The organism is Phytopseudomonas flavescens, assembly GCF_900100535.1.
Lineage (GTDB): Bacteria > Pseudomonadota > Gammaproteobacteria > Pseudomonadales > Pseudomonadaceae > Aquipseudomonas > Aquipseudomonas flavescens.
Genome location: NZ_FNDG01000002.1, coordinates 53,608 through 111,278, shown reverse-complemented (window position 1 = coordinate 111,278; position 57,671 = coordinate 53,608). Strand labels below are relative to the sequence as shown.

Below are 57,671 nucleotides of genomic sequence, written 5' to 3'. Positions count from 1 at the left end.
CAGCCAGTTGCTGGGCGATCGCGCCATCGTGGTCAAGGGCGATGGCGGCGAAATCGAGCTCAACCCGGACGCCATCTGCCACCTGTACGGCACCGAAGACGGCGTGAACTGGGACGAGGACTGGCCGATGCTTTCCGAGCGCCGGCATGTCAAACCCGAGCGCCTGGACCCGACCCACCTGCACGCCGTATGGCAGGGCGAGGCCGACGATGCCTACGGCCAACTGGCGATCGTCGCCACCATGGCCCTGGCCCTGCGTGGGCTGGGCCTGCAGCGCGAGGCGGCCTTTGCGGAGGCGGAAGAACGCTGGCAAGCGCGCCACCTATCGAGCCAGCCGATTCGTTGAACCCGGTTTTTACGGCCTGTGTCGATAGCTGACTGGGTAGACTCCAGGCATCGAACGACACGGGAGTAAACGACATGGGCTTGCTGATCGAAGGCCAATGGCACGACCAATGGTACGACACCGGTGCCGGTGGTCGCTTCAAGCGCGAGAACGCGCAGCGGCGCAACTGGATCACCGCCGACGGCGCCCCCGGCCCCACCGGCGAAGGTGGCTTCGCCGCCGAAGCCGGCCGTTATCACCTGTATGTGTCGCTGGCCTGCCCATGGGCCCATCGCACCCTGATTCTGCGTACCCTCAAGGGCCTCGAGGCACTGATCGAGGTGTCGGTGGTGAGCTGGCTGATGCGCGAGAATGGCTGGACCTTCGACCCGGAGCACGGCTCCAGCGGTGACGCCCTGGATGATTTGGCCTTTCTGCATCAACGCTATACCCAGGACGACCCCGAGTACACCGGGCGGGTCACGGTGCCGCTGTTGTGGGACAAACAGCAGCAACGCATCGTCAGCAACGAGTCGGCGGAGATCATCCGCATGTTCAACTCGGCATTCGATGGGCTGACCGGCAACCACCTGGACTTCTACCCACAGGCCTTGCGCGCCGATATCGATGCGCTCAATGCGCGCATCTACCCGAGCGTCAACAACGGTGTTTACCTTGCCGGTTTCGCCACCACCCAAGCGGCTTACGAAGAAGCCTTCGACGAGCTGTTCAGCGAGCTGTCGGTGCTGGAGACCCGTCTTGGGCAATCCCGCTACCTGGCCGGCGAGCACCTGACCGAGGCCGACTGGCGGCTGTTCACCACCCTGGTGCGCTTCGATGCCGTGTACCACGGCCACTTCAAGTGCAACCTGCGGCGCATCGTCGACTACCCGAACCTCAGCCACTGGCTGCGCGAGCTCTACCAGTGGCCGGGCGTGGCGGCGACCGTGGACCTGTGGCACATCCAGCACCATTACTACGTCAGCCACCAGACCATCAACCCGACCGCTATCGTGCCCAAGGGGCCGGCGCTGGACTTCGACGCGCCGCACGACCGAGCGCGCCTGCCGGGCAAGGGCGTATATCGCCACGGGCAATGATCCAGTAGCCCGGGTCGAGCGCAGCGACACCCGGGATCGACTCACCAGGGATCCCGGGTTACGCCTGCGGCCAACCCGGGCTACGGATCACGTTTACTCGTCGCTCTCTTCGAGCTGCTGTACATCCCAACCGCCGCCCAGGGCGGCGATCAGCTGCACGCTGGCGGTCAGGCGGCTACCGAGCAGCGTCAGGCTGTTGCGCTCGTTGCTCAGCGCCGTGGCCTGCACGTTGACCACGCTGTTGTAGTCCACGGTGCCGGCGCGATACTGGTTTTCGATCAGGCGCAGGGATTCACGTGCGGCATCCAGCGCTTGCGACTGCACCTCGGCCTCGCGGCCCAGCACACGCTGCTGCACCAGGTAATCCTCGACCTCGCGGAAGCTGTCGAGCACGGCCTGGCGATACTGCGCGACGGTCTGCTCGTAAGCGGCCTCGACCCGCTCACTCTCGGCGCTGCGGCGGCCGCCGTCGAACAGGGTCAGGGCCAGCTGTGGCCCCACCGACCAGAAACGATTGGGCAGGTTGACCCAGTCGGCAAAGCTGCTGCCACGGTAACCACCGCTGGCGGACAGGGTGAGGTCCGGGAACCAGGCAGCCTTTGCCACGCCGATCTCGGCATTCGCGGCGATCACCCGGCGCTCGGCTGCAGCCACATCTGGGCGACGTTCCAGCATGTGCGAGGGCACGCTCGCCGGCACCTGCGGTAGCGCCGGAAGGCTTTCCCGGCGAGCGATGCTCACCTCATTGGGCGGCACGCCGATCAGCACGGCAATGGCATGCTCGAGCTGCGCACGCTGCCATTGCAGGTCGATGGCCTGGGCCTCGGTGCTGCGCAGTTGGGTCAGCGCCTGGGCAACGTCGGAGCGCGGCACGATGCCGGCGCGGTACTGGTTTTCGGTCAGGCGCAGCGAACGCTGGTAGGCGGCCACCGTGGCGTCCAGCAAGCGTTGCTGCTCATCCAGTACACGCAATTGCAGGTAGCTCTGCACCAGCTCGGCTTGCAGGCTCAGGCGCAGGGCCGCGAGATCGGCCGCGCTGGCCTCGAAAGCCGCACGGTTGGACTCCAGGCCGCGCCGCAGCTTGCCCCATACATCCAGCTCCCAGCTGGCGTTGAGGCTCAGGTCGTAGCTCTTCGAGATGCTCGCCGAGTTGGAACCGCCGCTGGCGATGCCATCGGAGGTACGCAGCGTACTGTCTCCACCGCCCTGCCCGGCACGGGTCATGCCGGCACTGGTCGACAGGGTCGGGAAGAAGGCCGCACGGCCGCTGCGCAGCAACGCCCGGGCCTGGCGGTACTGGGCTTCGGAGGCGGCTAGGTTCTGGTTGGAGACGTTCAGCCGGCCGACCAGCGCATTCAGCTCGCCATCGCCATACAGCTCCCACCAGGTGCCGCGCTCGAGCGCGTCGGCAGGCACCGCGGCCTTCCAGCCTTCGGCCTGCTTGAACTGCGCCGGGGTGCTGATTTCCGGGCGCTGATAATCCGGCCCGATGGCGCAGCCGGCCAGGGCGACGCTGAGCGCCAGCAGGCCAAGAGTACGGCGGGTTGCATGAGTCATAGAGGCGTTTCCAAAGCGGCATCGGTACGCACGCCACGCCAGCGGTTGACCCGGTGGCGCAGGCGATCGAGGTAGAGGTAGACCACCGGCGTGGTGTAAAGCGTGAGGATCTGGCTGAGGATCAGGCCACCGACGATGGTGATGCCCAGCGGCTGGCGCATTTCCGAACCCTCGGCGCTGCCGAACATCAGTGGCAAGGCGCCAAGCAAGGCCGCCAGGGTGGTCATCATGATCGGCCGGAAGCGCAGCAGGCAGGCACGACGGATCGAGTCGGCCGGGCTGAGGTGCTCGTTGCGCTCCAGCTGCAGCGCCAGGTCGACCATCAGGATGGCGTTCTTCTTCACCACCCCGATCAGCAGGAACAGCCCCAGCAGCGAGATCAGGCTGAACTCGGTATTGAGCAGTTGCAGCGCGAGCAAGGCACCCACGCCGGCCGAGGGCAGCGTCGAGAGGATGGTCAGCGGGTGCACGTAACTCTCGTAGAGAATGCCGAGCACGATGTACACCACCACCAGCGCCATGAGGATCATCCAGGGCTGGTTCTTCTGCGTCTGCTGGAAGGCCCCCCCCGTGCCACCCATCATGCCCTGCACCTCGGTGGGCAAACTGATGAGCGCCACGGCGCGGTCGATGGCAGCGGTTGCCTGGTCGAGGCTGACGCCCTCGGCCAGCGAGAAACCGATGTTCTCCACCGCGAACTGGCCCTGGTGGCTGACGCGGTCGTCTTCGAGGCTGCGCTCCCAGTGCGCGATGGCCGACAGCGGTACCCGCGCGCCGTCTGCGGTGATCAGCTGGATCTGCGCCAGGGCTTCGGGGCTCTGGGCATAGCGCGGGTTGATCTCCATGACCACGCTGTACTGGTTGAGGCTGTCGTAGATGGTAGAGATCTGCCGCTGGCTGAACGCGTTGTTGAGCACGCCGGTCACCAGACTCATGTCGATGCCCAGGCGTTTGGCCTCGTCACGGTCGACCACCAGACGGATCTGCGGCGCGCCACCGTCTTCGCTGGCGTCGATATCGGTCAGCTCCGGCAGGGCTCGCAGCGCCTCGCGCACCTTTGGCAACCACTCGCGCAGCGCATCGAGATCGCCGGACATCAGCATGTACTCGTTCTCGGAACTACGCCCCTGGCGGCCGCCGACCTGCAGATCCTGGTCGGGCATGAGGAACATGCGCCCACCCGGAATCTTCGGCGCATTCTTGCGCAAACGATCGATCACCTGCTGAGCGGACAGGTCGCGTTCGTTCATGGGTTTGAGGCGCACGATCATGATCGCGTTGTTGATACCACTGCTGCCGCCGATGAAACCCGCCACGCTCTCAACGGCCGGGTCCGCCAGGATCGAGCGACGATAGGCTTCCATCTTCGGCTGCATGACCTGGAACGACAGCCCGTTGTCGCCCCGAATGAAGCCCATCAACTGGCCGGTATCCTGTTGCGGCATGAAGGTCTTGGGGACGATGACGAACAGCACGACATTCAGCGCGATGGTCGCCAGCAGGCTGATCAGCATCAGCAGGGAATGCCGCAGCGCCCAGTCCAGGCTGCGCGCGTAGCCGCGCATTATGCGCGCCCCCAAGGCCTGCAGGCGCCCTGCCCGGTGCTCCTGCCGCTCGGGTTCTGGCTTCAGCCAGCGCGCGCAGAGCATCGGCGTGAGCGTCAGCGACACCAGCAGGGAAATCACGATGGCCACCGCCAGGGTGATGGAGAACTCGCGGAACAACCGCTCGACCAGCCCGCCCATGAACAAGATGGAAAGAAACACCGCCACCAGCGAGACGTTCATCGACAACAGCGTGAAGCCCACCTCGCGAGATCCCTTGAAGGCCGCGGCCATGGGCGTTTCACCCGCCTCGATGTGCCGGGAAATGTTCTCGAGCACGACGATGGCGTCGTCCACAACCAGGCCGGTGGCGATGATCAGCGCCATCAGCGACAGGTTGTTCAGCGAGAACCCCAGCAGGTACATCGCCGCGAACGAGCCGACCAGCGAGACCGGCACTGCCAACGCGGGAATCAGCGCCGAGCGCCAGCGTCCGAGAAAGGCGAAGACCACCAGGATCACCAGCGCCACGGCGATCAGCAGGGTATGTTCGGCTTCCTTGAGGGTGGCGCGGATCACCGGCGAGCGATCCATGGCCACTTCCAGGTTGGCGCTGGCCGGAATCACCTCGCGCAATTCAGGCAGCAGGGCACGGATACCGGCGACGGTTTCGATGATGTTCGCCCCGCTCTGCCGGTTCACCACCACCAGAACGGCCTGTTTGTCGTTGTAGAAGCCGCTGTTGTAACGGTCCTGCACGCCATCGGTGACCTGGGCGACATCACCGAGGCGGATCGCCGCACCGTCCTGGTAGCGGATGATCATCGGCTGGTAGTCGGCGGCGCGCTCCAACTGGTCATTGGCCTGCACCTGCCAGTGGCGCTGCGCGTCCTCGACGGCGCCCTTGGGTCGCTTGGCATTGCCTGCTGCGATGGTCGCCCGCACGTCGTCCAGTGCCACACCGTACTGATCCAGCAAGCGTGGCTCCAGCGCCACCCGCACGGCAGGCAGCGAGCTGCCGCCGATCTGCACTTCACCGACGCCGCTGATCTGCGACAGTTTCTGGCCGACGATGGTCGAGGCGACGTCGTACAGCTGGCCCTTGTCGAGCACCGTGGAAGTCAGCGACAGCACCATGATCGGCGCCTGGGACGGATTGATCTTGCGGTAGGTGGGCATGCTGCGCATGCCGCTGGGCAGCAGCTCGCGGGAGGCGTTGATCGCCGCCTGCACCTCCCGCGCCGCGGCATTGATATCGCGATCCAGATCGAACTCGATCATGATCCGCGTACTGCCCTGGCTGCTGTTGCTGTTCATCTGGCTGACCCCGGCGATGGCACCCAGCGAGCGCTCCAGCGGCGTGGCCACCGTGGCCGCCATCACCTGCGGGCTGGCACCGGGCAGGCTGGCCTGCACGGTGATCACCGGGAAGTCCATGTTCGGCAGTGGCGCCACCGGCAGCAGGCCGAAGCTGACGCCACCGAGCAGCATGATCGCCAGGCTCAGCAGCAGGGTCGCCACCGGACGCCGGATGAAAGGTGCCGAGAGGTTCATGCCGCGACGCCCCACACCTGCCCAGCGGCCATCATGTCGGCACGCCCGCGGCGCTGCGGCCACTGACACGCCGCGCCAGGCGGTCGAAGTACAGGTAGATCACCGGCGTGGTGAACAGGGTGAGCACCTGGCTGAGCAGCAGGCCGCCGACCATCACCAGGCCCAGGGGCTGACGCAGCTCGGCGCCGGAGCCCGACGCCAGCATCAACGGAACGGCACCGAACAGCGCCGCCAGGGTGGTCATCAGAATCGGCCGGAAACGCAGCAGCGCCGCCTGGTAGATCGCATCGTGAGGGGTCATGCCCTGCTGTCGCTCCGCCTCGAGGGCGAAGTCGATCATCATGATGGCGTTCTTCTTGACGATGCCGATCAGCAGGATGATGCCGATGATCGCGATCAGCCCCAGGTCGTTGCCGGTCAACAGCAGCGCCAGCAAGGCACCGACGCCCGCCGACGGCAGCGTGGAAAGGATGGTGATCGGGTGGATATAGCTCTCGTAGAGCACGCCGAGCACGATGTACATGGTGACGATGGCCGCCAGGATGAGCAGCAGCGTGGACGACAGCGAGGCGCGGAAGGCCTCGGCGGCGCCCTGGAAGTTCACCTGGACGCTGACCGGCATCTGAATGTCCTGCTGCACCCGTTCGATCACCGCCACCGCATCGCCCAGGGCGACGCCAGGGCTGAGGTTGAACGACAGCGTGGCCGCCGGGAACTGGCCGATATGGTTGATCAGCAGGCTCGCCGCCCGCTCCTCGACCTGGGCCAGGGACGACAGCGGCACCTGGCCACCCTCGGCGGTGGCGACATGGATCTGGCGTAGAGCCGCCGGCCCGATGCTGCCACCATCGGCGCTTTCCAGTACCACGCGATACTGGCTGGCCTGGGTGTAGATGGTGGAAATCTGCCGCTGGCCGAAGGCGTCGTAGAGCGCATCGTCGATTGCCGCGACACTGACGCCGAGACGCCCGGCCAGGTCGCGGTCGATCTTCAGGTACGCCTGCAGGCCACGGCTCTGCAGGTCGCTGGTGACGTCACTCAGCTCGGGCTGCCGACGCAACGCCTCGACCAGCTTGTTCGACCAGGTTTCCAGCATCGCGGGGTCGGGGGACTCGACGCTGAACTGGAACTGGGTGCGGCTGACCCGATCCTCGATGGAGAGATCCTGCACCGGCTGCAGGAACAGCTCGATGCCACTCAGTTTGGCCAGTTCCGGACGCAACCGCTCGATCACCTGGGCGGCGCTGAGGTCACGTTCGGCATGGGGCTTGAGGTTGATCAGCATGCGCCCGCTGTTCAGGGTCGGGTTGTCACCGTCCACACCGATGTAGGAAGACAGGCTGGTGACCGCCGGATCCTTGAGAATCACGTCAGCCAGGCGTTGCTGGCGCTCGCTCATGGCCGAGAAGGAAATCGACTGAGGCGCCTCGGAAATGCCCTGGATCACCCCGGTGTCCTGCACCGGGAAAAAGCCCTTGGGCACCGCCAGGTAGAGCACCACCGTGAGCGCCATGGTACCAATGGCCAACAGCAGGGTCAGCGGCTGATGGCGCAGCACCCAGCGCAGGCCAACCGAGTAGCGTTCGATCAGGCGATCGATGACCGCGCCGCTGGCGGTGTAGAACCGCCCCTGCTGCGCCTGCGGCTCATGCCTGAGCAGACGCGCGCACATCATCGGCGTCAGGGTCAGGGAAATCACCAGAGAAATGAGGATGGCCACCGCCAGGGTGATGGCGAATTCGCGGAACAGCCGCCCCACGACATCGGCCATGAACAGCAGCGGGATCAGCACGGCGATCAGCGACAGGGTCAGCGACACCAGGGTGAAGCCGATCTGCCTGGCACCCTTGAGCGCCGCGTTCAGGGGTGTCTCGCCCTCTTCCAGATGACGGGCGATGTTCTCCAGCATGACGATGGCATCGTCGACCACGAAGCCGGTGGCAATGGTCAACGCCATCAGCGTCAGGTTGTTGACCGTGAAGCCGGCCAGGTACATCACGCCGAAGGTACCGATCAGCGACAGCGGCACCACCACCGAAGGAATCAGCGTCGCCGAGACCTTGCGCAGGAACAGGAAGGTGACCATCACCACCAGGGCGATGGCCAGCATCAGTTCGTATTGCACGTCGCGCACCGCGGCACGGATGGTCTGGGTACGGTCGGTGAGCACCGTCACCTCGACACTGGCCGGCAGGCCCTGGGTCAGGTGAGGCAGCAGGGTCTGGATGCGATCCACCACGTCGATGACGTTGGCGCCCGGCTGGCGCTGCACGTTGACCAGCACCGCCGCATTGCGGTTGGCCCAGGCGGCCAGGCGCTGGTTTTCCGCGCCATCGACGATCGACGCGACATCACGCAGGCGCAGCGCGCCACCATTGGTATAGGCGAGGATCAGGTCGCGGTACTCGTCGGCAGAACGCAGCTGGTCGTTGGCATCGAGCTGGGTGACCCGGGTCGGGCCGTCGAAATTGCCCTTGGGCTGATTGACGTTGCTGGCGTTGATCAGCGTGCGCACGTCGGACAGATTGAGGCCATAGGCCGCCAGCGCCTCGGGATTGACGCGAATGCGCACGGCCGGACGCTGGCCACCGGCCAGGGAGACCAGGCCGACACCGGTGGTCTGTGCCAGTTTCTGCGCCAGCCGGGTGTCGACCAGATCGTTGACCTGGGGCAGCGGCAGCTCGTTGGAGGTCACCGCCAGGGTCAGCACCGGGGTGTCGGCGGGATTGACCTTGTTGTACACCGGCGGCGCCGGCAAGTCGTCCGGCAGCAGGTTGGTGGCGCCGTTGATCGCCGCCTGCACTTCCTGCTCGGCCACGTCCAGCTGCACGTCCAGGTTGAAGCGCAGGGTGATCACCGACGCGCCACCGGAGCTGGTCGACGACATCTGCTGCAGCCCGGCCATCTGGCCGAACTGACGCTCCAGGGGCGCCGTCACCGCGCTGGTCATCACATCCGGGCTGGCGCCCGGGTACAGGGTCATCACCCGGATGGTCGGGTAGTCGACCTCGGGTAGCGCGGAAACCGGCAGCAGCCGGTAGGCGATCACCCCACTGAGGAAGATCGCCAGCATGATCAGGGTGGTGGCGACCGGTCGCAGGATGAACAGGCGGGAGACGTTCATGAAGCGCTACGCACCCGCGGTGCATTTTCCTCGGTGGCAGACGGCTCGCGAGTGCCCTCGCCGATCACCTCGACCTTGTTGCCGTCACGCAGGCGATCGGTGCCCTCGACCACCACTCGCTCGTCGGCGGCCACGCCGTCTTCGATCACCGAGAACTCGCCGTCGCTGGGGCCGACCTTGACCTGGCGAACCTGCACCTTGTCTTCCCCATCGATGGCGTAGACGAAGGTGCCATTGGCGCCGAATTGCAGCGCCGCGACCGGCACCAGCAGCGCCTTCTGGCGCACGGAAACCTGCAGACGGGTATTCACGAACTGGTTGGGGAACAGCATTTCCTCGGCGTTCTCGAAGCGCGCCTTGAGCTTCACCGTACCGGTGGTGGTGTCGATCTGGTTGTCCAGGCTTTCCAGCACGCCGTCGGCCAGTTTGTTGTTGTCGCCGCGATCCCAGGCCTGTACCACCAGCTCGCGGTCCTTGCGTACCTGGGCGAGTACGGCCGGCAGTTCGGCCTCGGGCAGGGTGAAGGTGACGGAAATCGGCAACGTCTGGGTGATCACCACGATGGGATTGGTATCACTGGAGTTCACCAGGTTGCCCTGGTCGACCTGGCGGATGCCCAGGCGGCCATCGATGGGCGCACGCACCTGGGTGAAGTCGAGGTTCAGCCTGGCTTCGGCCACCGCGCCCTGGTTGTTCTGCAGCGTGCCGCGATACTGGTTGACCAGCGCCTCCTGGGTGTCCAGGGTCTGCCGGGCGATGGAGTCCTCCTCGAACAGGCCGCGATACAGCGCCAGGTCCTTCTCGGCAGCACGCAGTTGCGCCTGGTTTTCCGCCAGCGTGCCTTGGGCCTGCTGCAGGGCGATCTCGAACGGCCGCGGGTCGATCTGCGCCAGCACGTCGCCGGCCTTGACCGGCTGACCGTCCTTGAACAGCACCTTGACCAACTGGCCATCCACGCGGCTGCGCACGTTGGCGGTGTTGTAGGCGGTAACCGTGCCCAGGGCCTTGAGGACGATGGGAAAGTCCCGCGACTCGACGTGGGCGATGCGCACCGGCACATTATTGAATCCCCAGTCCGTGTCTTCTTCTGGGGCCGCTTTGGCCGGCCAGAACCACCAGACCAGCAGGATAACGACGGCCAGCAGAAGCAGACCGATGAACCACTGGCGCCTGGAGGATGGAGTGCTACGCGTTGTGTTGACTTCGGACATGGGCCAATCGCTACTGCCTTCGGGAGGGTGAACGATAAGCACTGCAAGAGCCCGACGCAAAGCCTCTTTACCGGCTATTTACCTGCACAAGTGGCTTGATAGGGATAAATGTGCGGAAAACCGCGCGTGACACCCGTAACACCGGCGCAATCTGTATTTTTCGATGTATTGCCTGGTATTGCCTGCCGTCGCTTCGAGTACCTAGAGGATGACCCGATGCTCGGCCTGCCCCTGTGCGGGCAGCTCCACTGCAAACAGCCTGCCTGCCTGAGGCTCGGCAGCCAGTTGCTCGTCGTCAAGGCCATCGCGCGCCGAGGTCGCGAACAGGGTCGACAAGCCTGGCCCACCGAATGCCGGACAGGATATCTGCGAAGCCGGGAAGGCTACCGCCTGCAGAAAGTGTCCCTCGGGGTCATAGCAGGCCACCCGTGACGCGCCCCATTGCGCGTTCCACAAGCGCCCCTGGCTGTCGACCACCGCACCGTCCGGGTTGACCCCGGCCGCCCGGCCATCGATGAACGGCTGCGCCTCGCCCTGTGGCCAGCCATGCTGCTCGTCGAGGGGCTGGCGCCAGATCTGCTGGCGTGCGGTGTCGGCGAAGTAGGCATGGCGCCGATCCGGGGAAAAGCAGATGGCATTGCTGATACTGATAGCCGCGAACAGACGGCGCAGCTCGCCCCGGTAGTAACGGTAGATGGCGCCGGCCTGCTTCTCGCCATCGAGGCCCATGGTGCCGATCCAGAAGCCGCCCCAGGGATCGGCTCGGCCATCGTTGGAGCGGGTCAGCGGATTATCCGCCTCGAGGGCGCAGACCGTCTGCCGCACGCCGGTGGCCAGGTCGAAGGTCAGCAGCGCCGTCTCGCTGGCGATCAGCAGGACATGCTCATCGACCCAGCCCGCTGCGGATATCCGCTCGTCGAACGCCCACTCCAGCGGCTGGCCATCACGCTGGCTGAGCAGGCGCCGACCGAGGATATCGAACCAGAACAGCTGCCCACGCTGCGGGTGCCACAGCGGCCCTTCGCCCAGGGTGCAGTGGCGTGCGTCGACGATACGTGCCTCGGTGCTGCCATTCGGGGTAGCGGCCATGCCTAGATTCCTCGTTGAATGTGCTCATGGGCAGCGCTCAGGCCAGCCAGGGTGACGCGCTCGGCGCTCAGGGTCTGCGCCGTCACCCCCAGCGTGTCGAGCGCATGGCGGTAGCGCTCGGCCGATTCGCCGTCACCGATTACACAGACCTGCTGGCCCCGCCAGCGTTCATCCAGCGCAGCCAGCTCCTCGCCGATCAGCAGCCCGGACAACCGGGAACGCGCGGCAACCGGTCCCAGCCCGTCGAGCAAGCCTTCGGCACGCAGTCCGAACAAGGCGCCGAGCAGACGCCGCGTCTGCCCTGCCCCGGCCTGCAGACCGCTATCGAACGCCTGCTGGTCCAACTGCCGGGCATCACCCTGCATGCCATGGCGCAACACCGATTGCTGACTCAGCAAGGCGAACAGCTCGCCGGTCATGAAGGTCTGGAAGGCCATCACCTGGCCGTCGCGCACCTCGACCCACTTGCTGTGGGTGCCCGGCAGGCAGACCATGCCGCGATAATCGGCCTGCTCGGCAAGCAGGCCGGCGACCTGGGTCTCCTCGCCACGCAATACATCGGCAGGCGCGCGCTGACACAGCCCCGGGACGATAGAGACGCGCAAACGCGCATCCTTCACCTCGGGCCTGATCATCCGCTCTATCGCCTGGGGTGCACAGGGCACTTCGGTATACGGCGCTTCGCGCCAGCCCTGACGGGCACCGACCATGCCGCAAGCAACCACGTCGATGACCCGCCCGTGGTCCAGCCAGGCGTCGATCAGCTCCAGCAGCGCACCCTCGAACTGATCGGCCGCCAGGGTGCTCATGCCGCGCGCCGACGACGCGCGCTGGAGGATCTCGCCGCCGTCCGACAGCGCCCACGCACGCAACCGGGAGGTCCCCCAGTCGACAGCTATCCAGCTGACCGTCTCTGTCATCCTGGTTTCCTCGCAGGTCTCAGTGGCTGTCCTTGGGAATGCCGGCACCGCGGCAGCCCTTGAGGAAATCGAAGTCCGCTCCGCTATCGGCGCCCTCGACGTGGTCGTGGAACAGCTTGATGTAGCCGCTGGTCGGCGGCTCCAAGGTCGGCTGCCACTCGGCCAGGCGCTGACGCAGCTCAGCCTCGGGAATGTCCAGGTGAATGCGCCTGGCCTCCACGTCGAGCTCGATCATGTCGCCATCGCGCACCACCGCCAAAGGCCCGCCGGCCGCGGCTTCCGGCGTGGTGTGCAGAACCACGGTGCCGTAGGCGGTGCCGGACATCCGCGCGTCGGAGATGCGCACCATGTCGGTGATGCCCTTGCGCAGCACCTTCGGCGGCAGGCCCATGTTGCCCACTTCGGCCATGCCCGGGTAACCGCGCGGGCCGCAGTTCTTCAGCACCATCACGCAGTGTTCGTCGATATCCAGGCTCTCGTCGTTGATCTTCGCCTTGTAGTCGTCGATGTCCTCGAAGACCACGGCGCGGCCACGGTGCTGCATGAGGTGTGGCGACGCTGCCGAGGGTTTCAGCACGGCGCCGCGAGGTGCCAGGTTGCCCCGCAGCACGGCGATGCCGCCCTTGGCGGTGAGCGCCTGGTCCACCGGGCGGATGACATCCTCGTTCCAGTTGCGTACGCCCTTGACCTCCTCCCAGAGGGTTTCGCCGGATACCGTCAGTGCGCCCTTGTGCAGCTTGCCGCCCTCGCCGAGCATGCGGATCACCACCGGCAGCCCCCCGGCGTAGAAGAACTCCTCCATCAGGTATTTGCCCGAGGGCATCAGGTTGACGAGGGTGGGAATGTCCTGGCCGAGACGGTCCCAGTCGTCCAGGGTCAGGTCGACGCCCACGCGGCCAGCGATGGCCAGCAGGTGGATCACCGCATTGGTCGAGCCGCCGATGCTGCCGTTGACCCGGATGGCGTTCTCGAAAGCCTGGCGGGTCATGATGTCGGACGGTTTCAGGTCATCCTTTACCATCTGCACGATGCGCCGCCCGGTCAGGTGCGCGACCACCCGGCGACGGCTGTCCACCGCCGGAATCGCCGCATTGCCGGACAGCGCCATGCCCAGTGCTTCGGCCATGCTGGCCATGGTGCTGGCGGTACCCATGGTGTTGCAGGAGCCCGGAGAGCGGGACATCGACTGCTCGGCTTCGAGAAAATCCTCGCGGCTCATCTTGCCGGCCTTGATGTCTTCCGACATCTGCCACAGCGCGGTACCCGAGCCGACTCGCTCGCCCCGGAACCAGCCGTTGAGCATCGGCCCGCCGGACACCACGACGGCCGGGATGTCGACGCTCGCCGCGCCCATCAGCAGCGCCGGGGTGGTCTTGTCGCAGCCGGCCAGCAGCACCACGCCGTCCAGCGGGTTGGCGCGCAGCGCTTCTTCCACGTCCATCGCCGCCATGTTGCGGTACATCATCGCGGTCGGGCGCAGCGAGCTTTCCCCGGCGGAGAACACCGGAAATTCCAGCGGCAGGCCACCGGCTTCGTAGATGCCGTGCTTGACCCGTTCGGCAAGGTCACGCAGGTGCGCGTTGCAGGGGGTCAGTTGCGACCAGGTGTTGCAGATGCCGATCACCGGTCGGCCGTCGAACAGATCCGCCGGCAGCCCCTGATTCTTCATCCAGCTGCGGTGGTAGATGTGATCCCGCGAGTTGCCGCCGAACCATTCGGTGGAGCGCAGCTTGCGTGGCCATACCGCCGGTTTGAAGGTGCTCATACCCAGCCTCCGTCGACAATGAAATTCTGCGCCGTGCACATCGCCGCGGCGTCCGAAGCCAGGAACAACGCCATGTCGGCGATATGTTCGGGCAGCAGTTGGCCGGGCATGCACTGGTTCTGGCGGATCTGCTCCTTGGCCGACTCGTCGACCCACATGGCCAGCTGTTTCTCGGTCATCACCCAGCCGGGCACCAGGGTGTTGACGCGGATCCGCTCCTTGCCCAGTTCCCGTGCCAGGCCTCGGGTCAGGCCGTGGGTGGCGGCCTTGCTCGCCGCATACACCGGATAGCCGGCCGACGCCATCATCCAGCCCACCGAGCCGAAATTGATGATCGCGCCGCCGCCGGCCTGGCGCATCATCGGCACCACCGCCTGGGTGGCGAAGGTGGCATGGCGCAGGTTGACCGCGATCAGCTCGTCGAAGCGCTCGGCACTGATCGAATCCAGCGCGTGGCGAACGTCGTTGGCGGCGTTGTTGAGCAAGGCGGTGATCGGCCCGAACTGTTCGGCAATCTTGTGGATGGCCGCCTGATAGGCCTTGATGTCGGTGATGTCGCAGCGCAGGAAGCGCACCTGATGCCCCGCCTCGCTCAACTGGCTGGCCAGGGCCTGGCCGTGTTCGTCGTCGATATCGACGAACGCGGTGCGTGCCCCCTGACGGGCGAAGGCTTCCACCAATGCCCGGCCGATACCGGTGGCGCCACCGGAAATCAGCACGCTGCGCTCGGCCAGGTCGGCGTACGCGGCTTTGGCGGGGGTCGGACTCTGGCTATTCATGGCCTTTTACCTCGTGTTCGTCCCGTAACGCGCAGGCAGGGCTGGCGCGACGGGAGCGGATGGCTCCGCCTCAGCGGGATTTGTTCTTGTTGACCACGTCGAAGATCACTGCAGCCAGCAGCACCAGGCCCTTGATCACCTGCTGCCACTCGATGCCGATGCCGAGGATCGACATGCCGTTGTTCATCACCCCCATGATCAGGGCGCCGATCACCGCACCGATGATCTTGCCCACGCCACCGGACATCGATGCGCCACCGATGAACACCGCGGCGATCACGTCGAGTTCGAAGGACACCCCGGCCTTGGGCGTGGCGGTGTTCAGGCGCGCCGCGAAGATCAGCCCGGCCAGGGCGGCGAGCATGCCCATGTTGACGAAGGCGAAGAAGGTCAGCCGTTCGGTGTTGATGCCCGACAGCTTGGCCGCCTTGACGTTGCCGCCGATGGCGTAGATGCGCCGGCCCAGGGTGGTGCGGTTGGTCAGGAAGGTGTAGGCGCTGATCAGCAGGGCCATGATGATCAGCACGTTCGGCAGCCCCCGGTAGGTGGCCAGCAGGTAGGCGATGTAGACGATGGCGCTGGCAATCAGGCCGTTCTTGATGACGAAGAACAGCGCCGGTTCGTCGACGATGCCGTAGCGTTTGGCACGCCGCCGGGCACGCACGGCCAGGTAGATGATCAGCACGGCAGCCAGCGCGCCGAGCACGATGGCGGTGATGTTCGGCCGCGTATCGCTGAAGATGTCCGGGATGAAGCCGTTGCTCATCAACTGGAAGCTGCTCGAGAACGGGCCGATCGACTGACCATCGAGCACGGCCAGGGTCAGGCCACGGAACACCAGCATGCCGGCCAGGGTGACGATGAACGAAGGAATCTGCCAATAGGCGATCCAGTACCCCTGGGCAGCGCCGATCAGACAGCCCATCAGCAGGCACACCGGCACCACCAGCGAGGTCGACCAGCCCCATTGCACCATCATCACTGCGGCTGCGGCGCCGACGAAGCCGACCACCGAGCCCACCGACAGGTCGATGTGCCCGGAGACGATCACCAACAGCATGCCCAGGGCCATGATGATGATGTAGCTGTTCTGCAGGAACAGGTTGGTGAGGTTCACCGGGCGCATCAGGGTGCCGTCGGTGAGCACCTCGAAGAGCGCCATGATGACCACCAGGGTCATCAGCATGCCGTAGTCGCGCACGTGGTTCTTCAGGTGGGCCAGCAACGAAGGCCGGGCCGGTTGGGTTTTCGTATCCATTGCGTTCACCTCGCTCACGCCTTGACGATCATCGACATGATCTTTTCCTGGCTCGCCTCTGCGCGCGCCAGTTCGCCCAGGAAGGCACCTTCGTTCATGACGTAGATGCGGTCGCACATGCCCAGCAGTTCGGGCATTTCCGAAGAAATGATGATCACCCCCTTGCCGTCGGCGGCCAGCTGGTTGATCAGGCTGTAGATCTCGAACTTGGCGCCGACGTCGATGCCCCGGGTCGGCTCATCGAGAATCAGCACCTCGGGTTTGGCGAACAGCCATTTGCTCAGCACCACCTTCTGCTGGTTGCCGCCGGACAGGTTGAGCACCTTCTGGAACACCCCGGGCGTGCGGATGTGCAGCGCTTCACGGTACTGCTCGGCAACGCGGCGCTCGGCGTGCTCGTCGATCACCCCAGCGCTCGACACGCCAGGGAGGTTGGCCAGGGTGGTGTTGCAGAGGATGCTTTCGTCGAGCACCAGGCCGAGGGACTTGCGGTCCTCGGTGACGTAGGCGATGCCGTTGTCCACGGCGCGGCGCACCGTGGAGACGTCGATTTCCTTGCCGCGCAGGTGCACGGAGCCGGAAATATTGCGCCCGTAGCTCCTGCCGAACACGCTCATGGCCAGCTCGGTACGCCCTGCCCCCATCAGCCCGGCGATGCCCACCACTTCACCGGCCGCCACGCTGAGGTTGACATTGCGGATCATCTGCCGGGATGCCGACTCCGGGTGCCAGACGTTCCAGTCGCGGATCTCCAGCAGGGTTTCGCCGATCTCCGGAATGCGCTGCGGGTAGCGGTTCTCCATGTCGCGGCCGACCATGCCGCGAATGATGGTCTCTTCGCTGACCGCCTCGGCATGGCAATCCATGCTGCTGACCGACGCGCCGTCGCGCAGCACCGTGATGCTGTCGGCGACGCGGCTGACTTCGTTGAGCTTGTGGGAAATCAGGATCGAGGAAATCCCCTGGGCGCGAAACTCCAGCAACAGATCGAGCAGCTTCTGGCTGTCGTTCTCCTGCAGGGCCGCAGTCGGCTCATCGAGGATCAGCAGTTTGACGTCCTTGGCCAGCGCCTTGGCGATCTCCACCAGTTGCTGCTTGCCGACACCGAGCTTCTCGACCGGCGTGGTGGCGATCTCGTCGAGGCCGACCTTCTTCAGCAGCACCTCGGTACGCTGGTAGACCTCCGGCCAGTCGATCACGCCGTTGCTGGCGATCTCGTTACCGAGAAACAGGTTCTCGGCGATCGACAGCAGCGGCACCAGCGCAAGCTCCTGGTGAATGATGATGATCCCTTCCCGCTCGCTGTCGCGGATACCGCCAAAGGCCAGTGGCTTGCCTTCGTAGACGATCTCGCCCGCGTAGCTACCGTGGGGGTAGACACCGCTGAGCACCTTCATCAGGGTCGACTTGCCGGCGCCGTTCTCGCCGCACAGGGCATGGATCTCGCCGCGGCGCACCTTGAGATTGACGTCGTTCAGGGCTTTCACCCCCGGGAACGTCTTGGTGATGCCGCGCATTTCCAGAATGATGTCTTGCTGCATGGTTTTATCCGTCCGCAAGGCACACGCCAACCGCAGCGGGCGCGCCATGCTCAGGTAAACAGAGAGGTGGATGGCCGGCAGCGCCTGGCTGCCGGCGGAGTCACGCTACTGGACTTGCTTCTTGGTGTAGTAACCGCTGTCGATCAACACCTTTTCCCAGTTGCTCTTGTCGACCGTGACCGGCTGCAGCAGGTAGGCCGGCACGACTTTCTTGCCATTGTTGTAGGTCTTGGTGTCGTTGATCTGCGGCTCGCCGCCTTCGAGCAGCGCCTTGACCATGCCGACGGTCACTTCGGCGAGCTGACGGGTGTCCTTGAAGATCGAGGAATACTGCTCGTCGGCGAGGATGGACTTCACCGAGGGTACCTCCGAATCCTGGCCGGTCACTATGGGCATGGGCATATCGCCAGAACCGTAGCCAACCCCTTTCAGGGACGAGAGCACACCGATGGAGATGCCGTCGTAGGGCGACAGCACGCCGTCGAGGCGCTCCTTGGTGTAGTTGGCGGACAGCAGGTTGTCCATGCGCGACTGCGCGGTGGCGCCATCCCAGCGCAGGGTGCCGACCTTGCCCATGCCGGTCTGCCCGGAGAGGATCTTGATCTCGCCCTTGTCGATCAGCGGTTGCAGCACCGACAGGGCGCCGTCGTAGAAGAAGTAGGCGTTGTTGTCGTCTGGCGAACCGCCGAACAGCTCGACGTTGTAGGGGCCCTTGCCGCTCGCCTGCATGCCCTTGACCAGCGATTCGGCCTGCAGCACGCCGACTTTGGTGTTGTCGAAAGTGGCGTAGTAGTCCACGTACTGGCTGTCGCGGATCAGCCGGTCATAGGCGATGACCTTGATGTCCGCGGCGTTGGCGTTTTCCAGCGTGTTGGTGAGGGTAGTGCCGTCGATCGCTGCGATGACCAGAACATTGACGCCCTTGACCATCATGTTTTCGATCTGCGAAACCTGGGTGGGGATGTCGTCTTCGGCGTACTGCAGGTCGGCCTTGTAGCCGGCCTTCTCCAGTTGCTTGACCATGTTGTTGCCGTCGTCGATCCAGCGGGCGGACGACTTGGTAGGCATCGAGATACCTACGAAACCCTTTTCGGCAGCCCCTGCGGACACGGCACTCAACAGGCTGGCCCCCATGGCCACGGCAGCCACGAGCTTACGGACAGTGTTCATCAGCTTCTCCTGGGCGACGCCTGCTGTGGGCCAGGGCACACGCGACATCGCAGTTATTGTTGTTCGTTCAGCGAAGAGCTTTCCAAGCAGGCATGAAGATAGAACCAGCCGCCCATATCAATCAAATTCATATTACGCTCACCGCCATACCCATATTGGTATGCAGCGAATCGACAAGCGCCCTGCCCCGTCGCAGAATCCGTTCAGTGCCTCCGATAACGACAATAAAGTGAGAGCTGCCATGGATATCGGGATCGCCCGACACCTGAAGATTCCCCAGTTGCGCCTGATCGCCGCGATCGCCGAGCACGGCCAGCTCGGCCTGGCGGCGGACGAATTGACCATCACCCAACCGGCCGCCTCGCGCATGCTGGCGGACATCGAACAGACCCTCGGCGCACGGCTGTTCGAGCGCCATGCCAAAGGCATGCTGCCGACCCTGATCGGCCGGGCACTGGCCCAGCGTTCGCACAACATGCTGGTGGAGCTGCGTGACCTGGCGCAGGACGTCGAGGAGCTCAAGCGCGGCGAAGGGGGCATCACCACGGTGGGCGCGGTGACCGGGGCGGCGGTGGGCTTCGTGATCCCGGCGATTCGCCAGCTCAAGGCCATCTCGCCGCGGGCCGAGGTACACGTCAACGTGGCGGCCAGCGACGTGCTGGTGCACGACCTGGCCGCCGGCAAGAACGACTTCGTGCTCGCCCGCCTGCCGCGTGGCGTCAACCCGGCAGACTTCGAGGTATTTCCGGCACGCACCGAAACCCTCAGGCTGATGGTGCGCCAGGATCACCCGCTGGCCAACGTCGATCAGGTCACGCTGCACGACCTGTCACCCTACGAATGGGTGATGCAGAGCCACCGGGCACCGATCCGCGAAGCGATGGAGACGGCCTTTCTCAGCGCCGGGGCGCCGTTGCCGACCAACATCACCAACACCACCTCGCTGCTGGCGATGATCGCCATCCTGGTGTCGTCATCGGCCATCGCCCCGCTGGCCAGCGAGGTGCCTGAGCTGCTGCTCGGCGATCAGGTCGATGCCAGGCTGAAGGTCTTGCCGCTCAACGTGACCATCGAGATGTCGCCGTACTACCTGCTGCTGGTCAAGGGCCGCCAACTGTCGCCGGTGGCCAATCGCCTGCGCAGGCTGGTGGCCGCAGGCCTGAACGGGCCCGCATCCAGGTCCTAGGTGTTTGGTCCCGAAAAGTACCTGCGCTCGGTGATGCTTCGTTAAAAATCGGCTGGAATGCCAGCCCAGTCAAAATGCTCATTTGCAGCTCGTAAACTCGAATGCGAGCCCAGTCCGTTGCTCACCGATTTTTGCCTCGCCTGACCTGCGCTCGGAGGTTTTTCAGACAGAACCTAAAGCCTTTCCGGGCTCGAATCCTGGCGCTCGAATAGCGCTACCAGCCAATCGACGAACACGCGCACCCGCCGTGACAGTTGCCGATGCGCTGGATAGAGCGCCGTCAGCGCCATCGGTGCGGGGGGATATTCCGGCAGCACCTCGTGCAGCGTGCCGGCCAGCAACTGCTCACGAACGTGATACCGCGGCGCCTGGATGATTCCCATGCCGGCTTCACAGGCGGCCACGTACCCTTCGGAACTGCTGATGGCGATGGGGCCGGCGATCTCGACCTGTCGCCGCTCACCGTTTCTGGTGAAGTCGAAGGGAAAACGCCGGCCAGTGAGCGGCGAGACATAGTTCACCGCCTCATGGGTGCGCAACAGGCCATCCAGGTCGCACGGCATGCCATGCCGTGCGAGGTAGGCGCTGCTCGCGCAGGTGACCTGGGGCAGCTGCGCCAACGGCCGGGCGACCAGGCTCAGGTCATGCACATCGCCGGCTCGCACCACACAGTCCACGCCCTCGCGGATCAGGTCGACCGGCCTGTCACTGGCACCGATATCCAGCTCGATGCGCGGATAGCGTGCGCGGAAGTCCGGCAACGCAGGAATCACCACGCGGTGGCTGAGCGACGCCGGCAAATCGATCCGCAGACGTCCCTGGGGGTTGCTTCGTGCGTCGCAGAAGAGCGACTCGGCATCGTCGATATCGGCCAGCAGCCCCAGGCAACGCTGGTAATAGGCGCTGCCATCGAGCGTGGGGCTGACATGCCGGGTGGTTCGCTGCAGCAGTTGTGCGCCCAGATGTCGCTCCAGCTGCTTGATCAGCTGGGTCACCGACGCCCTGGGCAACCCCAGGCTATCGGCGGCTTTGCCGAAGCCGCCGAGTTCGACGATGCGCGTAAAGACCTGCATGGCGAGCAAGCGATCCATAGGATGATTATTTTCCAAAACCGAATAGTGCATGCATTTTTAGCGGCTTTATCCGGCCGAGCGCAACAACCAGACTGTAGCCTCTACAGTATTTCGAGGAGCAAGCCATGAAAACGCGTCAACTGGGCCGCGGTGGTCCGCATATTTCCGCCATTGGCCTGGGCTGCATGGGCATGAGCGACTTCTACACCGGCGACCGCGACGATCAGGAGTCCATTGCCACCCTGCACCACGCTCTGGAGCACGGCATCAACTTTCTGGACACTGCCGACATGTACGGCCCCTACAGCAACGAAGCGTTGCTCGGCCGTGCGCTGAAGGGCCGTCGTCAACAGGCGTTTCTGGCCAGCAAGTTCGGTATCGTTCGCGATCCTGCCGACGCGCACAAACGCGGTGTCAACGGTCATCCCGATTACGTGCGCAGTGCCATCGAGGGCAGCCTGAAGCGGCTGCACACCGACTACCTGGACCTGTATTACCAGCACCGTATCGACCCGCACGTGCCCATCGAAGACACCGTTGGCGCACTCGCCGAACTGGTCGCTCAAGGCAAGATCCGTCACATCGGCCTCAGCGAAGTCTCCCCGCAGACCTTGCGCCGCGCCCATGCCGTTCACCCGATCGCCGCGGTGCAGACCGAATACTCGCTGTGGACCCGCGACCCCGAGGAAAACGGCGTATTGGCAACCTGCCGGGAGCTGGGCATCGCCTTCGTGCCCTACAGCCCGCTCGGTCGAGGCTTCCTCACCGGCGCGCTGAAGAGCCCAGACGACTTCGCAGCGGACGATTACCGTCGCCACAGCCCGCGCTTCCAGGGTGCCAACTTCACCAGGAACCTGCAGCTCGTGACCGAGGTGCAAGGCATGGCATCCGACAAGGGCGTCAGCGCCGCACAGCTGGCGCTGGCCTGGGTGCTGGCCAAGGGCGACGATATCCTGCCAATCCCCGGCACCAAGCGCCGTCGCTATCTGGACGAAAACCTCGCCGCGCTGGATATCCGGCTGAGCGCAGATGACCTCTTGGCGCTGGAGGGGTTGTTTGCAACCAACGCGGTGGCCGGCGCTCGCTATGCCCCGGGCTCGATGAAAACGCTGCACCTCTGAAACGAAAACGGCCTGCGCAAGGCAGGCCGCTTCGGGCGCGGTGAGCAGCTTACTTGAGCACGGCCAGGGCCGCCTCGTAGTTCGGCTCGCTGCCGATCTCGGCAACCAGCTCGCTGTGCAGCACCTTGTCATGTTCATCCAGCACCACCACGGCGCGGGCCGCCACGCCGGCCAGCGGGCCGGAGCTCAGGGCCACACCGTAGTCCTTGAGGAATTCGGCGCCGCGCATGGTCGACAGGTTGATCACACTCTCCAGGCCCTCGGCACCGCAGAAGCGCGCCTGGGCGAACGGCAGATCGGCGGACACGCACAGCACGGCAGTGTTGGCCAGCTTGCTGGCTTCACTGTTGAAAGTGCGTACCGAGGTGGCGCAGGTCGGGGTGTCGACGCTGGGGAAGATGTTCAGCACTTTGCGCTTGCCCGCCAGACTGCTCAGGCTGACATCGGCCAGGCCGGCACCGACCAGGGTGAATCCAGGCGCCTGCTGACCGACTTGCGGCAGTTGGCCATCGACCTGAACTGGGTTACCACGCAGGGTTACTTGTGCCATGAAAACGATCCTTTTCTATGTGGGTAAAACACGCATGGGCGGTCATCCTACGTCAGGACGACCGTTGCTAGAAGTCACGTTTGTAGAACAGGTCCAGTGAACTCGCCAGGCCGCTCGCCGCCTCCAGATACAGGCGCCGGCTGAGTGCATAACGCAGCGCCACGGTGTTCACCGGCTCGAACACGCCGACGCCGTAGCGCAGGCTCAGCCGCTCCGAGAGGTTGCCGCTGGCGACCACGCTGGTGGTGTTGCCGCTGCCTTCGGTATCCAGCTGGAAGTCCTGGATGCCCAGGCTCTGCGCGACCGAGCCGGTCACCCCGGAACTGCCGGCCACCCCCAGCGCCAGCGCCGCCTGGGCCAACATGTTGTTGTCTTCGCTGCCGGTCGACAGCGGCCGCCCCAGTACCAGGTAGGACAGGGCCTGCTCCTGGCTCATCGCCGGCTCGGAAAATACCTCGGTGCGCGGCTGATCGGCACTGCCAGTCAGGCGCAGACCGGCCACCACTTCGTCGACCTTGCGGATAGCCTCTATATCCAGGAACGGCTGGTCGATGGGACCGGCGAACAGCAGGCGCGCTCGGCGGATGGTCAGTCGCTGGCCGTAGCCACGGAAATTGCCCTTGTTGAGGTTCAGCTCGCCACGGGTGTCCAGGTCGTCACCGACGTGGACCCGTCCAGCCAACTCGGCGTTGAGGCCGAAGCCGCTGAACGTCAGCTTGTCGCTGCCCACCTCGACGTCGATGTCCATGCGGATCGCCACGGCCTGCTGCTCGCGGGCCTCGGCACCGACGATGACCGCGTCGTCCGAGACCTTGACCGTCGAAGGCGGCAATTCGCGCACCACGATCTTGCCACGGGGAATGGAGACCTTGCCGCTGACCGACAGTTGATCGTCGGCTAGGTGCACCTGCATGTCAGGTTCCACCTCCAGGTTGGCGTAGGGTTCGACCGCCACTGGCAGGCGGCTACCCTGCACGCTCAGGCTACCGCTCAACTGCTCGGCCCAGGCCAGTGCGCCTGTCAGCGTCCCCTGGCCCTGCTCGCCACTGCGCCAACTGCCGTTGAGCTGCAGGCTTTCGCCAGCGATCAGTGCGCGGACCTGCAGGTTCTCGAAACTGGTCGGTAATTCACCACCGGAGATGTCCCCGTCGCTGAGCGCCAGTTCACCATTGACCAAGGGCTTCATCAGCTCGCCGGACAGCCTGCCACTGCCATCCAGGCGGCCGGACAGGCGTTCCACCGCTGGCACGAACGGCCGCGCGATGGCCAGATCGAGCCCCCTGAGGCGGAACTGCCCGGACAGCGGCTTGCTCTGCACGCGTGGATCGAGCTGCGCCTGCACCGACAGCTCGCCGAGCTTCGGCCCGCGCAGGTTCAACTCGGCGTCGATGCGCTGAGGTTTCAGCTCGCTGCTCAGGCGCAGGCTGTCGTAGGTGAAGTCCACCCATTGCCCGGCGTCGCGGGCCCGCCAGGTGCCGCTGCCGGCATCCACCACTACCCGCCCGCTGGGACCGGCGGCGGGCAGATCCAAGTGTACGTCGGCATTGAGCTTGCCCACCCAGGCGAAATCCTTGGGGAACCATGGCGACAGGCTGTCGAGAGGGAAATCGGCAAGCCGATAACGAATTTTCGGCTGCGGCTGCAGGCGCTGGTTCTCACCGCACAGGCTGGCCTCGCCAGAACGCAGGCAATGTGCGCCGAGGTCGATCTCACCGCTGGCCAGGCGCACCAGGGAGGCAGGTTGTTGCAGGCGCCAATCCTGACCACCGGCCTGCACCTCGGCGCGGCTCAGGCGACCGCGCCAGGTGCCCCGATCAAGGGCGCCATCCAGCGCCAGGCTGGTCTGCAGCTGGGGGCCCTGGACACTCAGATCCATCTGCTGCTGGCGGCGATTGCCAAGGCCGTTGACTGTCAGGTCACCCACCAGGGTATCGCCGCTGGCGATCCCCAGGCCACGCAGTTGCACCTTGGCCTGCCCGTTGGTATCCAGGGTGGCGTCCAGCCCGAGCTGGCGCAGACGGGTGTCCTCGAAGGCCAAGCCCTGACCGTTCAGGTCGAGTGTGCCCTGAGGGGCTTGCAGGTTGCCAGCCAGATCGAGACGGCCAGTGGCCTGCCCCTGCAAACCTGGCCACAGCTGGCCGAGGCGGTTGAGGGCGATGCGCAGCTCGCCCTGCAAGCGCTCGTCGAGCTGGCCGCTGCCGTCGATACGGTTGTCGCCCAGGCGCACGCTCAGCGCACTCAGCTCCCAGCGTTCTCCAGCGCCGGCTACCGTGGTCTGCAGCTGTGCCGGCTGACCACGCAGGCGCCCCTGCAGATCGAGGTCACCAGTCAGTTCCAGGCGCCCGTCGAGCAGTTGCCCCTTGCTGCGCACCGGCCCGGCGATGCGCCCGGGCAGCTCGGCGACCCAATAGGCGGGGTCGAAATCGCCGACCTGCAATTGCGCATCCCAGCGCACCGCCTCGGTGAAACCCAGGGTCAGTTGGCCGTCGATGGTTCCCCGGCCGGCACGAATCTGCAGTTGCGGCATGTGAACCTGCTGCAAGTCCCCGCTGAGCGGTGTCTTCACGCTGAAAGCACCTGCCGGGCCATCGAGCGCGGCGTCCAGGTTGCCCAGATAATTGCCGTCGTCGTAGGCCAGGTCGCCAGTCAGCTTCTTCAGCGTGACCGGTGGCGCCTCTTCCAGCGGATACAGGCGCAGCCAGGGGAAGTCCTGCCAGTCGATATGGGTATCGGCGCTGAAGCCTTGCTGCCAGTCCAGGCGCCCATCGATCGCCAGGTACTGGCTCTGCGCGGCAGACAGGCGCAGGGTGGCGATGTCCGCGCCCTTGGCATCGACGCGGCCGCGCAGCGCCAGGGCGACCGGGCCACCCTCGGCAGGCAGAGTAGCGCCGCCATCGATGCCGTAACCGTCCTGCAGATTGCCCGCTGCCCGCAAGGTCAAACCGTTCAGTCGCAGGGTATCGGGCAGTGATGCATCGGCCTTGAAGCCGTCGGCGGTGAACGTCAGTGTCGCCGGAAGGTGCTCGACCAGCGGCTGAATCTCACCACTCAGGTGCCCTGCCAGGTAGCCGCTGCTGTCGACCGCCAGCGCCAGGCGCTGACGCAGATCGCCCTCGACCCGCAGTGCCAGGCTCCATTCCTTGCCATCCGGCGACGGCAACGCAGCACTGCCCTGCAAGCTCAGCGGCCATTCGCCTTCTGGCAGCAGCCTGCCCTGCAGGTCGACGATCAGATCGTCACGCTGCACGTGCAGCTTGCTGATGTTCAGGCCGTCGCTCGCCCAGTTGGCCGCGAGTTCCAGCTCCTGCAACTGGTCGTCACCGTTGAACTGCAGGCTGCCGATCCACACCTCACCGACCTGCACGGCCAGCGGCAGGTCGAGCTGCGGCAGGCTGAAGGGCTCTTCGCTCGGCGCTGCGTCGCTGGCCGCCAGGTTCAGCTCGATGCGTTCGCTGCGTAGCGTATCGATGCAGAGGGTCAGGCGCAGCAGGCAGGTGGGCGACCAGTCGAACATCGGCTGGCGCACCAGCACCTGATCGTCGCCCTGGCGCCAGAGCAGTTGCTCGGCCGTCCAGTGGCCGCCCAGGCGTCCTTCGAAGCCATCCACCTGCAGGCCAGGCACCAGGCCCAGGGTCCAGCGGCTGCCGGCCGAAGTGGCCAGCATCCACACCAGCAGCACGAGCAGCAGCGCCAGCAGGCTCGCCAGGCTCAAGCCGGCATACTTGAGTGCCCGCTTCACAATTCCGGCCCCATGGAGAAATGCAGCCGCACGCCGCCGTCGTCATCCAGCGGGTGTGCCAGGTCGAGGCGCAGCGGCCCTACCGGCGACACCCAGCGCATACCGATACCCACCGCACTCTTGAGCGTCGGCATGCTCAGCGAATTGAAGGCATTGCCGGTGTCGTAGAAGGTCGCCACGCGCCATTTGTCGGCAACGCGGTACTGGTACTCGCCGCTGGCGGCAAACAGATAGCGCGCGCCGATCTTGTCGCCCTGGTTGTTCTCCGGCGACAGGCTCTGATAGTCATAACCGCGCACGCTCTGGTCACCCCCGGCGAAAAAGCGCAGCGAGGGCGGCACCGAGGAATTGAACCCCTTGGACTCGGTACCGCCAAACTGTGCCCGGGCGAGGAAGCGATGATTGTGCCACAAGGTGGTCAGGCCCTTGAGCAGTACGTTGCCATGCACGACATCGGAATCGGCCAGCAGCCCCTGCTTGGCCACCGACGCATCGAACTGCAGGCGATAGCCATGATTGGGGTCGATGCGGTTATCGCTGCGCAGGTAGGAATAGCTGATACCGGGCATCAGCAGGGTGCTCAGCCCCGAGTCGTCACCCAGGCGGTATTCCTCACGCTGCCACTTCAGCGAGATCACCCGCTGCCAGCCACTGTCGAGCCGACTGTGCCATTCCGGGCCAACGGTCAGCAGACGGCTCAGGCTGTCGGTGTCGGCGATCTCCTCATACTGGTAGCCACCGGCCATGCGCAGCTTGTCGGTCAGCGGCGGATCCAGCGGCACGTCGTACCACAGGCCAACGTTCTGCCGCGGTGCTGACAGTTCCATTTCCGCGCCGTAACTGTGCCCTTGCGGATTGGCCCAGTGCCGCTCCCAGTTGGCACGGCCACGGGGGCCGACATCGGTGGAAAAGCCGATCCCAAGGCCCATGGTGCGCGGCAGGCGTGTCTGCAGGTGGACCTTGACCGGAATCACCTGCTGTTCGGCCACGGAGGGGCTGGCATCGACCCGCACCGACTCGAAGTAACCGCTGGAGCGCAGCGCCTGGTAGAGCTCGGCGATACGTTCGGAATCGTAGGGCGTATCGGCGGCGAATGGCACCATGCGTTGCAGCAGGTCATCATCGAACGGCATGTCGCCTTCGAACACCACACTGCCGAGGATGTAGCGCGGGCCACTGTCGTAGATCAACTCGATATCGGCCAGTCCGGCCTGGGGATCGATACTCAGGCGCTGCCGGGTGAAACGTCCACGGAAAAAACCGTAGCGCGATGCCTGGTTCTGAATGTGCCGTTTGGCCGCCTCGTAGCGGCCATGATTGAGCCGAGCGCCCTGAACGAGCTGCGCATCCTTGGGGATCTGAAAGGCGCTCATCTGGGCGGCCGGCCCGTCGACCCGGACGGTCACGCTGCCGATGCGTACCGGCTCGCCGGGAACGATGCGCAGGTTCAGGCGCGGCGGCGTCTGCTCGACGACGTCGGTGCTGATCTGAGCATGGTAGTAACCCAGTGCCTGGGCGGCTTTTTCCGCCTGGCTCTCGACCACGCGCCGCAGGCGCTGCAGGGCCTGCGCATCACGTTCGCCGAGGCTGCCGATGTAACCCTCCACATTGCTTTTCAAGGCATTGTTGGCAGGCTGCACACTGACCACCAGACGAGCGTCTTCGGCCAGCAGTGCCGAACTGAATACCAACAGGGCGCATCCCGCGCCTAATGTAGAAATAACTCTCATGGCGGCGATGCTATCACGGCGACTGCGCTATTCCAGTGCCCGCGCGAATCCAGCCACTCCCCGGCCCTGCGGCTTGCACTGAAACGTCAACAGCCCCTAGCATCGCGGCTTTACTGCCCGACTCATCAGGATCGCCGACATGAAACTCGTTTCCTTCAATATCAACGGCTTGCGGGCACGTCCGCATCAACTCGCGGCGCTGATCGAAAAGCACCAGCCGGATGTCATCGGCCTGCAGGAAACCAAGGTCAGCGACGATCAGTTCCCCGAGGCGGAAATCCGCGCCCTGGGTTACCACGTCCACTACCACGGCCAGAAGGGCCACTATGGCGTGGCCCTTCTGTCTCGCCAGGCTCCGCTGGAGCTGGTCAAGGGTTTTCCCGACGACAGCGAGGACTCCCAGCGGCGCTTCATCTACGGCACCTACGCCGACGCGCAGGGCAACCCGATCACCGTGATGAACGGCTACTTTCCCCAGGGCGAGAGCCGCGACCATCCCACCAAGTTCCCCGCCAAGCAGCGTTTCTACGCCGACCTCCAGGCGCTGCTGAACGGTCGTTTCACCCACCAGCAGCCGTTGATCGTCATGGGTGATATCAATATCTCCCCGCAGGATTGCGATATCGGTATCGGCGAGGTCAACCGCAAGCGCTGGCTGAAGACTGGAAAATGCAGCTTCCTGCCAGAGGAACGCGAGTGGCTGGCGACGCTCAAGGGCTGGGGCCTGGTCGACAGCTTCCGTGTGCTGAACCCGCAGGTCGACGACCGCTTCAGCTGGTTCGACTACCGCAGCCGCGGCTTCGAGGACGAGCCCAAGCGCGGCCTGCGCATCGACGTGATCCTCGCCTCCCAGGTATTGCAGGAACGCCTCAAGGACGCCGGTATCGACTACGATCTGCGGGGCATGGAGAAGCCTTCGGATCACGCCCCCATCTGGCTGGAACTGAGCTGACGCAGACAGTCATCTTGCGGTCATTTTTCCGTCTTATCGTCGCAGCACTTCAGCCATCGCCCTTCAAGGTGCTTGCCGCATGCTGCGCGCCCCCCTCTGTGAACGAGAAATCTGGAACCGAACCGCTACTTTCCTGCTGCTCGGTTTCGTCTTTTACCTGAGCCCCTGGACGGCATTCGCCGCCCCGCCGCCCAGCACGGACAGCCCGGCGCTGCGTATCCAGGGCTCCAACACCATTGGTGCCCGGCTGGGCCCCGCGCTGGTCAGGGGGCTGATGCAACAGCAGGGCCTGAGCAATATCCGTACGCTCACCTCCCAGGAAAACGAACAGGTTATCTCTGCCATGAACGCAGCGGGCCGCACAGTGAGCGTGGAAATCGCCGCCCACGGTTCGGGCACCGGTTTCAGTGCCCTGAACCAGGGCAACGCCGAGCTCGCGGCCTCGTCACGGCCGATCAAGGACAGCGAAGTGGCGATGCTCTCGTCGCTGGGCAATATGAAAAGCCGCGATGCCGAACAGGTCATCGCCATCGATGGGTTGGCCATCATCCTGCATCCGGACAATCCGCTCAACGCCATCAGCACCGAGCAGTTGGCGCGGATATTCTCCGGCGAAATAAGCGACTGGGCACAGGTGGGCGGTCGCCCCGGCGCCATCAACCTGTACGCCCGGGACGACCACTCCGGTACCTTCGATACCTTCAAGGAGCTGGTGCTCAGCGCCCATGGCGAACAGTTGTCAGGCAAGGCCGAACGCTTCGAATCCAGCGAGCGGCTTTCCGACTCGGTCGCCGCGGATGCAAACGGCATCGGCTTTATCGGCCTGCCCTACGTGCGCAAGGCCAAGGCAGTGGCCATCGCCGCCGGTGCGTCGCAGCCGATGCTGCCCAGCGAAAGCCTGATCGCCACCGAGGATTACCCCCTGTCCCGGCGCCTGTTTCTGTACGGTCCGGCGAGAAACGCCAGCCCATGGGCGCAAGCCCTGCTGCAGTTCGCCCAGAGCCCACAGGGCCAGGAGATCGTCGCGCAGAATGGTTTCATCGCGCAGACCGTGCAGGCGCTCAGCGTCGAGGCCACGCCAGACATGCCTGCTGCCTATCAGGCCCTGGCCCGGGAGGCCAGGCGGCTGTCGGTGAACTTCCGCTTCCAGGAAGGCAGCGCCAGCCTCGACAACAAGGCCCAGCAGGACCTGCGCCGGGTGCTCGATTACCTGAAGCAGCACGACAAGCTGCAGCGAAAGGTGGTACTGGTCGGTTTCGGCGACCCGAAGGCCGCGTCGGCACGCGCCGAACTCTTGTCCAAACTGCGCGCCATGGCGGTGCGGCGCGAACTGGCACGCGAGGGTGTGGTGATGCGGGAAGTCGCCGGCCTCGGCGATGAACTGCCGGTGGCCGATAATGCCGGCGACAGCGGCAGGTTCAAGAACCGCCGCGTGGAAGTCTGGGTGTATTGATTTTTCGGAACCCGGCAAGCACTTGCTCTGCCACGCGATCCATCCTAGCCTTGACAGCATGTGGCGCCGGGCCCCTCTGGCGATGAGTCCACCTCATCGTGATGTCGGAGTCACTAAGTTGACTATCAACTTAGGCATCGACAGGGAGGGCCCATGACAGCTCTACATGCCTTTATGTCCACGCCGTTTCTCGGCACCCCGTACTATTTCTGGATGGCATTCGTCGTCATCGTCTTCGCGCTGCTGATCTTCGATCTCGGCGTCCTGCACCGCGACCAGCACGAAATCGAGATGCGCGAGAGCCTGCTACTCTACGCCGGCTATTTCAGCGTCGGCGTAGCGTTCGGCGGCTGGGTCTGGTGGGAGCTTGGCGCGACCAAGGCGCTGGAGTTCTACACCGGCTTCCTGGTCGAACAGTCGCTGTCGATGGACAACGTGTTCGTCATGGCGATGATCCTCGGCTTCTTCGGCATTCCCCGCAAGTACCAGCACCGCGTGTTGTTCTGGGGAATCATCGGTGTGGTCGTGCTGCGAGCGATCATGATCGGCCTGGGAGCGGCCCTGGTTCAGGAGTTCGACTGGATTCTCTATGTGTTCGGCGCGTTTCTGCTGTTCACCGGCATCAAGATGCTGTTCAGCAAGGACCATGACGAGCATCCGGATCTGTCGCAGAACAAAATGCTGATCTTCCTGCGCCGGCACATCCGCGTCACCGATGACCTGCACGGCGGCAAATTCCTGGTGCGCCAGCAGGATCCCGGCAGCGGCAAGATACTGCTGTTCGCCACCCCGCTGCTGCTGGCGTTGGTATTGATCGAGTTGGCGGATCTGGTGTTCGCCGTGGACAGCGTGCCGGCGGTGTTCGCCATCACCCAGGATCCATTCATCGTCTATACCTCGAACATCTTCGCGATTCTCGGCCTGCGTGCATTGTATTTCGCACTGGCGGCACTGATGCATCGTTTCGTGTACCTCAAGTACGCGCTGGCGATCGTGCTGATGTTCATCGGCTGCAAGATATTCCTGCATGGTTTCATCAAGGTTCCGGCCCTGCTCTCGCTGAGCGTTACCCTGGCGGTGCTGGCCGGTGGCGTGGTGCTGTCGCTGCTGAAAACCCGCGACAAGAAGCCCGCCGGGACAAACTGACCTGGCCGCCGCGCGAAGATCGAACACGCAGTCGAGAGCGACGGCCTGCACGGGTACCGGGGGCTCGGTAAGCCGCCCGGTACCCGTGCCGGTCCTATTTCACGTACTTGCCCAATTCGTATTTGCCGATTGCCGCACGGTGTACTTCGTCCGGGCCATCGGCGAGGCGCAGGGTACGCTGCATCGCGTACCAGTAAGCCAACGGAAAATCAGCGCTGACCCCTGCTCCGCCGTGCATCTGGATGGCACGATCGATCACCTTCAACGCCACGCTGGGCGCTACGACCTTGATCTGTGCGATCTCGCTGGCAGCCACTTTATTGCCGACCGTATCCATCATGTAAGCCGCATTCAGCGTCAACAGGCGTGCCATGTTGATCTCCATGCGTGAGTCGGCGATCAGGTCGATGTTGCCACCGAGCCGCGCCAGCGGCTTGCCGAACGCATTGCGCTGCAAGGCTCGCTCGCACATCAGCTTGAGTGCCCGCTCGGCCATGCCGATGGAGCGCATGCAATGGTGGATGCGCCCGGGCCCCAGGCGCCCCTGGGCGATCTCGAAACCGCGCCCCTCGCCAAGTAGAACGTTGCCATAGGGAACACGAACGTCCTCGAAGAGCACTTCAGCGTGGCCGTGAGGGGCATCGTCATAGCCGAACACCGGCAGTGGCCGAACCACCTTCACGCCAGGTGTATCCATGGGTACCAGAATCATCGAATGTTGCTGATGACGAGGCCCCTCGGGGTTGGTGAGTCCCATGAAGATCATGATCCTGCAGCGCGGATCGCAGGCACCCGAGGTCCACCACTTGCGCCCATTGATCACCCAATGATCACCATCACGTACTGCGCGGGCCTGCATATTGGTCGCGTCAGACGAGGCGACCTCCGGTTCGGTCATGGCGAATGCAGAACGGATCTCCCCGCTGAGCAACGGATCGAGCCACTGACGTTTCTGTTCTTCACTGCCATAGCGCACCAAGACTTCCATGTTGCCGGTATCCGGTGCCGCACAGTTGAACGGCTCGGCGCCAATCAGCGAGCTGCCCATGATTTCCGCCAGCGGCGCATAGTCGCTGTTGTTCAACCCCGCACCGCGCCCGGAGTCGGGCAAGAACAGGTTCCACAAGCCTTCGCCTTTCGCCTTGTCCTTGAGCTGCTCCATGATCGCCGTCGGCTGCCAGCGATCCCCCTCGGCCACCTGGCGCTCGAATACCGCTTCGGCGGGATAGACATGAGCCTCCATGAAAGCGCTGATGCGTTCACGCAGCTGCTGAACCTGGGGGGAATAGGCGAAATCCATGGCACACCTTCGGCTGCTTTTCGTGTGCAGGGGATGCTAGTGGACGGCGCTTGATTTATCGAAGCTATTTTCGGCGTGTATTAACATTCATCACCGATATAAGATCGTCACACAACAACAACGTGCGGAGTCGCTCAGGCATGAACCTGAACAAGGTGGATCTCAATCTTTTCGTGGTCTTCGATGCCATCTACAGCGAAGCCAATCTGACCCGGGCCGGACAGATCGTCGGCATCACCCAGCCGGCAGTATCCAACGCCCTGGCGCGCCTGCGGGAAACCTTCAACGACCCACTGTTCGTGCGCACCGCACAGGGCATGGTGCCGACGCCCATGGCGCAAAACATCATCACGCCCGTACGCACCGCGCTGCAGCAGTTGCGTATCTCGGTTCAGGAGAGCCGCACCTTCAACCCCGCGCAGGCGAACAAAAGCTTTCGCATCAGCATGACCGACCTGACCGAAGCCGTGGTCTTGCCACCGCTGTTCCAGCGCCTGCGTCGTCAGGCACCGAACGTGACCATCGAAAGCATGCTCGTGCGCCGCCGTGAGACCACCAAGGAGCTGGCTGCCGGACGACTGGACTTCGCCGTCGACGCGCCGCTGAACATTGATCCGCAGGTGCGCCACGTCAAGCTGATGGAGGACCGATACGTTTGTGCGATGCGCCACGGTCACCCACTGAGCCAAGAGAAGCTCAGCCTGGAGAAGTACCTCTCACTGACCCATATCCACATTTCCAGCCGCCGTAGCGGCCTCGGCTACGTTGACCTGGCGCTGGGCAAGATGGGCATCCAGCGACGCATCGCACTACGCTCACAGCATTACCTCATGGCATGCCGTGTGATGCGAGACACCGACATGGCGATCACCGTGCCCGAGCGTTTCGCCCGGGACAACGATCTGCACTTCAGCGAATTGCCGGTTGCCAGCATTCCGCTGTTGGAAACCCATCTCTACTGGCATGAAAGCACGGATCAGGATCCTGCCAATCGCTGGATGCGTGAGCAGATCATCGAGATCTGCCAGCGCATCACCGCCGAGGAGCGCAAGGTCTGCGTCGCAACGGCGACCAGCTAGCCTGGCAGGTCTCAGCTGGAGTAATCGAGAACCGTCCAGACTCGCGTCAGACCTTCGCCGATCACGCAGCCCGAACCGCCCAACTGATTGTTGTCATGCAGGGTCATGCGGGTGGTCACACCATCCGCGGCGTCCTGTCGCTCGACCAGCCACTGCACCTTGCCGCAGTTAGGCGTATCGATCACGTAACTGGCGGCGACTGGCGCATCGCTGCTGGCCAGCTTGATCGCATCGACCACCACGCCATGTTCTTCCACGCGCTTGCCGTCTGAAACCAGAACCGCCCATGCCTGACTGTCTTCGATGATCAGGTAGTTGGCATTGACCCTGGGTTGTTCGACATGAGGCTGCACGCAGCCTGTCAGCGTCGCCAGCAGCACAATTGTCATGAGTATCTGTTGCATTGTCTGTAGCCCTCGGCATCGGCCGCGCGCGCTGTAAAGCGCTCGCGGATATGGGAGTCATGAAGCGTCGGAGCTGACTATCACCGAATACTGTTTATTTGTACAGTACTTTTGTTTTACCCTAGAGTCTGTTGACGTTTCAGCGCAAGCCGCGTCGCAGCGAGAAATCTCGCCAGGCCCGGGCGGCGATCCGCGAGGCGAAGGACGCAGAGAATGGACTAGCCGTCCGCGACTAGCCGTCCGCGTGTTCCCTTTTCAAGTCCTCCAACGACGCATGGCGAATTTCCCGCGCAACCAGTACGCCGGGCCAGTTTGCGCGACGCAGCGTTACTCGGTGGCTCATTTGGCCAACCAAACTTCGCACCTCGTGCCTTGCCTCGCGCAAAAACTGGCTCCGGTGCGTTCGTGCTGAAACGTCAACAGACCCTAAAAGTCGCCATCACCGATCGAAATCCGGGATCGCCCCGGCCGGGATCAAGGCGTAGAGCAGGAGCCCAACTATGCTGGACGTAATGCAACTCAAGCACTCGATCAACCGGATGCAACTGGACAAGGTTCGGCCCATCGTCGAGGAACTGCATCTGGAGGGCATCGTTACCGAAGGTAAAACGCCCTTCAACCGCCTGCACTTCAATACCTGCTTTGCCGAGATCGAAGCCTTGCTGCAACGTGCGGGGTATCACAGGCAACTGGATGTAGTGGGTTACCAGGGCCTGGCCTACGCGATGTTCGACCCCAATCGTTGGGAAGCCGTGGAGGTGTTGCGCTGGCTGAGGGACTATGTAGAGGAGGCCCATGCCTGCCCTGCCCCCTAACGGGCGCCCTGCAGGCAGCCATGCACGCTAATGGCCCATCCAATGGAAAATCCCTGCTCGAAAAGGCTCGGCTTTTCATTGTGATGTGATATGGCGCGATAGTTGCTGTATCATCTATGCAATGGATCGGCACCCACTGATTGGGAAGCCGAGTAACGTATACGGCGTCTGCCAGGCCACCTTCCCCCATCGGGTGGCCTGGGAGATGCCGTTTTTATTTGCAGTGCCGTAGATTTTCTACGGGCAAAGAAAAACCCGGCCATAGCCGGGTTTTTCTCGACAGCCAGGGCTTATTACTGAGCCTGGGCTTCTACTTCAGCTTCTACACGACGGTTGATCGCGCGACCTTCTTCGGTAGCGTTGTCAGCAACCGGGCGGGACTCGCCGTAGCCAGCGGAGTTGACGCGGTTGGCGCCGACACCGTACTGGTTGACCAGTACGTCGCGAACGGCATTAGCACGACGCTCGGACAGCTTCTGGTTGTAAGCGTCAGTACCGACGGAGTCAGTGTGACCTTCAACGGTGGTGCTGGTCTGCGGGTACTGGTTCAGGAAGTCGGCCAGGTTCTTGATGTCACCGTAGCTTTCTTCTTTCACAGCAGCCTTGTCGAAGTCGAACTTGACGTCCAGTTCGACGCGAACGACTTGAGGTGCTTCTTCGACGACCGGAGCCGGCTCTGGGATCGGCTCTGGAGCCGGCTCAGTAACCTGGGCAACCTGACGGGTGCTGCCGCCGAAGTTCAGACCGACACCAACGCCGGCTTGCCATTCGGTATCACCTTTGTCGATGTTGTACAGCGCTTCAACGCCAGCACGCGCGTACAGAACCTCGGTGAAGTAGTACTTGGCACCAGCGCCAGCGATGGCCAGCGTGGAGGTATCACGACCGCCTTTGTTGGCGTCGCCGATGCTCTGATGGCCGAAACCACCCGAGACGTAAGGACGCAGGCCTGCGCCCGGCTGACCGAAGTGGTAGAGAGCTTTCAGATCAGTCAGGTTGCCCTTGATGTTCTTGCTGCCAGCAGCGCCTTCGCCACGCAGGTCGTGGTACTCGCCATAGGACAGCGCCAGCTCGACGTCGTCGGTCAGGTAGTAACCAACGCTTGCGCCGAACAGGTTGCCTTCGTCATGAGCGAAGTCACGCTGAACGTCGGTGAAGTAGCGATTGGCAAAGCCTTCCACCTCGACAGCGCCTTGGCCTTGAGCCAGCACGCCCATCGAGGTTGCGGCTACCAAGGAGCCAATGACAACGCCTAAGGTGTTTTTCAGTTTCATCCGTTAAATCCCCATCTATAGAGTGATTGATTCACATGCAGATAGACATGCAAGTCGACGGTAAGTTTACAAAACTCACCTATGCCAGTGAAAGTCCGCCCCGAACTAACTTTCGGTAATACCTGCAAACTTTTCCCGCAATCTGTCTAGCGCGCGCTTGTAGCGCATTTTGGTGGCGCTCAGCCCCATGTGCATAATGTCAGCGATTTCCTGAAATTCCAGTTCTGCGACGAAACGCAGCACCAAAATCTCTCGGTCGATCGGGTTCACATGCACGAGCCAGCGATCCAAACCACCTCGATCCTCTATCTTCGGCGCCTTTTCTTCGGACGCTTCTTCTAGGGGATCCAAACTGAGTGCCTCCATCAAACGACGTTTGCGACGCTCCTTGCGATACTGGGTGATGCACTCATTGTAGGTAATACTGTAGAGCCAGGTCTTAAATTTCGACTTACCTTCGAAATTCTTTAATCCATATAGCACCTTCAGCATCACTTCCTGACAGACATCGTCCGCGTCGCGATCGTTCCCTAAATATCGTGCACATACATTGAACAAAGTGCGCTGGTAGCGCCGCATCAGTTCCTCGTAGGCACGCGTGATGTGAAAAAGCTCATCATGGGCACGCGCCACCAACTCCTCGTCGGAGAGCTCGCGTGGGTCATAGCGCAGTGACGGTGATTGGGGTGCGTTCAAAACAGATCGGGCCAACGGTCAGGACGAATACAGCGAGCGCCTTTACAAATGGACGCTGACTGGGCGCACAGGGTAGCAGAAATGCCACCTCAGCGACTGCTCACACGTTGCTCGAGCAACACGCGATTGGAGAGCGAAACGAGCTCGCCAGAGTGTGTCGATAACGTGGTTTTCACCGTGCCGATTTCTTCGATCAGTCCTTCGATCCCCTCTACTTCGATCTCCTGCCCCACATGATACAGCTCACGTACGTAAATACCGGCGAGAATCTGGCTGGCCAACGTTCTGCTGCCCAGGCCGAGCGCCAACGCAACCGCCAGGCCCGCGGAAATCAACACGATGGCGATGACGTTGTTGAGCAGGTCGGTCTTCACCTCCAGCTGGCCAATGGCCACGGAGATACTGATGATAATTACCAGCCCCTGGGCGAGGCGGGCCAGGCCGTGGGCATAATCAAGCCCGACGCCCTCCGCCGCACCGCGGACCAGGCCGCTTAGCAAATGCGCCAACACTACACCGGCCAGCAGTATCAGCGCGGCCCCGAATACCTTCGGCAGATACAGGGCAAGTACGTCCAGCGTCGCCGAAACCCGTTCCAGGCCCAGCGACTCGGCAGCGGACACCAGGAATATCAGCAGCACGAACCAGTAGACGATCTTGCCAATAAGCGTCGACACCGGAACCTGGAAGCCAGCCCGCCCCAATATCTTGGTCAGGCCGGTACCGGCCATCAGGCGGTCGAGGCCGAGTTTGCCGAGCAGCTTGGACAGTAGCGTATCGAGCAGTTTGGCGACCACAAAACCCAGTAGCACCAGCACCAGTGCCACAAACAGATTGGGGATGAAGCTGGCGACTTTCGTCCACAAGGCGGTCATCGCAGCGACCAGGCTATGGGTCCAGGGGTCGAGTTCCATTTCAATCGGCCTTATCAGAAGAGCGAACAGAAGCACGCCGACGCGATACCGGCGCTACATGAGGGGAGCCATTGCCGAGAGCGATCATAAGGGCGCCGGCCCAGTGCCCCATCAAGCCGAACAGGTCGCCCACGCCGACCTGGCGATTGGCGGTTTTCAGCACGCGATTCAGGCAGGCATCGTCATCGCGCGACGGCGAGGACGAGGCTTTCAGCAGATCACGCAGGGATTCTTCGAATGGATCGTGCATGACAGACCTCATAGAACGTCTCTCCTAGACGCAGCCCCTGCGACGCAAGTCACATCACAGCCAACGCAAGCGTCGGAACAGCAACCACTGCCCTACACCGATCAGCAACATCAACAGGCAGGCGATGAGGAAACCATAGGGGTTCTCGGCCCCGGGAATGCCACCGACGTTGATGCCCAACAGCCCGGTGACGAAGCTCATTGGCAGAAAGACGCAGGTGATGATGCCGAAACGGAACATGATGTGGTTCATGCGCAGGTCCAGCCGCCGGTTTTCCGTTTCCAGCAGCAGGCCGATCCGCTCGCGGGTCAATTCCAGCTCCTCCAGGTAACGCAGCAAGCGGTTGTTCAGCTCGTTCCAGTAGATGCCGTCCTCATGGGCCAGCCAGGGCAGTTGGCTGCGCGTGAGCTGGGCATAGATGTCGCGCTGCGGCGAAAGAAAGCGCCGCAGGCCGGCCGCCCGTCGGCGAATCTGCAGCAGCAGGCCGTGGTCGGGCAGCGCCCGCTCGTCTGCATCGACCCGCTCCTCCTGCTGATCGACCTGCTCGGAAAGTTCGGTGACCAGGTCCTCGACCTTGTCGGTAAGATAGTCGGCCAGTTGCAGGATCAGCTCGGAGGCTGTCTTCGGCCCCTTGCCCGTCTGCAATAGCTCGACCAGTTCGTCGGTCGCCCGCAATGGCCGCATGCGCAGGGAGATGACCCGGCGCGACTCGGCGAAGATCCGTCCCGAGACCATGTCCTCCGGCTCGGCGCCGGGGTTCAGGTTGACCCCGCGCAGGAACAGCAGGAGTTCGTCGTTCGCCAGCGGCAGCGCGCGCGGACGGGTGTTTTCCTCCAGCAGCAGATCGCAGGCGAACTCGCTCAGGCCGCTGTCGCGACGCAACCAGCTCTGGGTCTGCGGGTGGCTGCGATCCCAGTGCAGCCACAGGCTCTGCCCCTCGCGCAACTGCAGGTCATCCAGTTGGCCGCGCGCGACGGCCTGGGCACCTCCCTTGCCGTCCAGCACGAAGCCGTGCACCAGGCCCCACTGGGCGTTGTCTTCCTCGTCCATCCCTTCCCCTATGACCGGTTTCTCGCTATTCGACCTGCAGTGCCCGCGGCGACACGATAATGCCATTGTTGTCGGCGTACACATACTCGCCCGGGCGGAAGCAGACGCCGGCGAAGGTGACCACCACGTTGAGATCGCCCAGGCCGCGTTTCTCGGTTTTCAGCGGATGGCTGGCCAGTGCCTGCACGCCGAGGTGGGTCTGCGCCAGCACGTCGACGTCGCGCACGCAGCCGTAGATCACCATGCCTTCCCAGCCGTTGCTGGCCGCTTTGGCAGCGATCATGTCGCCGAGCAGGGCGCAGCGCAACGAGCCACCACCGTCGACCACCAGCACCTTGCCCTCTCCTGGCTCCTCGGCCTGGGCCTTGACCAGCGAGTTGTCCTCGAAACACTTGACCGTGACGATCTGGCCGGCGAAGGAGTCGCGCCCGCCGAAATTGCTGAACATCGGTTCGAGCACCGAGACCAGCTCCGGGTTGGCGTCACACAGGTCGGGGGTGATGTAGTGCATGGCGAAACTCCTCGTGAAAGGGCTGCAAGCGATGATCAGGACACCGGCAATGGAGGCGGCGCCAAATCGGGATTGTCGCGAGTCAGCTTAGCCCCATCGAGCGGATCCACCCATTCGACCAAGGCATCGTCGGCCGCGCTCGTGCAGCCGTGTCTCAGCCAGCGCAGCAGCAGCGGCCATACCTCGGTCTGTGCGGCCTTGCTGACCAGCATCTCGACGTGCCCATAGTCCTCGGTGAAACCCTGCTCGCGCCCGAGCACGACGAACTCGCCACGGGCTGATGCGAACTGCCGGTACAGCGCCCGGCAGGCCCAGGCCGGGTCCTGGCGGTCACCGGCGCCCGCCACGCCGAGCACGGGCACCGTCACCTCACGCAGGCCGGCCCACCAGTCCCGCTCGCCGTCGGCGAACCGTCCGAACAGGCGCCCCCAACGCAAGAAATCCCGGGCGATGCCAACCGGCTCGTCTTCGGGACCACGGCCGAGACGCGTGCCGGACAACGCGGGAAAACGTCGTAGCAGCAGGCGCAGCCCCCATTCCACGGGCGGCACCTTCAATGGCCAGCGCACCCGGCTCACCTGCGCGCCGCACAATGCCACACCCGCCAACGGCGCTGACGTCAGGTATCCGCCCGCCAAGGCCGCAGCCAGGGTAATGCCACCCAGGGAGTGGCCTAGCCAATGGGCAGGACGTGGATTCTGCTCGTGGACGAAGGCAGCGATCGCCGGCAGGTCATGGGCGGCGTAGTCGGCCACGCTGTTTTGCGCATAGCGCAGGTTGCGCGCGGAGAGCCCGTGGCCACGCATTTCCGGGATCCATACGTCGAAACCGGCCCGCGCCAGATAGGGCCCCATGCCAATGCACTTGGGCGAGTACCAGAAGCGTCGATTGGAGAAACTGCCATGTACCAGGATGACCGGCGCGCCACGCGGCCCCTTGTCGGCCCAGACGCCAAGACGGGTCAGGGCCAGTTCGACGCTGGGGTCGGGACTGTTGCCCGGCTTGAGCCGGTAGACATCCTCACTCAGGTCGCCCCGCAGCTCAGCGCTGATCAGCGCAACCGGAAACAACTCGCTACTGCTTTGCATCGTTCTCGCTCAGGTACGACAAAGGATTCGGCAACGGCTGAAGAACCGTGAATAACGTCGGATGCGACGGCCGCCGGGGATGGCGGGCCACAAAAAAACCACTTTTATTGCAAAGCCATCCGATCACTCCAGTTGAGCCGAGGATCTTGCGGAATGGATCCAATGCACCTGCTACTGATGGGCCGCGGCTGCGTCAAAGCGCTGGCGCGCCTCCTCGATGCTCTCGTGGTGTTCATCGGCCCAAGTGATCAGCACACCCAGCGGCCCGAGTAGCGACGTGCCCAGCGGTGCCAGCCGGTATTCGACGCTGGGCGGCTTGGTGGGAAACACCTGGCGCAGGAGCAGGCCGTCGCGCTCGAGCTCGCGCAGCGTCTGCGTCAGCATGCGCTTGGAAATGTCAGGGATCGCCCGCTGCAGCGCACTGAACCGCCTCGGGCCTCCCGCCAGGGCGGCCACCAGCAGCGTGCTCCATTTGTCGCCAATGCGGTCCAGCACGTCACGCACTGGACATTCCAAGGGATGGTCGCCCAAGGCCTCCAGCGCCTGAAACGTCTCGGTGAGTTTGGGAGATGGTGACCTGCGAGTTACCTGGGCACTCAAAACTGCCTCCTTCTCGGAAATTTTATTGGTAACTAATATAGACCATGATTCTTTTGCATACCATATGAAGGAGGCGCAATGCCCAATCCACCACCATCCAGATTGTTTGTCACCGGCGCCAGCGGCCAGCTTGGCCGCCGTGTCGTCGAACATCTGCTCGATAGCGGTGCCACCGGCATCGTGGCAGGCAGCCGCACCCCGGATGCGCTGGCCGGCCTGACCACGCGCGGCGTGGAACTACGCCGGGCCGACTTCGACGATTGCGCTTCGCTCGACAGCGCCTTCGCCGGGATCGACCACCTGTTGATCATCTCCGTGCTCGACACCCCCGACGATCCGCCGCGCCGCCTGCGCCGGCACCTGGCTGCGGTGGCGGCAGCCGCGAAGGCCGGGGTGAAGCACATCACCTATACCTCGATGCAGGCCCCCGGGCCGGACTCGCCGATCCCGTTTGCACCGGACCACCGCTGCACCGAGGAAGCCATCGAGGCGACCGGCATCGCCCATACCATCCTGCGCCCGAACTGGTACACCGACATCGCCTTCTTCTGGCTGCCGCCAGTGCTGGCGTCGAGGCAATGGTTCAGCGCGGCGGAGGACGGACGCGTGGCCTACCTCTGGCGCGACGACCTGGCGCGCGCCGCGGCAGCCTCACTGCTGGCGGGCGGCGCCCACAGCCGCACGCTGGACATTTCCGGGCCCGAAGCCCTCAGCCCGCAGGAGATCATCGCCACCGTCAACGAGGTGTTCGGGACGTCGGCGCAGGTCGTGCCCGTCAGCGACGCACAACGGGCCACCGGGCTGCGCGCCGCCGGGCTGCCCGAGGCGCAGGTCGCGATCTTCGGCGCTTTCGACGTCAATACCCGCCTGGGCCGCGTCGATACCGTCAACGGCGAATTCAAGCGCCTGACCGGCCGCAAACCGCGCAGCCTGCGCGAGTTCCTGCTCGAACACCGTGACGCGCTGCTGGCCGCCAGCAAGCCCGGCGCCGCCTGATTCATTCCTCAAGGAGCCTTTTCATGTCGCACACCGTTCCCGCCACCCTGTTGTCCGCATACCAGTTCGGCGACCTCACCCTGAAAAACCACCTGGTCATGGCGCCGATGACGCGCAGCCGTGCGCTGGTCGAAGGCAACGTGCCCAATCCGCTGGCAGCCACCTACTATGCCCAGCGCGCCACCGCTGGGCTGATCATCTCCGAAGCCACCCAGGTCAGCCCGCAGGGCGTGGGCTATATCCGCACACCGGGCATCCATTCGCCCGAGCAGGTCGAAGGCTGGCGCAAGGTCACCGACGCGGTGCATGCGGCATCTGGCCTGATCTTCGCCCAGCTCTGGCACGTCGGCCGCGTCTCGCACGCGGATTTCCATGGCGGCGAACCGCCGGTCGCGCCGTCGGCCATCGCTGCCGAGGGCGAAGTGTTCACCTGGAACGGCAAGGTGCCGCTGGACACGCCGCGCGCGCTGGAGACCGTGGAGATTCCCGGCATCGTCGAGGATTTCCGCAAGGCGGCGGCCAATGCCAAGGCCGCGGGCTTCGATGGCGTGGAAATCCACGGTGCCAGCGGCTATTTGCTCGACCAGTTCCTGCAGGACAACGCCAACCAGCGCAGCGACCGCTACGGCGGCAGCCTGGAGAACCGCGCACGCTTCGCGCTGGAGGTCACGGCCGCTGCCATCGAGGTCTTCGGCGCCAAGCGCGTGGGCTACAAGGTCACGCCCAACCTGCCGCTGCATTCGATGGCCGACGGCAACAAGCTGGCCACCTTCACCTATCTGGCCCAGGAACTGGACAAACTCGGCATCGGCTACCTGCACGTCGGCGAAGCCATTGCAGGCCCGATGGCGGTGCCCGAAGGCGTCGAGCGCATCACCCCGCACCTGCGCAAAGCGTTCAAGGGCGCGCTGATCGTCAATGGCGGCTATGACGCCAAGTCCGGCGAGCAGGCCCTGGTCGAAGATCGGGCCGATCTGGTGTGCTACGGCGTGCCGTTCCTGACCAGCCCGGACCTGCCGGAGCGTTTCCGCCGCGGCGTTGCCCCCAACTCGCCCGATTTCGCCAGCTTTTACGGCACCCCGAACGGGGATGCGTTGGGCTATACCGACTATCCGACCCTGTGACGCGAGGAGCAACCGCCATGACCGAGAACGTCGCCAGCGACGGCAAACTGCTGATCGAGGCTTGGTCCGATGTCGTGTGCCCCTGGTGCTGGATCGGCTGGACTCGGCTGAACAAGGCGCTGGACGCATTCGGCCACACCGGCCAGATCACCGTCGTCCCCCGCGCCTACCGACTGATGCCCGGCATGCGGCCCACGCCCATCGCCGAGATCATTGCCGCCAAGACGCGCCTGCCGGTGAGCGAGGTGCCCGCGATGTTGCATCAGGTCGAGACCGTGGCCGCAACGGAAGGCCTGGCATACGATCTCGCCGGCACACTCGCCGGCGACACGATCGACGCCCATAGACTGATCCAGTTCGCGCAGGAACAGGGCCGGGGCCATGCGCTGCTGGAGCGCTTGTATCGGGCCTACCTCAGTGAGCATACATCGGTGTTCGATCACGACAGCCTGCTATCGATCGCCGTCGATGCCGGGCTGGAGCGGGAGGAAGCAAGAAAGGTCCTTGGGAGCGACGCCGTTATGGCCAGGGTGGAGGAAGACCAACTCGCCCTGCAGGCACTGGGCGGCAGCGGCGTGCCGTTCTTCCGCATCGGCGGTCGCTACCTGATCTCGGGCGCGCAGCCGCAGGAAGTCTTTGCGAAGGCCCTGCAGCAGGCATGGGATGAGCGGCCGGTGGTCGTCGTGCAAGGTGCCGTCTGCGGCCCGGATGGCTGTGCGCTGCCTTCGTAGAGAACTGCGATGAACGCGCTCCGCCGCAATGGGTGGGGCGCGCTACGGCGATCACGCCCGGCTTGCTACACAAGATCAGGTCGTGCGTGCCGTCCTCGCCTTCGATGAGGCTGGCATGGATGGTCGCAGGGAACGAAGGATCGTCAAAGCTCACGGACAAGCAATCCCGCCCGGCGGCGCTACACCGCGAGCGCGCAGGCACGGATCTGGAAGCCGGGCCGAAGGAGTCAGGGGGCAGCGAGGCGGTCAGGATCGATAATACGGAGCGGCCACATCTGGCCCTGAAACACAAAACGCCCGATGCGGTGCATCGAGCGTTTTTGGTACCGCAAATCTAGCTGAGACGGTGTAAACCTATTTCAGGACTAGACACTGCCGCCGTCAGCCCGGCTGGTTTTCCGCAAGGAAGAACCAGGTTTCCAGCACCGAGTCCGGGTTCAGGGAAACGCTTTCGATACCCTGTTCCATCAGCCACTTGGCCAGATCCGGATGGTCGGACGGCCCCTGGCCGCAGATACCAATGTACTTGCCCGCCTTGTTACAGGCGGCAATGGCATTGGCCAGCAGCTTCTTGACCGCCGGATTACGCTCGTCGAACAAGTGGGCGACGATACCGGAGTCGCGATCCAGGCCCAGGGTCAGTTGAGTCAGGTCGTTGGAGCCGATGGAGAAGCCGTCGAAATACTCGAGGAACTCCTCGGCCAGAATGGCGTTGGACGGCAGCTCGCACATCATGATGACCTTCAGACCATCCTGCCCGCGCACCAGGCCATTCTCGGCCAGCAGATCGACCACCTGCTTGGCCTCGCCCAGGGTACGCACGAACGGCACCATGATCTCGACGTTGCTCAGGCCCATCTCGTTACGGACTTTCTTCAACGCCCGGCATTCCAGTTCGAAACAGTCACGGAACGACTCGCTGATGTAACGCGACGCACCACGGAAGCCGAGCATGGGGTTTTCTTCTTCCGGCTCGTACAGTTTGCCGCCGATCAGGTTGGCGTATTCGTTGGACTTGAAATCAGACAGCCGCACGATGACTTTCTTCGGCCAGAACGCCGCGGCCAGGGTACTGATGCCTTCGACCAGTTTCTCGACGTAGAAGGTTACCGGGTCGTCGTAACCGGCGATGCGCTTCTCGACGCTTTCGCTGATTTCCGGCGGCAGGCCGTCCACATTCAGCAATGCCTTGGGGTGCACGCCGATCATGCGGTTGATGATGAACTCCAGGCGCGCCAGGCCGATACCGGCATTGGGCAACTGGGCGAAATCGAACGCGCGATCCGGGTTGCCGACGTTCATCATGATCTTGAAGGGCAGGTCGGGCATGGCATCGACGGAGTTGGTGCGGATGTCGAAACCCAGCTCGCCCTCGAAGATGAAACCGGTATCGCCCTCGGCGCAGGAAACGGTCACGCCCTGGCCGTCACGCAGCACGTGGGTGGCGTTGCCGCAACCAACCACCGCAGGAATGCCCAGTTCGCGGGCGATGATCGCCGCGTGGCAGGTACGCCCGCCACGGTTGGTGACGATGGCGCTGGCGCGCTTCATTACCGGCTCCCAATCCGGGTCGGTCATGTCGGAGACCAACACGTCGCCAGGCTGAACCTTGTCCATTTCCGACACATCGTTGATGACCCGCACCTTGCCGGCACCGATCTTCTGGCCGATGGCGCGTCCTTCCACCAGCACGGTGCCGGTCTCCTTGAGCAGGTAGCGCTCCATCACCGTGACGTTGGCGCGGCTCTTCACGGTCTCGGGGCGGGCCTGGACGATGTACAGCTTGCCATCGTCACCGTCCTTGGCCCACTCGATATCCATCGGGCGGCCGTAGTGCTTCTCGATGATCACCGCCTGCTTGGCCAGCTCGGTGACCTCGGCATCGCTGAGGCAGAAGCGCGCGCGTTCGGCGCGCTCGACGTCGACGACCTTGACCGACTTGCCGGCTTTGGCCTCGTCGCCGTAGACCATCTTGATTGCTTTACTGCCCAGGTTGCGGCGCAGAATCGCCGGGCGGCCCGCGTCGAGGGTGTGCTTGTGCACGTAGAACTCGTCAGGGTTGACCGCGCCCTGTACCACGGTTTCACCCAGGCCGTAGGCGCCAGTGATGAACACTACGTCGCGAAAGCCCGACTCGGTGTCGAGGGTGAACATCACTCCGGCGGTACCGGTTTCCGAACGCACCATGCGCTGCACGCCGGCAGACAGGGCCACCAGCTTGTGGTCGAAGCCCTGGTGTACGCGGTAGGCGATTGCCCGATCGTTGAACAGCGAGGCGAACACTTCCTTGGCCGCGCGAATGACGTTTTCCACGCCGCGGATATTCAGGAAGGTTTCCTGCTGGCCGGCAAAGGATGCATCGGGCAGGTCCTCGGCGGTCGCCGAGGAGCGCACGGCAACCGCCATGTTGTCGTTGCCGCCCGCCATGGCGGCGAAGGCGGTACGGATCTGCTCGTTCAATTCTGCGGGGAATTCGGCTTCCATGACCCACTGGCGGATCTGCGCACCGGTCTTGGCCAGGGCATTGACGTCATCGACATCCAGGGCATCGAGGGCTTCATGGATCTGCGCATTGAGCCCACTCTGCTCGAGGAAGTCTCGGTAGGCCTGGGCGGTCGTGGCGAAACCACCGGGAACCGAAACGCCGGCACCGGCCAGGTTGCTGATCATCTCGCCGAGGGAGGCGTTCTTGCCCCCTACGTGCTCGACGTCGTGATTGCCGAGCTTATCGAGGGAAACTACGTACTCTGCCAAGGTGATCTCTCCACTTCAGTGTTGGAAAAGCTCATGGGGCTGGAAACGTCACCGGCTGACGCCGTCTGGACAATGGCCTGGCCCTGGAAAATAAGTAACAATGCTAAACCCATCAGGGCCGGCAAAAAACCGACCTATCATAGCCAAGATTCGTTCCCAGCCTATAGGCCATTTTCGCAATGAAACGAACCGCGTATTTCATCTCGGACGGCACGGGCATCACCGCGGAGGCCTTGGGCCAGAGCCTGTTGGCCCAGTTCGAGACCATCGGTTTCACCAAGCTCACGCGGCCCTACGTCGACAGCGTGGAAAAAGCGCGTGCGATGGTACAACAAATCAACAACGCCTCCGACAGGGACGGTGCCACCCCGATCATCTTCGCCACCATCGTCAATCAGCAGATCCACGACATCCTGGCCGAGTCCCGCGGCTTCATGATCGATATCTTCTCGACCTTCCTGTCGCCCCTGGAGCAGGAACTGAATTCGCACTCTTCCTACTCGGTGGGCAAGTCGCACTCGATCGTCCACAACGCCAACTACATGGAACGGATCGAGGCGGTCAACTTCGCCCTCGACAACGATGACGGCGCACGCACGCATTATTATGACAAGGCGGATCTGATTCTGGTCGGCGTATCACGCTGCGGAAAGACCCCGACCTGCCTGTACATGGCCATGCAGTATGGCATCCGTGCCGCCAATTACCCGCTCACTGAGGATGACATGGAGCGCCTGCAACTGCCGGCTTCGCTGAAAAAGTACCGCGACAAGCTGTTTGGCCTGACCATCGATGCGGATCGCCTGGCTGCCATCCGTAACGAACGCAAGCCCAACAGCCGCTACTCCAGCTATGCCCAGTGCGAGTTCGAGGTGCGTGAGGTGGAGAGCCTGTTCCGTCGCGAATCGATCAATTTCATCGATTCCACTCACTTCTCGGTGGAAGAAATATCCGCCAAGATCCTGGTGGAAAAAGGCGTCGAACGACGCTTCAAATAACCTGCACCCATTGTGGACATGCACCATGACCCTGCTCGATGCCGTGCTCTTCGCCCCGGTCGCCATGCTGATCGCCCTGACGCCAGGGCCGAACAATTTCTGCGCGATGAACAACGGCATTCGCCATGGCATTGGCGCGGCCGTGCTGGCCACCACAGGCCGTGCGCTGGCCTTCACCATCTTCCTGAGCATTTCCGCGATCGGCCTGGGGGCCATGCTGCTGGCGTCGGAAACGGCGTTCACGGCGATCAAATGGGTGGGCGCGCTGTACCTGCTCTATCTGGGCATCAGCGCCTGGCGCAGCCGGGAATTCAGCGGCCTGGAGCTGGACGGCGCAGTGCCTGCCGTACAGCCGCAGCGGCGGATAGGCCGCTTGATGCTGCAGGAGTTTCTGATCGGTATCAGCAACCCCAAGGCGATCCTGCTGTTCGCTGCGGTATTTCCACAGTTCATCAAGCCGGGCCAGCCTGCCACCGAGCAGTTCGTCTACCTCGGCGCTACCTACCTGCTGGCCGAATATGCGGCCTCGCTGGTCTATGCCCTGTTCGGCCGCCAAATCCGTCGTTTCATCCGCACCAGCCGCGGCGCACAGCGCCTGAACCGCACCACCGGCGCCTTTTTCATGGGCGCCGGCGGCTTGCTGCTGGGAGCCTCTCAACACTGATCCGTTGCGGTGCCTGCATCAGAGCACGAACAGATCCATGAAGCGATGCACCGCGGTTTCCTCCAGCGCCCGAGCGTCCTTGTACAGCGCGACGATGCGGGCACTGCGCGAAACGGTGAAGCGCGTGGCCAGGTTGGCCTCGAACTTCTCTTCCAGCAACGGAATGCCTTCGGCGCGGCGCCGGCGATGCCCGAGCGGATACTCGACCTCGACTTTCTCGGTCGATGAGCCATCATTGAAGAACACCTGAATGGCGTTGGCGATGGAGCGCTTGTCGGCCTCCAGGTACTCGCGGGAATAACGGGGTTCCTCGACCACCTCCATCTTCTCGCGCAGGCGGTCGATCTGCGGGTGAGCAGCATGGAAGCCATCCTCGTAATGCTCGGCGACCAGGCCGCCGCTCAGCAGCGGCACGGCGATCATGTATTGCAGGCAGTGGTCACGATCCGCCGCATTGGCCATGGGCCCGGACTTGGAGATGATGCGGATAGCCGACTCGTGGGTGGTGATTTCGATGCGCGCGATTTCATCCAGGCGCTCGCGAACCTGCGGATGCAGGATCACCGCGGCTTCCACCGCCGTCTGTGCGTGGAACTCGGCCGGGAAGCTGATCTTGAACAGTACGTTTTCCATCACGTAGCTGCCGAAGCCCTGGGGAAAGCTGAAAGCACGCGTGCCCTCGGGCTTGCTCGCCAGATCCTTGTTGGTATGGCTGAAGGCAACATCGTAGAAGCCCCACTGCGGCGCCGTCAGCGCACCGGGAATACCCATCTCGTCACGCAGGGCGATATCGGCCAGACGCACCGCCCGGCTGGTGGCATCCCCCGCTGCCCAGGACTTGCGCGAGCCGGCATTCGGCGCGTGGCGGTAGGTGCGCAGTGCCTGGCCATCGACGAAGGCGTGGGAAAGCGCAGACAGCAACTGCGCGCGACTGGCGCCCATGAGCTTGGCGCAGACCGCCGTGGAAGCCACCTTGACCAGAATCACATGGTCGAGCCCCACACGGTTGAAGGCGTTTTCCAGGGCGAACACGCCCTGGATTTCGTGGGCCATGATCATCGCCTCGAGCACCTCGCGCATCAACAGCGGCGCGTCGCCACGGGCAACCCGCCGTTGCGACAGGTGATCGGCCACGGCCAGAATACCGCCCAGATTGTCCGAGGGATGGCCCCATTCGGCGGCCAGCCAGCAGTCGTTGTAATCCAGCCAGCGGATGATGCAGCCGATGTCCCAGGCAGCCTTGACCGGATCGAGCCGATAGCTGGTGCCCGGCACCCGCGCACCATGGGGCACCAGAGTGCCTTCGACGATCGGCCCCAGGTGCTTGGTACATTCGGGGAAGCGCAGCGACAGCAGGCCGCAGCCCAGGGTGTCCATCAGGCAGTGGCGCGCCGTATCCAGCGCTTCGCGGGATTCGACCCGGTAGGTCAATACATAGTCGGCGACCTGCTGCAGCACGCTGTCGTAGTCTGGGCGCTGATTACGCTCGGTATTGCTACTCATGAAATCGTTCCTTTTGGATTGACGTTTCCAGGCAAACCGGTGATGCGCCCACTCTCCAATGGCAGGGGCGTCATTGTCGACATCAGAAGGAATCGGCGGGCACTCGCACCCAACCTTCCATCAGCACTCGTGCGCTGCGACTCATGACCGCCTTGGTCACCCGCCACCGTTCGCCGTCATGGCTGGCTTCGGCGCCGACGCGCAGGGTGCCGGACGGATGACCGAAACGCACGGCGCGGCGATCGCCGCCACCCGCCGCCAGGCTGACCAGGGTGCCGGGGATCGCCGCAGCGGTGCCGATGGCCACCGCTGCGGTGCCCATCATGGCGTGGTGCAGCTTGCCCATGGACAGCGCGCGTACCAATAGGTCGATATCCGCCACCTCGACCGCCTTGCCACTGGAGGATCGATAAGCCTTCGGCGGCGCGACGAAGGCTACCTTGGGCGTGTGCTGGCGGCTCCGCGCCTCGTCGAGCGTCTTGATCAGCCCCATGCGCAATGCGCCATGGGCGCGGATCGCTTCGAAGCGCGCCAGGGCCTCGGGATCACCGTTGACCGCGTCCTGCAGCTCGGTGCCGCTGTAGCCCAGGTCCTCGGCGCGGATGAAGACAGTGGCGATGCCCGCATTGATCAGCGTTGCCTTGAAGGTGCCGACACCGGGAACTACCAGCTCATCGAGCAGGTTGCCGGTGGGGAACATGGCGCCGCCCTCACCTTCATCCGCATCGGCCGGATCGAGAAACTCCAGCTGCACCTCGGCGGCAGGAAAGGTCACGCCATCGAGCTGGAAATCACCGCTTTCCTGCACCGCACCGGCGCTGATCGGTACATGGGCGACGATGCTTCTGCCGATATTGGCCTGCCAGATGCGTACCGTGCAGATGCCGTCCCGAGGGATGCGCGCGGCATCGATCAGCCCGGACTGGATGGCGAAGGAACCCACGGCAGCCGACAGGTTGCCGCAGTTGCCGCTCCAGTCGACGAAGGCCTTGTCGACGGATACCTGGCCGAACAGGTAATCGACGTCATGACCGGGTCGACTGCTACGCGAGAGGATTACCGTCTTGCTGGTGCTCGACGTGGCGCCCCCCATGCCGTCGATCTGCTTGCCATAGGGGTCGGGGCTGCCGATTACCCGCAGCAGCAATGCATCGCGGGCCGCACCGGGCAGCCGGCAGCGCTCCGGTAGATCGTCGAGACGGAAGAACACGCCCTTGCTGGTGCCACCGCGCAGGTAGGTGGCAGGGATCTTGATCTGTGGTGCATAGGCCATCGTTGAATACCTGATCGTTAAACGAAAACGGCTTAACCAGCCACCTTTTGCGCCACCTCAGCCCCCGCCTCCAGAAAATCCTGGGCGAAGCGCTGCAACACGCCCCCGGCCTCGTAGATCGACACTTCCTCGGCGGTATCCAGGCGACAGGTCATGGGGATCTCGAGGGTTTCCCCGCCATGCCGCCGGATGACCAGGGTCAGATCGGTGCGCGGCGTGCGGGCGCCGACCACATCGAACGTCTCGCTGCCATCGATGCCCAGGGTCAGGCGCGTGGTGCCTGGCTTGAACTCGAGTGGCAGCACCCCCATGCCGATCAGGTTGGTACGGTGAATGCGCTCGAAGCCCTCGGCGGCGATGGCTTCCACCCCGGCCAGGCGCACCCCCTTTGCCGCCCAGTCGCGGGACGAGCCCTGGCCATAGTCCGCGCCGGCAACGATGATCAGCGGCTGCTTGCGCAGCATGTAGGCTTCGATGCCCTCCCACATCCGCACCACCCGCCCTTCGGGTTCCAGGCGGGTCAGCGAGCCCTTCTTCACCCGGCCATCGACCACGGCCATTTCATTGACCAACTGCGGATTGGCGAACGTGGCGCGCTGGGCGGTCAGGTGATCGCCGCGATGGGTAGCGTAGGAATTGAAGTCCTCCTCCGGCAACCCCATTTTCGTCAGGTATTCGCCCGCAGCACTGTCGGCGAGGATGGCGTTTGACGGCGACAGGTGATCGGTGGTGATGTTGTCCGGCAACACCGCCAGCGGGCGCATGCCCTTGAGTGTGCGCTCACCGGCCAGGGCGCCCTCCCAGTAAGGAGGACGGCGAATGTAGGTGCTCATCGGCCGCCAGTCGTACAGCGGTCTGATGCGTTCGCCGTTATCCGCTTGCACGGCGAACATCGGAATGTAGACCTTGTGGAATTGCTCGGGCTTGACGCTGGACGCCACCACCGCGTCGATGTCTTCATCCGCCGGCCAGATGTCCTCGAGGCGGATTTCTCGCCCGTCGACCACGCCCAGCACATCCTTTTCGATATCGAAGCGGATGGTGCCGGCGATGGCATAAGCGATCACCAGTGGTGGCGAAGCCAGGAACGCCTGCTTGGCATAGGGGTGAATGCGTCCATCGAAATTGCGGTTACCCGACAGCACGGCGATGGTGTAGAGGTCGCGCTCGATGATTTCCTGCTGGATCGCCGGATCCAGCGCGCCGCTCATGCCGTTGCAGGTGGTGCAGGCGAACGCGACGATGCCGAAGCCGAGCTTTTCCAGTTCGGGCAGCAGGCCAGCAGCCTCGAGGTACAGCTGCACCGCCCGCGAACCCGGTGCCAGGGACGACTTGACCCAGGGTTTGCGCAGCAACCCCAGTGCATTGGCTTTTTTTGCCAGCAGCCCGGCCGCGATCACGTTGCGCGGGTTGCTGGTGTTGGTGCAACTGGTGATGGCGGCGATGATCACCGCGCCATCGGGCATCTGACCTGGCACCTCCTCCCAGGCCCCGGCGATGCCGCGCTCGACCAGCGCGGAAGTCGGCAGGCGCTTGTGCGGGTTGGAAGGGCCGGCCATGTTGCGCACCACACTCGACAGATCGAAGCTCAGCAGCCGCTCGTACTCGGCGCTGGCCAGGTCGTCCGCCCACAAGCCGGTGGCCTTGGCGTAGGTTTCTACCAGGCGAACCTGCTCATCCTCACGACCGGTCAGCCTGAGGTAGTCGATGGTTTGCTGGTCGATGGCGAACATCGCCGCCGTGGCGCCAAACTCCGGGGTCATGTTGGAGATAGTCGCGCGGTCGCCCAGGGTCAGCGCCGCCGCTCCTTCGCCGAAGAACTCCAGATAGGCGCCGACCACCCTGGCCTGGCGCAGGTATTCGGTGAGCGCCAGCACCACATCGGTGGCGGTGATGCCCGGCTGCGGCCGGCCGCTCAGCTCGACGCCGATGATACCCGGCAGGCGCATCCACGAGGCACGCCCAAGCATCACGCTCTCCGCCTCCAGGCCGCCGACACCGATGGCGATCACTCCCAGCGCATCCACATGCGGCGTGTGGCTGTCGGTGCCGACGCAGGTGTCGGGAAATGCCACGCCCTCCTGCACCTGCACCACCGGGGACATCTTCTCCAGGTTGATCTGGTGCATGATGCCGTTGCCCGGCGGGATCACGTCGACGTTCTTGAAGGCCTTCCTGGTCCACTCGATGAAGTGAAAGCGATCCTCGTTGCGGCGATCCTCGATGGCGCGGTTCTTGGCGAAGGCATCCGGGTCGAAACCGCCGCACTCCACGGCCAGGGAATGGTCGACGATCAACTGGGTCGGCACCACCGGGTTGACCTGGGCGGGATCGCCGCCCTTGTCGGCGATGGCGTCGCGCAGGCCGGCGAGGTCGACCAGCGCGGTCTGGCCGAGGATGTCGTGACACACCACGCGAGCCGGAAACCAGGGGAAATCCAGGTCGCGGCGACGCTCGATCAGTTGCGTCAGCGCCGCGGTCAGCATGGCCGGATCACAGCGGCGCACCAGGTTTTCCGCCAGCACCCGTGAAGTGTACGGCAGCCTGGCGTAGGCGCCGGGCTGGATGGCATCGACCACGGCACGGGTATCGAAGAACTGCAGCGAGGTGCCTGGTAGCGGCTTGCGGTTGGCGCTGTTCATGTCAGGGACTCGGTCACGGTAGAAAGTTGGCGGGCCATCGGCTCGGCCCGCGCTTTATGGGTTCAACGCTGCTGCACGGGCACGAAGGCCCGTTGCTCGACGCCGGTGTACTCGGCGCTGGGGCGAATGATGCGGTTGTTGGCGCGTTGCTCGAACACGTGCGCTGCCCAGCCGGCAACCCGCGAGCAGACGAAAATCGGTGTGAACAGCGCGGTCGGAATGGCCATGAAGTGATACGCCGAGGCATGGTAAAAGTCCGCGTTGGGAAACAGCTTCTTCTGCTCCCACATGACCCGGTCGATGGCCTCGGAAACGGGGAACAGCACCTTGTCGCCCACTTCATCGGCGAGTTTCCTGCTCCAGCCCTTGATCACCTCGTTGCGCGGGTCGGACTCCTTGTAGATGGCGTGGCCGAAGCCCATGATCTTGTCCTTGCGCTCGAGCATCGCCAGGGTGCCGGCGGTGGCCTCTTCAGCCGAGGCGAAGCGCTCGATCATCGCCATCGCCGCTTCGTTGGCGCCGCCATGCAGCGGCCCACGCAGGGAGCCGATGGCCGCGGTGACGCAGGAGAAGATGTCGCTGAGCGTCGAAGCGCAGACCCGCGCAGTGAACGTCGAGGCATTGAATTCATGCTCGGCGTACAGAATCAGCGATACGTTCATCACCTTGACGTGCAGCTCGCTGGGCTTCTTGCCATGCAGCAGCTCCAGGAAATGGCCGCCCAGGGTCGGCTCGCTGCTGGTGCAGTCGATACGCTGGCCCTGATGACTGAAGCGATACCAGTACGTCATGATTGCCGGGAAGGCACCTAACAGCCGATCGGCCTTGTCGCGCTGCTGCTCGAAACGGGTCTCGGGCTCCAGGTTACCCAGCACCGAGGCACCGGTGCGCATCACATCCATGGGGTGGGCATCCCGGGGGATGCGCTCCAGCACGTCCTTGAGCACTGTGGGCAGATCACGCAGGCCGTGCAGTTTCTTCAGGTACCCCTCCAGTTGCGCCTGGTTGGGCAACTCGCCATACAGCAGCAGGTAGGCGACCTCCTCGAAGATCGCCCCCGCCGCCAGCTCGCGCACATCGTAACCCCGGTAGGTCAGCCCGGCACCGCTCTTGCCCACGGTGCACAGTTCGGTCTGCCCGGCCACCTGACCACGCAGGCCAGCACCACTCAACACTTTTGCCTCGGCCATTGCTCGCTCCCGTTTTCTTGAAATTGTCGGATCTGCAATTCGCTACCGCGCCGCCTCATCGACGGCACGGGTTCAGCTCTTCTTCTGTGCAAACAGCGCATCGAGCCGCTGCTCGAAAGCGTGATAGTCGATGCGTTCGTAAAGCTCCATGCGGGTCTGCATGCTGTCGACCACGTTCTTTTGCGTACCGTCGCGGCGAATCGCCGTGTAGACGTTTTCCGCTGCCTTGTTCATGGCGCGGAATGCCGACAGTGGATAGAGCACCAGGCCTACATCCACGGCGGCCAGCTCCTCGGTGGTGAACAGCGGCGTGGCGCCGAACTCGGTGATGTTGGCGAGAATCGGCGCCCGCACCCGGGATGCAAAGGTCTTGTACATCTGCAGCTCGGTGATGGCTTCCGGGAAGACCATGTCGGCACCGGCCTCGACACAGGCCGCGGCACGATCCAGGGCGGCGTCCAGGCCCTCGACGGCCAGCGCGTCGGTGCGCGCCATGATCACGAAACTGTCGTCGGTGCGTGCGTCCACCGCGGCCTTGATGCGATCGACCATCTCCTGCAGGGAGACGATCTCCTTGTTCGGTCGATGACCGCAGCGCTTGGCGCCGACCTGGTCTTCGATATGAATGGCGGCGGCCCCGAACTTGATCATCGAGCGGACGGTGCGCGCCACGTTGAACGCCGAACTGCCGAAACCGGTGTCCACATCCACCAGCAGCGGCAGATCGCAGACATCGGTGATGCGCCGCACATCGGTGAGCACGTCATCCAGCCCACTGATACCCAGATCCGGAAGCCCCAGGGAACCGGCTGCAACGCCACCGCCCGAAAGGTAGATGGCCTTGAACCCTGCGCGCTTGGCCAACAGCGCATGGTTGGCATTGATGGCGCCGACGACTTGCAACGGCTGCTCGTTGGCGACCGCATCGCGAAAACGCTGGCCTGGCGTGCTCTGACTCATGACGTGCCTCGTGACTTGACGGTGGTGGAATGGGCACCCTGGTAATGGCGCGAGATATTGCGCTTGGAAGCAGCGATGTGCCGGCGCATCAGCAACTCCGCCAACTCGCCGTCACGTTCGGCGATGGCGTCGAGGATGCGGTGATGTTCGGCGAACGCCTGGGGCGGACGGTTGGGCGTGACGGAGAACTGGATGCGGTACATCCGCACCAGTTGGTAGAGCTCGCCACAGAGCATCTTGACCAGGGTGCGATTGCCGCTGCCGTGGATGATCCGGTAGTGGAAATCGAAATCCCCTTCCTGCTGGTAATACCCCACGCCGGCCTGGAAGGCTTCATCGCGCTCGTGGGTATCCAGCACCCGACGCAGGTCGTCGATCTCGGCGTCGCTCATGCGCTCGGCGGCCAGGCGGCAGGCCATCCCTTCGAGGGATTCGCGTATCTCGTATAGCTCGATCAGTTCCTCACGATCGAGCGATACCACCCGTGCCCCGACATGCGGAACCCTTACCAGCAGGCGTTGCCCCTCCAGACGATGGATCGCCTCACGCAGCGGGCCACGGCTGATGCCGTAGGTACGTGCCAGCTCGGGCTCGGAGATTTTGCTGCCTGGGGCGATCTCGCCTTTCACGATTGCGGCCTGGATACGGCGAAACACCTGCTCGGAGCGGGTTTCCATATCCTGATCGACTGTCAGGGCGAGCACACTGGACTTTGGCATATTGTCGACACATGACGAGAATCAGAAAGATAAAAATAGGCAAAAACCGCAAACCACACAAATTATAAATGACATTGTCGACAATACTCATTGCTTTGCCCAGTCGATGCCGAGCCCGGCACACAGACATACAAAGGCCCATAACCGTCTGTCACCTCGGAAAAACCCCATGGTAGAATGCGCGCCATTCGATACTTGGGAGGGGCGTCCAAGGGTGCCTGCTAGACTCCACGCCAGCGAATGCGGCTG

46 protein-coding genes and 1 pseudogene (1 of these 47 running past the window's edge) are annotated in these 57,671 nt (G+C 63.8%); 14 read left to right on the top strand and 33 right to left on the bottom strand.

All coding sequences use genetic code 11. The features are described from left to right. Together BLR94_RS02620 and BLR94_RS02615 are read left to right on the top strand one after the other, a co-directional pair. On the top strand, nucleotides 1-346 hold the end of the coding sequence (locus tag BLR94_RS02620; RefSeq protein WP_084303393.1) for a glycosyl transferase family protein. Its footprint begins 650 nt before the window's first position; 346 of the gene's 996 nt are visible here — the last part of the coding sequence; its start codon lies off the left edge, out of view; its stop codon occupies nucleotides 344-346. A gap of 74 nt (nucleotides 347-420) precedes the next feature. After that, nucleotides 421-1,425, top strand: a complete 1,005-nt coding sequence (locus BLR94_RS02615; RefSeq protein ID WP_084303394.1) for a glutathione S-transferase family protein — start codon at nucleotides 421-423, stop codon at nucleotides 1,423-1,425. A 93-nt stretch (nucleotides 1,426-1,518) separates the two neighbouring features. Here the strand turns inward: BLR94_RS02615 and BLR94_RS02610 are convergent, their stop codons facing one another. The 11 genes from BLR94_RS02610 to chvE all read right to left on the bottom strand — a co-directional run bounded on the left by BLR94_RS02610 (nucleotide 1,519) and on the right by chvE (nucleotide 18,937). Further along, a complete protein-coding gene (locus tag BLR94_RS02610) occupies nucleotides 1,519-2,982 on the bottom strand; it encodes an efflux transporter outer membrane subunit (protein WP_084303395.1) in 1,464 nt (487 codons plus the stop codon). After that, complete coding sequence (locus BLR94_RS02605; protein ID WP_084303396.1) at nucleotides 2,979-6,080, bottom strand: efflux RND transporter permease subunit; 3,102 nt, start codon at nucleotides 6,078-6,080, stop codon at nucleotides 2,979-2,981. The genes BLR94_RS02610 and BLR94_RS02605 overlap by 4 nt, the downstream gene beginning before the upstream one ends. Before the next feature lie 31 nt (nucleotides 6,081-6,111). Continuing rightward, the gene (locus BLR94_RS02600; RefSeq protein WP_084303397.1) at nucleotides 6,112-9,204 is read right to left on the bottom strand and encodes an MdtB/MuxB family multidrug efflux RND transporter permease subunit; all 3,093 of its coding nucleotides are present in this window, start codon (nucleotides 9,202-9,204) and stop codon (nucleotides 6,112-6,114) included. Next, nucleotides 9,201-10,415 (bottom strand): MdtA/MuxA family multidrug efflux RND transporter periplasmic adaptor subunit, encoded by a 1,215-nt coding sequence (locus tag BLR94_RS02595; protein WP_084303398.1) that lies wholly within the window; start codon nucleotides 10,413-10,415, stop codon nucleotides 9,201-9,203. The genes BLR94_RS02600 and BLR94_RS02595 overlap by 4 nt, the downstream gene beginning before the upstream one ends. A 201-nt stretch (nucleotides 10,416-10,616) precedes the next feature. Continuing rightward, nucleotides 10,617-11,504, bottom strand: coding sequence for an SMP-30/gluconolactonase/LRE family protein (locus tag BLR94_RS02590; protein WP_084303399.1), 888 nt, complete (start codon nucleotides 11,502-11,504; stop codon nucleotides 10,617-10,619). 2 nt (nucleotides 11,505-11,506) lie between these two features. Then, on the bottom strand, nucleotides 11,507-12,424 hold the full coding sequence (locus BLR94_RS02585) for a 2-dehydro-3-deoxygalactonokinase (protein WP_084303400.1): 918 nt from the start codon (nucleotides 12,422-12,424) through the stop codon (nucleotides 11,507-11,509). A gap of 19 nt (nucleotides 12,425-12,443) precedes the next feature. Then, a complete protein-coding gene (gene araD / locus BLR94_RS02580) occupies nucleotides 12,444-14,189 on the bottom strand; it encodes an L-arabinonate dehydratase (protein ID WP_084303401.1) in 1,746 nt (581 codons plus the stop codon). Then, nucleotides 14,186-14,968: an SDR family NAD(P)-dependent oxidoreductase gene (locus tag BLR94_RS02575; RefSeq protein WP_084303402.1), complete on the bottom strand. Its 783-nt coding sequence runs from the start codon at nucleotides 14,966-14,968 to the stop codon at nucleotides 14,186-14,188. Before BLR94_RS02575 ends, araD begins: the two co-directional genes overlap by 4 nt. A gap of 70 nt (nucleotides 14,969-15,038) precedes the next feature. After that, complete coding sequence (gene mmsB / locus BLR94_RS02570; RefSeq protein WP_084303403.1) at nucleotides 15,039-16,226, bottom strand: multiple monosaccharide ABC transporter permease; 1,188 nt, start codon at nucleotides 16,224-16,226, stop codon at nucleotides 15,039-15,041. A 14-nt stretch (nucleotides 16,227-16,240) separates the two neighbouring features. Beyond that, nucleotides 16,241-17,767, bottom strand: coding sequence for a multiple monosaccharide ABC transporter ATP-binding protein (gene mmsA / locus BLR94_RS02565; RefSeq protein WP_084303404.1), 1,527 nt, complete (start codon nucleotides 17,765-17,767; stop codon nucleotides 16,241-16,243). Nucleotides 17,768-17,872: 105 nt separating this feature from the next. Further along, a complete protein-coding gene (chvE, locus tag BLR94_RS02560) occupies nucleotides 17,873-18,937 on the bottom strand; it encodes a multiple monosaccharide ABC transporter substrate-binding protein (RefSeq protein ID WP_084303405.1) in 1,065 nt (354 codons plus the stop codon). Between the two features lie 241 nt (nucleotides 18,938-19,178). Between chvE and BLR94_RS02555 the strand changes: the two genes are divergently transcribed. Next, entirely contained in the window at nucleotides 19,179-20,123 is a 945-nt protein-coding gene (locus BLR94_RS02555) for a LysR family transcriptional regulator (protein ID WP_084303406.1), read from the top strand. Between the two features lie 173 nt (nucleotides 20,124-20,296). Here the strand turns inward: BLR94_RS02555 and BLR94_RS02550 are convergent, their stop codons facing one another. Further along, the gene (locus tag BLR94_RS02550; protein WP_084303407.1) at nucleotides 20,297-21,214 is read right to left on the bottom strand and encodes a LysR family transcriptional regulator; all 918 of its coding nucleotides are present in this window, start codon (nucleotides 21,212-21,214) and stop codon (nucleotides 20,297-20,299) included. Between the two features lie 107 nt (nucleotides 21,215-21,321). On the opposite strand from BLR94_RS02550, the gene BLR94_RS02545 reads away from it, so the two are divergent. Then, nucleotides 21,322-22,317 carry an aldo/keto reductase gene (locus BLR94_RS02545; protein ID WP_084303408.1) on the top strand — a complete coding sequence of 332 codons (996 nt, stop codon included), beginning with the start codon at nucleotides 21,322-21,324 and terminating at the stop codon, nucleotides 22,315-22,317. 49 nt (nucleotides 22,318-22,366) lie between these two features. Here BLR94_RS02545 and tpx read toward each other — a convergent pair whose 3' ends face one another. From tpx to BLR94_RS02530, 3 genes are all read right to left on the bottom strand, one after another. Then, nucleotides 22,367-22,867, bottom strand: coding sequence for a thiol peroxidase (gene tpx / locus BLR94_RS02540; RefSeq protein ID WP_084303409.1), 501 nt, complete (start codon nucleotides 22,865-22,867; stop codon nucleotides 22,367-22,369). A 67-nt stretch (nucleotides 22,868-22,934) separates the two neighbouring features. After that, nucleotides 22,935-26,606, bottom strand: coding sequence for a translocation/assembly module TamB domain-containing protein (locus BLR94_RS02535; RefSeq protein WP_084303410.1), 3,672 nt, complete (start codon nucleotides 26,604-26,606; stop codon nucleotides 22,935-22,937). Beyond that, complete coding sequence (locus tag BLR94_RS02530) at nucleotides 26,603-28,336, bottom strand: autotransporter assembly complex protein TamA (protein ID WP_084303411.1); 1,734 nt, start codon at nucleotides 28,334-28,336, stop codon at nucleotides 26,603-26,605. Before BLR94_RS02530 ends, BLR94_RS02535 begins: the two co-directional genes overlap by 4 nt. Nucleotides 28,337-28,475: 139 nt before the next feature. On the opposite strand from BLR94_RS02530, the gene xthA reads away from it, so the two are divergent. The 3 genes from xthA (at nucleotide 28,476) to BLR94_RS02515 (ending at nucleotide 31,887) form a co-directional block, all read left to right on the top strand. Then, entirely contained in the window at nucleotides 28,476-29,288 is an 813-nt protein-coding gene (xthA, locus tag BLR94_RS02525) for an exodeoxyribonuclease III (RefSeq protein WP_084303412.1), read from the top strand. 79 nt (nucleotides 29,289-29,367) lie between these two features. Beyond that, entirely contained in the window at nucleotides 29,368-30,741 is a 1,374-nt protein-coding gene (locus BLR94_RS02520; RefSeq protein WP_084303413.1) for a substrate-binding domain-containing protein, read from the top strand. A gap of 153 nt (nucleotides 30,742-30,894) precedes the next feature. Further along, nucleotides 30,895-31,887: a TerC family protein gene (locus BLR94_RS02515; protein ID WP_084303414.1), complete on the top strand. Its 993-nt coding sequence runs from the start codon at nucleotides 30,895-30,897 to the stop codon at nucleotides 31,885-31,887. A gap of 94 nt (nucleotides 31,888-31,981) precedes the next feature. On the opposite strand, the gene BLR94_RS02510 is transcribed toward BLR94_RS02515, so the two are convergent. Beyond that, nucleotides 31,982-33,187: an acyl-CoA dehydrogenase gene (locus BLR94_RS02510; RefSeq protein WP_084303415.1), complete on the bottom strand. Its 1,206-nt coding sequence runs from the start codon at nucleotides 33,185-33,187 to the stop codon at nucleotides 31,982-31,984. Between the two features lie 140 nt (nucleotides 33,188-33,327). On the opposite strand from BLR94_RS02510, the gene BLR94_RS02505 reads away from it, so the two are divergent. Further along, nucleotides 33,328-34,266, top strand: coding sequence for a LysR family transcriptional regulator (locus BLR94_RS02505; RefSeq protein WP_084303416.1), 939 nt, complete (start codon nucleotides 33,328-33,330; stop codon nucleotides 34,264-34,266). A gap of 11 nt (nucleotides 34,267-34,277) precedes the next feature. Here the strand turns inward: BLR94_RS02505 and BLR94_RS02500 are convergent, their stop codons facing one another. Then, on the bottom strand, nucleotides 34,278-34,670 hold the full coding sequence (locus BLR94_RS02500) for a lipoprotein (RefSeq protein WP_084303417.1): 393 nt from the start codon (nucleotides 34,668-34,670) through the stop codon (nucleotides 34,278-34,280). Nucleotides 34,671-35,170: 500 nt separating this feature from the next. On the opposite strand from BLR94_RS02500, the gene BLR94_RS02495 reads away from it, so the two are divergent. Beyond that, the gene (locus BLR94_RS02495; RefSeq protein WP_084303418.1) at nucleotides 35,171-35,485 is read left to right on the top strand and encodes a transcriptional regulator; all 315 of its coding nucleotides are present in this window, start codon (nucleotides 35,171-35,173) and stop codon (nucleotides 35,483-35,485) included. A 293-nt stretch (nucleotides 35,486-35,778) separates the two neighbouring features. Here the strand turns inward: BLR94_RS02495 and BLR94_RS02490 are convergent, their stop codons facing one another. The 8 genes from BLR94_RS02490 to BLR94_RS02455 all read right to left on the bottom strand — a co-directional run bounded on the left by BLR94_RS02490 (nucleotide 35,779) and on the right by BLR94_RS02455 (nucleotide 41,868). Further along, nucleotides 35,779-36,759, bottom strand: coding sequence for an OmpA family protein (locus tag BLR94_RS02490; RefSeq protein WP_084303419.1), 981 nt, complete (start codon nucleotides 36,757-36,759; stop codon nucleotides 35,779-35,781). 105 nt (nucleotides 36,760-36,864) lie between these two features. Beyond that, a complete protein-coding gene (sigX, locus tag BLR94_RS02485; protein ID WP_084303420.1) occupies nucleotides 36,865-37,455 on the bottom strand; it encodes an RNA polymerase sigma factor SigX in 591 nt (196 codons plus the stop codon). An 89-nt stretch (nucleotides 37,456-37,544) separates the two neighbouring features. After that, complete coding sequence (locus BLR94_RS02480) at nucleotides 37,545-38,369, bottom strand: mechanosensitive ion channel family protein (RefSeq protein ID WP_084303421.1); 825 nt, start codon at nucleotides 38,367-38,369, stop codon at nucleotides 37,545-37,547. A 1-nt stretch (nucleotide 38,370) separates the two neighbouring features. Continuing rightward, nucleotides 38,371-38,619: a CrfX protein gene (locus BLR94_RS02475; protein WP_084303422.1), complete on the bottom strand. Its 249-nt coding sequence runs from the start codon at nucleotides 38,617-38,619 to the stop codon at nucleotides 38,371-38,373. 54 nt (nucleotides 38,620-38,673) lie between these two features. Next, entirely contained in the window at nucleotides 38,674-39,669 is a 996-nt protein-coding gene (locus tag BLR94_RS02470) for a zinc transporter ZntB (protein ID WP_084303423.1), read from the bottom strand. 25 nt (nucleotides 39,670-39,694) lie between these two features. Continuing rightward, entirely contained in the window at nucleotides 39,695-40,180 is a 486-nt protein-coding gene (gene rraA, locus BLR94_RS02465; RefSeq protein ID WP_084303424.1) for a ribonuclease E activity regulator RraA, read from the bottom strand. A 35-nt stretch (nucleotides 40,181-40,215) separates the two neighbouring features. Further along, nucleotides 40,216-41,268, bottom strand: a complete 1,053-nt coding sequence (locus tag BLR94_RS02460) for an alpha/beta fold hydrolase (protein WP_084303425.1) — start codon at nucleotides 41,266-41,268, stop codon at nucleotides 40,216-40,218. Between the two features lie 171 nt (nucleotides 41,269-41,439). Further along, complete coding sequence (locus tag BLR94_RS02455; RefSeq protein WP_244158054.1) at nucleotides 41,440-41,868, bottom strand: winged helix-turn-helix transcriptional regulator; 429 nt, start codon at nucleotides 41,866-41,868, stop codon at nucleotides 41,440-41,442. 78 nt (nucleotides 41,869-41,946) lie between these two features. On the opposite strand from BLR94_RS02455, the gene BLR94_RS02450 reads away from it, so the two are divergent. From BLR94_RS02450 to BLR94_RS02440, 3 genes are read left to right on the top strand one after another with little or no spacing between them, the layout of a single operon-like run. After that, nucleotides 41,947-42,864: an NAD(P)H-binding protein gene (locus BLR94_RS02450; RefSeq protein ID WP_084303426.1), complete on the top strand. Its 918-nt coding sequence runs from the start codon at nucleotides 41,947-41,949 to the stop codon at nucleotides 42,862-42,864. A 23-nt stretch (nucleotides 42,865-42,887) separates the two neighbouring features. After that, a complete protein-coding gene (locus tag BLR94_RS02445) occupies nucleotides 42,888-43,988 on the top strand; it encodes an alkene reductase (protein WP_084303427.1) in 1,101 nt (366 codons plus the stop codon). A gap of 17 nt (nucleotides 43,989-44,005) precedes the next feature. Further along, the gene (locus BLR94_RS02440) at nucleotides 44,006-44,719 is read left to right on the top strand and encodes a DsbA family oxidoreductase (RefSeq protein WP_084303428.1); all 714 of its coding nucleotides are present in this window, start codon (nucleotides 44,006-44,008) and stop codon (nucleotides 44,717-44,719) included. A 58-nt stretch (nucleotides 44,720-44,777) separates the two neighbouring features. On the opposite strand, the pseudogene BLR94_RS27865 reads toward BLR94_RS02440, so the two are convergent. Together BLR94_RS27865 and ppsA are read right to left on the bottom strand one after the other, a co-directional pair. Next, a pseudogene (locus BLR94_RS27865) lies at nucleotides 44,778-44,900 on the bottom strand (DUF736 family protein); the annotation flags it as partial. A gap of 200 nt (nucleotides 44,901-45,100) precedes the next feature. After that, nucleotides 45,101-47,473: a phosphoenolpyruvate synthase gene (ppsA, locus tag BLR94_RS02430; RefSeq protein ID WP_084303430.1), complete on the bottom strand. Its 2,373-nt coding sequence runs from the start codon at nucleotides 47,471-47,473 to the stop codon at nucleotides 45,101-45,103. A 179-nt stretch (nucleotides 47,474-47,652) separates the two neighbouring features. Between ppsA and ppsR the strand changes: the two genes are divergently transcribed. Both ppsR and BLR94_RS02420 read left to right on the top strand, forming a co-directional pair. After that, a complete protein-coding gene (ppsR, locus tag BLR94_RS02425) occupies nucleotides 47,653-48,471 on the top strand; it encodes a posphoenolpyruvate synthetase regulatory kinase/phosphorylase PpsR (protein WP_084303431.1) in 819 nt (272 codons plus the stop codon). A gap of 25 nt (nucleotides 48,472-48,496) precedes the next feature. Beyond that, on the top strand, nucleotides 48,497-49,135 hold the full coding sequence (locus BLR94_RS02420; RefSeq protein ID WP_084303432.1) for a LysE family translocator: 639 nt from the start codon (nucleotides 48,497-48,499) through the stop codon (nucleotides 49,133-49,135). A gap of 18 nt (nucleotides 49,136-49,153) precedes the next feature. On the opposite strand, the gene prpD is transcribed toward BLR94_RS02420, so the two are convergent. The 6 genes from prpD to BLR94_RS02390 form a co-directional block, all read right to left on the bottom strand. Then, a complete protein-coding gene (gene prpD / locus BLR94_RS02415) occupies nucleotides 49,154-50,638 on the bottom strand; it encodes a 2-methylcitrate dehydratase (RefSeq protein ID WP_084303433.1) in 1,485 nt (494 codons plus the stop codon). An 82-nt stretch (nucleotides 50,639-50,720) separates the two neighbouring features. Continuing rightward, nucleotides 50,721-51,911 (bottom strand): 2-methylaconitate cis-trans isomerase PrpF, encoded by a 1,191-nt coding sequence (gene prpF, locus BLR94_RS02410; protein ID WP_084303434.1) that lies wholly within the window; start codon nucleotides 51,909-51,911, stop codon nucleotides 50,721-50,723. 32 nt (nucleotides 51,912-51,943) lie between these two features. Then, a complete protein-coding gene (gene acnD, locus BLR94_RS02405; RefSeq protein WP_084303435.1) occupies nucleotides 51,944-54,553 on the bottom strand; it encodes a Fe/S-dependent 2-methylisocitrate dehydratase AcnD in 2,610 nt (869 codons plus the stop codon). 62 nt (nucleotides 54,554-54,615) lie between these two features. Beyond that, nucleotides 54,616-55,743, bottom strand: a complete 1,128-nt coding sequence (prpC, locus tag BLR94_RS02400) for a bifunctional 2-methylcitrate synthase/citrate synthase (protein WP_084303436.1) — start codon at nucleotides 55,741-55,743, stop codon at nucleotides 54,616-54,618. A 72-nt stretch (nucleotides 55,744-55,815) separates the two neighbouring features. Beyond that, on the bottom strand, nucleotides 55,816-56,703 hold the full coding sequence (gene prpB / locus BLR94_RS02395; RefSeq protein WP_084303437.1) for a methylisocitrate lyase: 888 nt from the start codon (nucleotides 56,701-56,703) through the stop codon (nucleotides 55,816-55,818). After that, nucleotides 56,700-57,422 carry a GntR family transcriptional regulator gene (locus tag BLR94_RS02390; protein WP_084303438.1) on the bottom strand — a complete coding sequence of 241 codons (723 nt, stop codon included), beginning with the start codon at nucleotides 57,420-57,422 and terminating at the stop codon, nucleotides 56,700-56,702. Before BLR94_RS02390 ends, prpB begins: the two co-directional genes overlap by 4 nt. Nucleotides 57,423-57,671 lie beyond the last annotated feature (249 nt).

Bases quoted from the DNA above. Each gene is read 5' to 3' on its own strand.
- BLR94_RS02615 (WP_084303394.1), top strand. From the start codon at position 421: ATGGGCTTGCTGATCGAAGGCCAATGGCACGACCAATGGTACGACACC.
- BLR94_RS02610 (WP_084303395.1), bottom strand. From the start codon at position 2,982: ATGACTCATGCAACCCGCCGTACTCTTGGCCTGCTGGCGCTCAGCGTC.
- BLR94_RS02605 (WP_084303396.1), bottom strand. From the start codon at position 6,080: ATGAACCTCTCGGCACCTTTCATCCGGCGTCCGGTGGCGACCCTGCTG.
- BLR94_RS02600 (WP_084303397.1), bottom strand. From the start codon at position 9,204: ATGAACGTCTCCCGCCTGTTCATCCTGCGACCGGTCGCCACCACCCTG.
- BLR94_RS02595 (WP_084303398.1), bottom strand. From the start codon at position 10,415: ATGTCCGAAGTCAACACAACGCGTAGCACTCCATCCTCCAGGCGCCAG.
- BLR94_RS02590 (WP_084303399.1), bottom strand. From the start codon at position 11,504: ATGGCCGCTACCCCGAATGGCAGCACCGAGGCACGTATCGTCGACGCA.
- BLR94_RS02585 (WP_084303400.1), bottom strand. From the start codon at position 12,424: ATGACAGAGACGGTCAGCTGGATAGCTGTCGACTGGGGGACCTCCCGG.
- araD (WP_084303401.1), bottom strand. From the start codon at position 14,189: ATGAGCACCTTCAAACCGGCGGTATGGCCACGCAAGCTGCGCTCCACC.
- BLR94_RS02575 (WP_084303402.1), bottom strand. From the start codon at position 14,968: ATGAATAGCCAGAGTCCGACCCCCGCCAAAGCCGCGTACGCCGACCTG.
- mmsB (WP_084303403.1), bottom strand. From the start codon at position 16,226: ATGGATACGAAAACCCAACCGGCCCGGCCTTCGTTGCTGGCCCACCTG.
- mmsA (WP_084303404.1), bottom strand. From the start codon at position 17,767: ATGCAGCAAGACATCATTCTGGAAATGCGCGGCATCACCAAGACGTTC.
- chvE (WP_084303405.1), bottom strand. From the start codon at position 18,937: ATGAACACTGTCCGTAAGCTCGTGGCTGCCGTGGCCATGGGGGCCAGC.
- BLR94_RS02555 (WP_084303406.1), top strand. From the start codon at position 19,179: ATGGATATCGGGATCGCCCGACACCTGAAGATTCCCCAGTTGCGCCTG.
- BLR94_RS02550 (WP_084303407.1), bottom strand. From the start codon at position 21,214: ATGGATCGCTTGCTCGCCATGCAGGTCTTTACGCGCATCGTCGAACTC.
- BLR94_RS02545 (WP_084303408.1), top strand. From the start codon at position 21,322: ATGAAAACGCGTCAACTGGGCCGCGGTGGTCCGCATATTTCCGCCATT.
- tpx (WP_084303409.1), bottom strand. From the start codon at position 22,867: ATGGCACAAGTAACCCTGCGTGGTAACCCAGTTCAGGTCGATGGCCAA.
- BLR94_RS02530 (WP_084303411.1), bottom strand. From the start codon at position 28,336: ATGAGAGTTATTTCTACATTAGGCGCGGGATGCGCCCTGTTGGTATTC.
- xthA (WP_084303412.1), top strand. From the start codon at position 28,476: ATGAAACTCGTTTCCTTCAATATCAACGGCTTGCGGGCACGTCCGCAT.
- BLR94_RS02520 (WP_084303413.1), top strand. From the start codon at position 29,368: ATGCTGCGCGCCCCCCTCTGTGAACGAGAAATCTGGAACCGAACCGCT.
- BLR94_RS02515 (WP_084303414.1), top strand. From the start codon at position 30,895: ATGACAGCTCTACATGCCTTTATGTCCACGCCGTTTCTCGGCACCCCG.
- BLR94_RS02510 (WP_084303415.1), bottom strand. From the start codon at position 33,187: ATGGATTTCGCCTATTCCCCCCAGGTTCAGCAGCTGCGTGAACGCATC.
- BLR94_RS02505 (WP_084303416.1), top strand. From the start codon at position 33,328: ATGAACCTGAACAAGGTGGATCTCAATCTTTTCGTGGTCTTCGATGCC.
- BLR94_RS02500 (WP_084303417.1), bottom strand. From the start codon at position 34,670: ATGCAACAGATACTCATGACAATTGTGCTGCTGGCGACGCTGACAGGC.
- BLR94_RS02495 (WP_084303418.1), top strand. From the start codon at position 35,171: ATGCTGGACGTAATGCAACTCAAGCACTCGATCAACCGGATGCAACTG.
- BLR94_RS02490 (WP_084303419.1), bottom strand. From the start codon at position 36,759: ATGAAACTGAAAAACACCTTAGGCGTTGTCATTGGCTCCTTGGTAGCC.
- BLR94_RS02480 (WP_084303421.1), bottom strand. From the start codon at position 38,369: ATGGAACTCGACCCCTGGACCCATAGCCTGGTCGCTGCGATGACCGCC.
- BLR94_RS02475 (WP_084303422.1), bottom strand. From the start codon at position 38,619: ATGCACGATCCATTCGAAGAATCCCTGCGTGATCTGCTGAAAGCCTCG.
- BLR94_RS02470 (WP_084303423.1), bottom strand. From the start codon at position 39,669: ATGGACGAGGAAGACAACGCCCAGTGGGGCCTGGTGCACGGCTTCGTG.
- rraA (WP_084303424.1), bottom strand. From the start codon at position 40,180: ATGCACTACATCACCCCCGACCTGTGTGACGCCAACCCGGAGCTGGTC.
- BLR94_RS02460 (WP_084303425.1), bottom strand. From the start codon at position 41,268: ATGCAAAGCAGTAGCGAGTTGTTTCCGGTTGCGCTGATCAGCGCTGAG.
- BLR94_RS02450 (WP_084303426.1), top strand. From the start codon at position 41,947: ATGCCCAATCCACCACCATCCAGATTGTTTGTCACCGGCGCCAGCGGC.
- BLR94_RS02445 (WP_084303427.1), top strand. From the start codon at position 42,888: ATGTCGCACACCGTTCCCGCCACCCTGTTGTCCGCATACCAGTTCGGC.
- BLR94_RS02440 (WP_084303428.1), top strand. From the start codon at position 44,006: ATGACCGAGAACGTCGCCAGCGACGGCAAACTGCTGATCGAGGCTTGG.
- ppsR (WP_084303431.1), top strand. From the start codon at position 47,653: ATGAAACGAACCGCGTATTTCATCTCGGACGGCACGGGCATCACCGCG.
- BLR94_RS02420 (WP_084303432.1), top strand. From the start codon at position 48,497: ATGACCCTGCTCGATGCCGTGCTCTTCGCCCCGGTCGCCATGCTGATC.
- prpD (WP_084303433.1), bottom strand. From the start codon at position 50,638: ATGAGTAGCAATACCGAGCGTAATCAGCGCCCAGACTACGACAGCGTG.
- prpF (WP_084303434.1), bottom strand. From the start codon at position 51,911: ATGGCCTATGCACCACAGATCAAGATCCCTGCCACCTACCTGCGCGGT.
- acnD (WP_084303435.1), bottom strand. From the start codon at position 54,553: ATGAACAGCGCCAACCGCAAGCCGCTACCAGGCACCTCGCTGCAGTTC.
- prpC (WP_084303436.1), bottom strand. From the start codon at position 55,743: ATGGCCGAGGCAAAAGTGTTGAGTGGTGCTGGCCTGCGTGGTCAGGTG.
- prpB (WP_084303437.1), bottom strand. From the start codon at position 56,703: ATGAGTCAGAGCACGCCAGGCCAGCGTTTTCGCGATGCGGTCGCCAAC.
- BLR94_RS02390 (WP_084303438.1), bottom strand. From the start codon at position 57,422: ATGCCAAAGTCCAGTGTGCTCGCCCTGACAGTCGATCAGGATATGGAA.